The sequence below is a fragment of the Pseudomonas sp. RIT-PI-a genome, from assembly GCF_001187875.1.
Taxonomy (GTDB): Bacteria; Pseudomonadota; Gammaproteobacteria; order Pseudomonadales; family Pseudomonadaceae; genus Aquipseudomonas; species Aquipseudomonas coleopterorum.
The window spans coordinates 54815-112485 of the sequence record NZ_LGIR01000003.1; the positions used below are offsets into that span (position 1 = coordinate 54815).

At 62.8% G+C, this 57671-nt stretch carries 53 protein-coding genes (1 of these 53 cut by a window edge); 4 read left to right on the forward strand and 49 right to left on the reverse strand.

What is annotated here, in order from left to right; genetic code table 11:
* Positions 1-25: 25 nt before the first annotated feature.
* The 4 genes from fliK to AC788_RS00945 all read left to right on the forward strand — a co-directional run bounded on the left by fliK (position 26) and on the right by AC788_RS00945 (position 7758).
* Positions 26-1591, forward strand: coding sequence for a flagellar hook-length control protein FliK (gene fliK / locus AC788_RS00930; protein WP_049858769.1), 1566 nt, complete (start codon positions 26-28; stop codon positions 1589-1591).
* Complete coding sequence (locus AC788_RS00935) at positions 1588-1908, forward strand: EscU/YscU/HrcU family type III secretion system export apparatus switch protein (protein WP_049858770.1); 321 nt, start codon at positions 1588-1590, stop codon at positions 1906-1908. The genes fliK and AC788_RS00935 overlap by 4 nt, the downstream gene beginning before the upstream one ends.
* 186 nt (positions 1909-2094) lie before the next feature.
* Positions 2095-4845, forward strand: a complete 2751-nt coding sequence (locus tag AC788_RS00940; RefSeq protein ID WP_049858771.1) for a dermonecrotic toxin domain-containing protein — start codon at positions 2095-2097, stop codon at positions 4843-4845.
* 87 nt (positions 4846-4932) lie between these two features.
* A complete protein-coding gene (locus AC788_RS00945) occupies positions 4933-7758 on the forward strand; it encodes a dermonecrotic toxin domain-containing protein (protein WP_049858772.1) in 2826 nt (941 codons plus the stop codon).
* A 57-nt stretch (positions 7759-7815) separates the two neighbouring features.
* Here AC788_RS00945 and AC788_RS00950 read toward each other — a convergent pair whose 3' ends face one another.
* The 49 genes from AC788_RS00950 to flgE form a co-directional block, all read right to left on the reverse strand.
* On the reverse strand, positions 7816-8208 hold the full coding sequence (locus AC788_RS00950) for a DUF2802 domain-containing protein (RefSeq protein WP_049858773.1): 393 nt from the start codon (positions 8206-8208) through the stop codon (positions 7816-7818).
* Entirely contained in the window at positions 8209-8688 is a 480-nt protein-coding gene (locus AC788_RS00955) for a chemotaxis protein CheW (RefSeq protein ID WP_049858774.1), read from the reverse strand.
* Positions 8689-8728: 40 nt separating this feature from the next.
* A complete protein-coding gene (locus tag AC788_RS00960) occupies positions 8729-9607 on the reverse strand; it encodes a CheW domain-containing protein (RefSeq protein WP_049858775.1) in 879 nt (292 codons plus the stop codon).
* Positions 9607-10395 carry a ParA family protein gene (locus AC788_RS00965; protein WP_049858776.1) on the reverse strand — a complete coding sequence of 263 codons (789 nt, stop codon included), beginning with the start codon at positions 10393-10395 and terminating at the stop codon, positions 9607-9609. Before AC788_RS00965 ends, AC788_RS00960 begins: the two co-directional genes overlap by 1 nt.
* Before the next feature lie 50 nt (positions 10396-10445).
* Positions 10446-11330, reverse strand: a complete 885-nt coding sequence (gene motD, locus AC788_RS00970) for a flagellar motor protein MotD (RefSeq protein ID WP_049858777.1) — start codon at positions 11328-11330, stop codon at positions 10446-10448.
* A gap of 11 nt (positions 11331-11341) precedes the next feature.
* A complete protein-coding gene (locus tag AC788_RS00975; RefSeq protein WP_049858778.1) occupies positions 11342-12082 on the reverse strand; it encodes a flagellar motor protein in 741 nt (246 codons plus the stop codon).
* A complete protein-coding gene (locus AC788_RS00980) occupies positions 12082-13230 on the reverse strand; it encodes a protein-glutamate methylesterase/protein-glutamine glutaminase (protein WP_049858779.1) in 1149 nt (382 codons plus the stop codon). Before AC788_RS00980 ends, AC788_RS00975 begins: the two co-directional genes overlap by 1 nt.
* A gap of 16 nt (positions 13231-13246) precedes the next feature.
* Positions 13247-15472, reverse strand: coding sequence for a chemotaxis protein CheA (locus tag AC788_RS00985; RefSeq protein ID WP_049858780.1), 2226 nt, complete (start codon positions 15470-15472; stop codon positions 13247-13249).
* Between the two features lie 58 nt (positions 15473-15530).
* Positions 15531-16319 carry a protein phosphatase CheZ gene (locus AC788_RS00990; protein WP_049858781.1) on the reverse strand — a complete coding sequence of 263 codons (789 nt, stop codon included), beginning with the start codon at positions 16317-16319 and terminating at the stop codon, positions 15531-15533.
* Positions 16320-16338: 19 nt separating this feature from the next.
* On the reverse strand, positions 16339-16713 hold the full coding sequence (locus tag AC788_RS00995; protein ID WP_090362272.1) for a chemotaxis response regulator CheY: 375 nt from the start codon (positions 16711-16713) through the stop codon (positions 16339-16341).
* A gap of 213 nt (positions 16714-16926) precedes the next feature.
* Positions 16927-17673 carry an RNA polymerase sigma factor FliA gene (gene fliA, locus AC788_RS01000; protein WP_236690444.1) on the reverse strand — a complete coding sequence of 249 codons (747 nt, stop codon included), beginning with the start codon at positions 17671-17673 and terminating at the stop codon, positions 16927-16929.
* Positions 17667-18500, reverse strand: coding sequence for a flagellar synthesis regulator FleN (fleN, locus tag AC788_RS01005; RefSeq protein WP_043186074.1), 834 nt, complete (start codon positions 18498-18500; stop codon positions 17667-17669). Before fleN ends, fliA begins: the two co-directional genes overlap by 7 nt.
* A gap of 118 nt (positions 18501-18618) precedes the next feature.
* Positions 18619-19938 carry a flagellar biosynthesis protein FlhF gene (gene flhF, locus AC788_RS01010; protein WP_049858783.1) on the reverse strand — a complete coding sequence of 440 codons (1320 nt, stop codon included), beginning with the start codon at positions 19936-19938 and terminating at the stop codon, positions 18619-18621.
* An 11-nt stretch (positions 19939-19949) separates the two neighbouring features.
* A complete protein-coding gene (gene flhA / locus AC788_RS01015; protein WP_049858971.1) occupies positions 19950-22079 on the reverse strand; it encodes a flagellar biosynthesis protein FlhA in 2130 nt (709 codons plus the stop codon).
* Positions 22080-22319: 240 nt separating this feature from the next.
* Positions 22320-23456 carry a flagellar biosynthesis protein FlhB gene (flhB, locus tag AC788_RS01020; protein ID WP_049858784.1) on the reverse strand — a complete coding sequence of 379 codons (1137 nt, stop codon included), beginning with the start codon at positions 23454-23456 and terminating at the stop codon, positions 22320-22322.
* Between the two features lie 3 nt (positions 23457-23459).
* Entirely contained in the window at positions 23460-24245 is a 786-nt protein-coding gene (gene fliR / locus AC788_RS01025) for a flagellar biosynthetic protein FliR (protein ID WP_049858785.1), read from the reverse strand.
* Entirely contained in the window at positions 24245-24514 is a 270-nt protein-coding gene (gene fliQ / locus AC788_RS01030; RefSeq protein ID WP_043186065.1) for a flagellar biosynthesis protein FliQ, read from the reverse strand. Before fliQ ends, fliR begins: the two co-directional genes overlap by 1 nt.
* Positions 24515-24652: 138 nt before the next feature.
* Entirely contained in the window at positions 24653-25405 is a 753-nt protein-coding gene (gene fliP, locus AC788_RS01035; RefSeq protein WP_049858786.1) for a flagellar type III secretion system pore protein FliP, read from the reverse strand.
* Positions 25405-25848: a flagellar biosynthetic protein FliO gene (gene fliO, locus AC788_RS01040; protein ID WP_049858787.1), complete on the reverse strand. Its 444-nt coding sequence runs from the start codon at positions 25846-25848 to the stop codon at positions 25405-25407. Before fliO ends, fliP begins: the two co-directional genes overlap by 1 nt.
* Complete coding sequence (gene fliN / locus AC788_RS01045) at positions 25848-26318, reverse strand: flagellar motor switch protein FliN (protein ID WP_049858788.1); 471 nt, start codon at positions 26316-26318, stop codon at positions 25848-25850. The genes fliO and fliN overlap by 1 nt, the downstream gene beginning before the upstream one ends.
* Before the next feature lie 42 nt (positions 26319-26360).
* A complete protein-coding gene (gene fliM / locus AC788_RS01050) occupies positions 26361-27329 on the reverse strand; it encodes a flagellar motor switch protein FliM (RefSeq protein ID WP_049858789.1) in 969 nt (322 codons plus the stop codon).
* A 9-nt stretch (positions 27330-27338) separates the two neighbouring features.
* Positions 27339-27848, reverse strand: a complete 510-nt coding sequence (gene fliL / locus AC788_RS01055) for a flagellar basal body-associated protein FliL (protein WP_049858790.1) — start codon at positions 27846-27848, stop codon at positions 27339-27341.
* Between the two features lie 165 nt (positions 27849-28013).
* Positions 28014-29330 carry a flagellar hook-length control protein FliK gene (locus AC788_RS01060; RefSeq protein ID WP_049858791.1) on the reverse strand — a complete coding sequence of 439 codons (1317 nt, stop codon included), beginning with the start codon at positions 29328-29330 and terminating at the stop codon, positions 28014-28016.
* 89 nt (positions 29331-29419) lie between these two features.
* Positions 29420-29713, reverse strand: a complete 294-nt coding sequence (locus tag AC788_RS01065) for an Hpt domain-containing protein (protein WP_049858972.1) — start codon at positions 29711-29713, stop codon at positions 29420-29422.
* A 135-nt stretch (positions 29714-29848) separates the two neighbouring features.
* Positions 29849-31561, reverse strand: a complete 1713-nt coding sequence (locus AC788_RS01070) for an ATP-binding SpoIIE family protein phosphatase (RefSeq protein WP_049858792.1) — start codon at positions 31559-31561, stop codon at positions 29849-29851.
* The gene (locus AC788_RS01075) at positions 31558-31875 is read right to left on the reverse strand and encodes an STAS domain-containing protein (RefSeq protein WP_049858793.1); all 318 of its coding nucleotides are present in this window, start codon (positions 31873-31875) and stop codon (positions 31558-31560) included. The genes AC788_RS01070 and AC788_RS01075 overlap by 4 nt, the downstream gene beginning before the upstream one ends.
* Positions 31876-31959: 84 nt before the next feature.
* Positions 31960-32409: a flagellar export protein FliJ gene (gene fliJ, locus AC788_RS01080; protein ID WP_049858794.1), complete on the reverse strand. Its 450-nt coding sequence runs from the start codon at positions 32407-32409 to the stop codon at positions 31960-31962.
* Positions 32410-32415: 6 nt separating this feature from the next.
* Complete coding sequence (gene fliI, locus AC788_RS01085; RefSeq protein WP_049858795.1) at positions 32416-33774, reverse strand: flagellar protein export ATPase FliI; 1359 nt, start codon at positions 33772-33774, stop codon at positions 32416-32418.
* Positions 33764-34531: a flagellar assembly protein FliH gene (gene fliH, locus AC788_RS01090; RefSeq protein ID WP_049858796.1), complete on the reverse strand. Its 768-nt coding sequence runs from the start codon at positions 34529-34531 to the stop codon at positions 33764-33766. The genes fliI and fliH overlap by 11 nt, the downstream gene beginning before the upstream one ends.
* 99 nt (positions 34532-34630) lie before the next feature.
* Positions 34631-35650, reverse strand: a complete 1020-nt coding sequence (gene fliG, locus AC788_RS01095) for a flagellar motor switch protein FliG (RefSeq protein WP_043193255.1) — start codon at positions 35648-35650, stop codon at positions 34631-34633.
* On the reverse strand, positions 35643-37430 hold the full coding sequence (gene fliF, locus AC788_RS01100) for a flagellar basal-body MS-ring/collar protein FliF (protein ID WP_049858797.1): 1788 nt from the start codon (positions 37428-37430) through the stop codon (positions 35643-35645). The genes fliG and fliF overlap by 8 nt, the downstream gene beginning before the upstream one ends.
* A gap of 14 nt (positions 37431-37444) precedes the next feature.
* Positions 37445-37771 (reverse strand): flagellar hook-basal body complex protein FliE, encoded by a 327-nt coding sequence (gene fliE / locus AC788_RS01105; protein ID WP_049858798.1) that lies wholly within the window; start codon positions 37769-37771, stop codon positions 37445-37447.
* Positions 37772-37922: 151 nt separating this feature from the next.
* Positions 37923-39311, reverse strand: coding sequence for a sigma-54-dependent transcriptional regulator (locus AC788_RS01110; protein ID WP_049858799.1), 1389 nt, complete (start codon positions 39309-39311; stop codon positions 37923-37925).
* Positions 39308-40525 carry a sensor histidine kinase gene (locus AC788_RS01115; protein ID WP_049858800.1) on the reverse strand — a complete coding sequence of 406 codons (1218 nt, stop codon included), beginning with the start codon at positions 40523-40525 and terminating at the stop codon, positions 39308-39310. The genes AC788_RS01110 and AC788_RS01115 overlap by 4 nt, the downstream gene beginning before the upstream one ends.
* 227 nt (positions 40526-40752) lie before the next feature.
* A complete protein-coding gene (locus AC788_RS01120) occupies positions 40753-42234 on the reverse strand; it encodes a sigma-54 dependent transcriptional regulator (RefSeq protein WP_049858801.1) in 1482 nt (493 codons plus the stop codon).
* A gap of 150 nt (positions 42235-42384) precedes the next feature.
* Positions 42385-42678, reverse strand: coding sequence for a flagellar protein FliT (locus AC788_RS01125; protein WP_049858802.1), 294 nt, complete (start codon positions 42676-42678; stop codon positions 42385-42387).
* A gap of 10 nt (positions 42679-42688) precedes the next feature.
* Positions 42689-43096 (reverse strand): flagellar export chaperone FliS, encoded by a 408-nt coding sequence (fliS, locus tag AC788_RS01130; protein WP_049858803.1) that lies wholly within the window; start codon positions 43094-43096, stop codon positions 42689-42691.
* A gap of 205 nt (positions 43097-43301) precedes the next feature.
* Positions 43302-44768 carry a flagellar filament capping protein FliD gene (gene fliD / locus AC788_RS01135; RefSeq protein ID WP_082223527.1) on the reverse strand — a complete coding sequence of 489 codons (1467 nt, stop codon included), beginning with the start codon at positions 44766-44768 and terminating at the stop codon, positions 43302-43304.
* Between the two features lie 80 nt (positions 44769-44848).
* Positions 44849-45193 carry a flagellar protein FlaG gene (locus AC788_RS01140; protein ID WP_049858974.1) on the reverse strand — a complete coding sequence of 115 codons (345 nt, stop codon included), beginning with the start codon at positions 45191-45193 and terminating at the stop codon, positions 44849-44851.
* Between the two features lie 71 nt (positions 45194-45264).
* The gene (locus tag AC788_RS01145; protein WP_049858804.1) at positions 45265-46692 is read right to left on the reverse strand and encodes a flagellin; all 1428 of its coding nucleotides are present in this window, start codon (positions 46690-46692) and stop codon (positions 45265-45267) included.
* A gap of 477 nt (positions 46693-47169) precedes the next feature.
* A complete protein-coding gene (locus AC788_RS01150) occupies positions 47170-48096 on the reverse strand; it encodes a ketoacyl-ACP synthase III (RefSeq protein WP_049858805.1) in 927 nt (308 codons plus the stop codon).
* A 274-nt stretch (positions 48097-48370) separates the two neighbouring features.
* Complete coding sequence (locus AC788_RS01155; RefSeq protein WP_049858806.1) at positions 48371-49972, reverse strand: flagellar hook-associated protein 3; 1602 nt, start codon at positions 49970-49972, stop codon at positions 48371-48373.
* 13 nt (positions 49973-49985) lie between these two features.
* Complete coding sequence (gene flgK, locus AC788_RS01160) at positions 49986-52028, reverse strand: flagellar hook-associated protein FlgK (protein WP_049858807.1); 2043 nt, start codon at positions 52026-52028, stop codon at positions 49986-49988.
* A gap of 11 nt (positions 52029-52039) precedes the next feature.
* On the reverse strand, positions 52040-53242 hold the full coding sequence (flgJ, locus tag AC788_RS01165) for a flagellar assembly peptidoglycan hydrolase FlgJ (protein WP_049858808.1): 1203 nt from the start codon (positions 53240-53242) through the stop codon (positions 52040-52042).
* Between the two features lie 11 nt (positions 53243-53253).
* Entirely contained in the window at positions 53254-54363 is a 1110-nt protein-coding gene (locus AC788_RS01170; protein WP_049858809.1) for a flagellar basal body P-ring protein FlgI, read from the reverse strand.
* A 12-nt stretch (positions 54364-54375) separates the two neighbouring features.
* Entirely contained in the window at positions 54376-55071 is a 696-nt protein-coding gene (gene flgH / locus AC788_RS01175) for a flagellar basal body L-ring protein FlgH (RefSeq protein ID WP_049858810.1), read from the reverse strand.
* A gap of 70 nt (positions 55072-55141) precedes the next feature.
* Positions 55142-55927 (reverse strand): flagellar basal-body rod protein FlgG, encoded by a 786-nt coding sequence (gene flgG, locus AC788_RS01180; protein ID WP_049858811.1) that lies wholly within the window; start codon positions 55925-55927, stop codon positions 55142-55144.
* Between the two features lie 49 nt (positions 55928-55976).
* Positions 55977-56714, reverse strand: a complete 738-nt coding sequence (locus AC788_RS01185) for a flagellar basal body rod protein FlgF (RefSeq protein WP_049858812.1) — start codon at positions 56712-56714, stop codon at positions 55977-55979.
* A 432-nt stretch (positions 56715-57146) separates the two neighbouring features.
* On the reverse strand, positions 57147-57671 hold the 3' end of the coding sequence (flgE, locus tag AC788_RS01190; RefSeq protein ID WP_049858813.1) for a flagellar hook protein FlgE. 786 nt of this gene lie beyond the right edge of the window; the window shows 525 of its 1311 coding nt (coding positions 787-1311); its start codon lies off the right edge, out of view; it ends in the stop codon at positions 57147-57149.

Genomic DNA, 57671 nt, shown 5'->3' on the forward strand with positions numbered 1-57671 from the left:
GGGCGTAACCGACACAGGTTTCATCATGCCTGACCTGATCAGCAACCTCGCCGCGCTTCCCACCGCCAGCGGTGCCGCGCGCGTCAGTGCGTCGAACACCGAGACGGTGAAGATCACCCAGCCCCTGGACAGCCTGCTGGCCCTGGGCGAGACGGTCGATGCCGAAGTGGTGTCGGTCAAGGCCGGCGCGCAGGACTTTCAGTTGCTGTTGCGCCTGAGTCTGGCCGGCGGCGGCGTGGCGACGATCACCGCCAGCAGCCTGCAGCCCGTGCCCCAAGGCACTGCATTGCTGGTCTCGCACCTGGCCGGTGGCGCGGCGTTGGTCACTACCCAGGAACGCGGCAATGGCGCACCGGTGACCCTGACACGCATCGACACCCAGGCCCTGCCGGTCGGTACGCTGTTGCAGGGCAAGGTCAGCAGCAGCCAGATGTTGCCGCAGATCGCCGGGCAACCAGCGGTGTACAAAGCGATGGTGACCTTGCTCAACACCGCCCAGGCCGGCAACATTCTGGCCATCGAGAGCCCCCAGCCGCTGCGCCTAGGCAGTTTGCTCAGCGCCCAGGTGATGAGTGACCAGAGCCTGAATTTCGTGCCCTTGAGCGGGCGCATGGACCAGTTGGCCGTGGCCCAGCAACTGGGGGCCCAGCAAGCCCGGCAGGGTTCGCTCGACAGCCTGCTGAGCCTGGTGCAGAACCTGAGCCAGAACCCCGACCTGGCGCCGCCGACCCGCGCCGGCCTGGAACGCCTGTTGGCCAGCCTGCCGGAGGTGCAGCAGATGGCCGATCCGAAAACCGTCGCCCAGGCCGTGGTCGCCAGCGGCGCGTTTCTGGAAGCCAATCTGCTCAACGGACAACCGGCCCCCGATCTCAAGTCGGCGCTGCTGCGCCTGATGGCGCAGATCGCGCCGGGCGCGCTGCCCAATCCGGCGGCACAACCGGCGGTGGCGGCCAATGTCCTCGCTCAGGTCTTGCCGGGCCGGGTGCGCAATGCCCTGAATGCCTGGGGGCAGGTCAGCGAAAAGACCGTGCCGGTGAGCTTCCCCCTGCCCGCCCGTACCGCGCAGAAAGGCGAAGGCGAAGACGACCTCGAACACCTGCTGCGCCTGGCCGGTGCAGCGGTGGCGCGGCTGCAGAGCCATCAGCTCGCCGGTCTGGAGCAAACCGGGCGCACCCCCGATGGGGCCACGCAGACCACCTGGCAACTGGAAATTCCCATGCGCCATCTGCACGACTTCATCCCGCTGCAGGTCAAGGTGCAACGCGAAGACCCGCCACCGGACCAGCAGCCCCCTGACAAGAACGAGCCCAGGCCCGCCCAGGAAAAGATCTGGCGGCTGGACCTGGCCTTCGATCTGGACACGCTGGGCCCGCTTCAGGTGCAGGCGCAACTGGCCCACGGCAGCCTGTCCAGCCAACTGTGGGCACAGCGTCCGGCTACCGCCCTGCTGATCGAGAACCAACTGGACAATTTGCGCCAGCGCCTGCAAGCCACCGGCTTGAACGTGGCTGATCTGCAATGCCATCAAGGCAGCGCACCGCAAGGTGCACGGACGCGACTGGAGCAACGCTGGGTGGATGAAACCGCATGAGCGAACGAGCCCCGCGCCAAGCCATCGCCCTGCGCTACGACGGCCAGAAGGCCCCTACCCTTACCGCCAAGGGCGACGATGAGCTGGCCGAAGCGATCCTGGCGATGGCCCGCGACTATGAAGTGCCGGTTTACGAAAATGCCGAGCTGGTGAAGATGCTCGCACGCATGGAACTGGGCGACAGCATCCCCCACGAGTTGTATCTGACCATCGCAGAGATCATCGCCTTCGCCTGGCACCTGCAGGGCAAGACCCCTGCCGGGTTCGAGCTTGCGCCCGCGCCGAGCGAGCGCGACATCACCCCCAAGGCCCCGTAGCACCTGGGCCTTGGGGCTTTTCCAAGGCTTTGGATCAAGCCTGCGTCCGGCGTCTCCAAGGCCCTCCCGAGACCGGTTCCCCGGCCACACCGGCAGCCGCTGCCCTACATAGTTACCACGTCCCTTGGCTGCGCCAACCGAATCATGGCCTGGCACGACTTTCCGTGCCTACAGAGGAATATCGCCATGACTTCCCGATTCATCAGCGCACATGGCGTTCAAGCCGTCCGCGACTCCCTCAAGGATTACCCCCGGCCCGACCGCGCCGCCGCCGACGCGGTGCGCGCGTGGGCCTTGAAGCAGGGCCTGAACCTGAACCCGGACAACGTCGATGCCGTTACCCTGCACTATCAAATCAAGGGGCAACGCTGCATCGCCCGTGTCGTGCAGAAGCTCACCCTGACTCAGGCACTGTTGTCCAACTGGCAGGGCGAGTCGGACAACAACCTGATCGGCGCTGCGCTGCACGAGGCCTGGGCGGGCCATCCACCGCCTTATCCGATCACCCTGGTCGACCACCTGGACGAACACAGCCTGTTCGACAACAGCGCCGAGTACCTGGTGTACAACGGCCTCTATCGGCAGGTCAGCCCGGCAAGCTATGACGCGGCGCACCATGTGCGCCTGGGCGCCGAGGCGTTTCAAAGCTTCATCTGGCACCTGGACTTCCACAAACCCTACAAGCAGATGCTTAAGACCTACTGGAAAGACGGGCTGCAGGCGTACCGCGATGCGGCCAAGGTCAATTTCATCGCCGCCTGCAACATGCAGATCAGCGAAGCCAGCCTCTCCGATGCCGGCCGCGTCCTGGCCTGGCAGGTCGCCGGCCTGCTGCCGCGTCCACATGGCGTACACGTCGCCTGTCTGAACATCTACGGTTATGTCGCCACCAACCTGTTGTGCCTGAAGAACAACGAGACGGGGCTGACCCTGCTTTACATCCCTGGCAACAGCGCGCCGTTCCACGAGTTCACCGACGAATCGTCGATGGCACGCTGGGTGGCCGAGCAGTGCTGGCACCCACGTACCCGTCAAGCGCTGGAAGACCATTTTCCACCCGGTGACGAGGCCGATACGCTGGGCTTCAGCGGACTCAATACCGCGCTGACGGGGCTGGGCCTGTACCCCGGCTATCACCATTTCGATCCTGACAAGCATCCCGGTTTCGCCACCAGCGGCCTGTGGGTGCCGCACGACACGGTCAATTACCGGACCAGCAAATACAGCCCGCCCATCGAAGGCGACCTGTTCATGGCCATGGCTCGCCATCAGAAGAAGCGCAGCGAGCAGGATGCCGAGTTCATCATCAACACCGACAGCTCGGTGACCAAGGAAAAATGGCGCGGTTATTTCACCTCGGCAATCAATACCCTGGCACCGATTGCGATGGTGGTGCCGGAACTGGCGCCGATCTTTGCCTTGGGCGGCATCGTTCAACTGGGCCTGGGTCTGGATCGGGCGATCAACGGCAAAACCCTGGAGCAGCGCGCAGCAGGCGCGGACGATGCCATCTGGGGCCTGCTCAACGCGACGCCCCTGCTGCACGTGCAGATCCCGGAACGGCCGGCCATCTTCCGTTTCAAGCGACCCGAGTTCGTCATCCCGGCACGCATCAATGGTCAGATCGGCTACCCCTTGAGCCCGGTCCAGCCGCCACACCTTCCACCGATCGAACCGATTCTGGAGGAGGCCTTCAGCCTGCCCACCGCCGTGGCACCCGTCGCCGAAGCGCCTCGAGACATCGCCGATGCAGTGATCAGAGTGCCAAGCTACAGTGGCAAAAAAGATGTTCTGGAATGCGAAATCGGTGGTTATGTGGCCGACGTCCATTACGACATCGAATATAACGCCTTCGTCCACAGCTCGGACCTCAACGAGATCGAACCACCCTACTACATCGCACCGCGGCCCGGTGAACGGTCACTGACGCGCCTGAAGGACGTCGACCGCCCGGTCACCGATGCCCAGCGCATGGAGACCCTGCAGGGCCTGGGGGTCGATTTGATATTGCCCATGAGTCTTGGCGAGTTGCGACCGCCGGCGATGAAACCCATTCCCAAGCAGATCTCCTGCATCTGGGTGGGCGACAAGGTGATCAGTCAGCCGCTCCTGGAGAATGTAGGGCGCAATGCGGCCTTGTTGCGCGAAAGCGATTACGCGTATCGCATATACCTCTCCACGGCCTCGCCCGAGGTCTATGCGCGCAATGTCGAGTTACTGGCCCAGCACGCGCCGTCCATGCAGGTCCTGCCGCTTGAATCTCAGCCGCTCTATGCTGAGTTCAAACAAAGCCGCTACTACCGTCAATACAAGGCTGCCATCGACGGCAATGGCGGCGTGGGTACCAATTTCGCGTCGGCATCGGATGTGCTGCGTTATCGAGTGCTTTACAGCGAAGGCGGGCTGTACATGGACATGGATGACAGCATTCTGCGGCCTGGGCAGCGAACGCCGCTCGGGCAGCCCGCCGAGTCCATCGACGCGGTGCCCCTGCAGACCTCGAACAGAGGCTTGATTCTGTCCGTGCCGATGTCAAACGAAACCCTGGGCATGAACATCCAGTATGGCAACAGCATGATCGGCAGCCACGCAGGCAACCCGACCTTGAATGCGATATCGGACACCATGCTGGAACGCTTCGAGGCACAACCGGATTTCTATGACAGCCGTCCGGATCCGCGCCAGGATCTGGAGGGTTTCCATCGCTATGCCATCGACTTGAACCATATCAGCGGCCCCGGCGCGCTAAACGACGCCATTACTCACCGGCTACTCGAGCTGGCGCAGTTTCGCGAAGTGTGGAATATCTCGGCACTGCCGATAAGGGACAACACGGGTGTGCTCGACTGGTCCGGGTTCCGCGAAGCCTATCAGGCACTGACCCCGCTGAACCGGTTTTCCCAGGTCGGCAGCAATTTGAGCTGGGCGCACACCTGATTGATACCTCCCCTACATAATCACCGCGCTCGCGGTCGTCCATAACGCCACCCTCCAAGGCCTCTACAGCAGGCCTTGGAGCCTTTCATGCACGCCAACACTCCCGCTATCAACGCCCACGCCGTTGCCTTCGCACGCGCGCTCGCACCCGAACTGCCGCGGCCCGACCATTGCGCTGCCGCAGCCCTGACCCAGTGGGCCAAACGCTGCGGCATGATCCTGGATCCCGACCAGATCGACGTTGTCACGCTGCACTACCAGCAGCATCGGGGTATCTGGCAGGCCGTCGTGGTCCAGCAACTGTCCCTGAGCCAGGCACTGATCGAAAACTGGCAAGGCGAATCGACCAACAACCTCTTCGGCGCCCTCCTGCATTCACCCTGGGCTGGACACCCACCGCCAACGCCGCTGCTGATCACCGATAAACTGCACAGCCGCGCTGCACCGCAATACGGTCAGGATTACCAAGTGTTCAACGGCCTGTACCGACGTACCCATCCAATGCGGTACGACGCCGGCAATCGCCTGAACCTGCCCGCCGAAAGCTTGCAGGCATTCATCTGGGAGCAGGACTTTCACACGCCCTACAAACAGACACTGGATGCTTTCTGGCGCGAACATTTCCAGGCCTATCGCAAGGCAGCTTTGCTGGGTTTCATGGCCGCGAGCAACCGTCAGGCCATGCAAGGTAGCCTGTCGGCTGCCGGCCAGCGGCTGACCTGGCAAGTGGCAGGCCTGGTGCCCCCGCCACGCTGGTCGAATTACGGCCGAACGGCGCAGACTCGCTCGGTCATGCGCGTGGCGCCGCTGAACATCTATGGCTATCCGGCCACGGATATTCTGTGCATGAGCAATGCGCACACCGGTCTGACCGTACTGTACATCTCCGGCAATAGCGCGCCGTTGCACGAGTTCGTCGACGAGCCCTGCATGAAGGTGTGGATCGCCGAGCAGTGCCGGGATACCGCCAAACGTGAGGCCTTGCAGGCCCATTTCGCGCCACGCGATGTGGACGACGGCCTGAGCTTCAGCGGTTTGGCCACGGCTCTGCGCGGACTGGGACACTACCCTGACGCTGATCGCCTGCCTGACAGCCACGCCGGTTTCGCCACCAGCGGCGTCTGGCATCCGCAGTCCACCATCAACTACAAGCCCGACAAGCACAGTCCTGCGATTACCGGCGATGTCTTCACCGCGCTGACCAAGCGTCAGCAGAAGCGCTGCTATCAGGACGCCGACTTCATCATCACCCGTGATCGCGACGTGGAAAAAGCACAGTGGCGGCACTACTTGAGTTCGGCCATCAACACACTGGCGCCGCTGGCCTGCATCGTGCCGGAACTCGCGCCGCTGTTCGCGGTGGGAGGGTTCGCGCAGTTCGGGCTGGCGCTGGACGCCACGATACAGGCCAAAACCCTGGAGCAGCGCGTGGAGGGCGCCGAAGGCCAGGTCTATGGTCTGCTCAATGCGTTGCCGATGTTGCACATGGCGACGCTCAAGGCGTCGATCTTTCGCTTCGAAGATCCCGCCATGGTGCCGGCCTACGAGCCGCAGGATTTCGTGCCGCCACGCAAAATCAACGGTCAGATCGGCTACCCCTTGAGCCCCACCGCACCGCCGCGCCTGCCGGTCTTGTCGGCAGACGAGCTGAAAGCGTTCTTTTCATTACCCTCCCATGTCGAGCCGCTGCCCGGAGGCGACCCTCGAATCGGCGAAGCGGTCATCCGCCTGCCCAAATACGACGGGGGCTACGACGTTCTGGAAAGCCAGGTGGATGGCTACCTCACCTCACTGGCCTGGGATGTGGAAACCAACACCTTCGTACCGCGTTCGGGCTTGAACGATGTGGAGCTACGTCATCTTCAGGCGCCAGCACAGGGTCGCCAGATGGTGGACGTGGCAGCGCCAGCCACTGCCAGCCTGAAGCAGCGAGAAGACACCCTGCTGGCCCTCGGTGTGGACCTGAAACTGCCCGTCAATCTCAGCGATCTGAAACCTGAAGGTGGCACGCCGATTCCGAAGAAGATTTCCTGCGTATGGGTAGGCAACAAGCTTATCGGACCTCAAATCCTGGAAAACCTGGGTAACAACGCGGCCATCGTCAAAAACTCTGCCTATGACTACCAGCTGTACCTGACCCAGACAGACCCGCAGGTCTACGCGCAGAATGTCGAACGACTGGCCCGCCATGCCCCGGGCCTGAAGATCCTCGCGCTGGAACAGCAGCCGTTCTATACCCAGTTCGCCGACAGCCAATACTTCGCCCAATACCAGGCCGCACTCGATGGCAACGGCGGCGTGGCCACCAACTATGCGTCGGCCTGCGACGTGTTGCGTTATCGCCTGCTGCAGGCCGAAGGCGGCGTGTACATGGATGTGGATGACAACCTGCTGCAGCCGGGCCAGCGGGCCGAATACGAAGGCGTTGCTTTCGGTGCGCCCGCCGTACATCTCGACGAAGCACGGTTGTTGGCGACACCCGAAAGCCTGGTGCTGTCCACGCCCGTGTCCAATGAACTGATGGGCATGCGCCATGAATTCAACAACAGCTTCATCGGCAGCCACGCTGGCAATCCGACGCTGGATGCAATCAGTGACGAGATCCACGCACGGTACCAAGCCAACCAGGATTTCTATCACAGCCGCCCGGACCGGGAGGCCGACCCGCAGGCCTTTGCCCAACACGCTCGACGGCTGAGCTACATGACCGGCCCCCGGGTGTTGAACGACATCATCCAGACACGCCTACCGTACCTGAAGGTGTTGGCGCAGCTGCGCAACTTTGCCGTATGCCCCACTGTGAATGGGCATCTGATCGCGGAAAAATCCGCCATCGGCGAGGCGTTCAGGCAGTGCCTGCCGTTGGAGTCCATCGGGATGGTACGCGGCAGCCTGAGCTGGGCCTCTACCTGATAGAAGCGCTGCGAGCACACCGCGATTGCACTGGGCTGGGGGATGGCCGGGACCGAATCAACCGCGGTGCAGCTTGCTCATGAGTTCGGCCTCGGCCTGGGTCAGGCCGCAAGCCTGGGTCAGCTCATCCACCGAGGCGCCCATGGCCACCAACTTGCCAGCTTGGGCAAACGACAAGCTGCCCGGGTCGCGTTGCTCGAGTTGCGCCAGCTTCTCGGGCAGCGGTCCGACCACCGCGCGCAGTTCGTGCAGCGCTTCGCCCAGACGCACGTTGAGGTTCTGGTAGTCATCCAGGCGCTTGGTCAGCTCGCGCAGCCGCTGATCACGCAGCGCGTCGCCGGCCGCCTGCTCGGCGGCCAACAGGCGCTGGCTTTTCTGATAGGACAGAAACAATGACACCGTTCCGACCCACAGCACTGCCAGCAGGACTACCGCGACCTCGAAGATCACTCAGATATTCTCCAGCTCGGACCACTCTTCTTCGGACATCATCTTGTCCAGCTCTACCAGAATCAGCAACTCGCCGTTCTTGTTGCACACGCCCTGGATGAACTTGGCCGACTCGTCGTTACCGACGTTGGGCGCGGTCTCGACTTCGGACTGGCGCAGGTAGACGACCTCGGCGACGCTGTCGACCAGAATCCCCACGACTTGCTTGTCGGCCTCGATGATGACGATGCGCGTATTGTCGCTCACATCGCTGGACTGCAAACCGAACCGCTGGCGCGTATCGATCACCGTGACCACGTTGCCACGCAGGTTGATGATGCCCAGCACGTAGCTGGGTGCACCGGGCACCGGCGCGATTTCGGTGTAGCGCAACACCTCCTGCACCTGCATCACATTGATGCCGTAGGTTTCATTGTCCAGACGGAAGGTGACCCATTGCAGAATCGGATCTTCGGAACCTTGGGCAGACGACTTCTTCATGCTACTAACCCCTCAAATGCCTTGACGGCGGCGTGTTCATTCAATGATTTATGACCGTGTTGGTGCTGCTGGTGGCAGGCTTGCCCGGCACCGAGTCGACCGCGCGCAGATGCCGCGCACCGCCACTGGCGATCAGTTCCGCCAGCTCGGCGACGTCCAGCAGCGCGCACATATGTTCGATGACCGTTCCTGCCAGCCATGGGCGCTGGCCACGCTGGCCGCGCCACTTGATCTCGCTGGGGTCCAGGCGCAGCGAGCGACTGACCTGATGCACGGCCAGGCCCCACTCGTAGCCCTGCACCGAAATGACGTACTGCAAGCCTTCGCGAAAGTCATCGCGGTAGCGATCGGGCATGACCCAGCGCGCGGTGTCGAGCACCTTCAGGTTGCCGCTGTTGCTGGGCAGGATGCCGAGAAACCAGTCAGGCTGGCCGAACAACGGCGTCAGGGTCTGACCGGCCAAGGCGTAGATCGAGCCCAGGCACACCAGCGGTACCGCCAGGGTCAACCCGGCCACGTCGAACAGCAGGCACTCGAACGGCTCGGCCGCCCAAGTGGGACGGCCATCGACCGCTGCCAGCAACGGCCGTGTGGTGGCAGTCGGCAGATGGACGTCGGCCACGGGCGAGACGCGTTCGGGCTCGGCGGTGGACAACGGATCGGCGACCGGCATGGGTATTGGCGCTGACTGCAATGGCACTGGTTCTGGTTCCGGTACCGGTTCGACGGCTGGAGCTGGCGTCGACTGCAGACTGAGGGCGTCGCGCGCCTGCTCCTCGAGCACGGCGGCCTGGAATTCGTCGAGACGGTCCAGGCTGGGTTCCGGTTCGAGTGCTTCGGTGGCTTCGTGCAACAGGCTGTCCAGATAGGACTGCAAGGCCACCTGCGGCCGCTGGGCAATATCGACGGGACGGTTCATCAGGCTACCTGCGCGACAAGTTGTTGAGCCAGCAAGTGCTTGAGCAAGGCACGGTAGGCGACCACGCCGCGGCTCTTGCCGTCGAAGCGCGAGGGTGTCTGTCCGGCCCGGCTGGCATCGCGCAGACGGGTGTCGACCGGGATGTAGCCCGGCCACAGATGTTGCGGGTAATCGTCGCGCAGGGTGCGCAGGGTGCTCAGCGATGCCTGGGTACGACGGTCGAACAGAGTCGGGATGATGCTGTACGGCAACGCCTGGCGCCGCGAACGGTTGATCATGGTCAAGGTGCTGACCATGCGTTCCAGGCCCTTGACTGCCAGATGCTCGGTCTGTACCGGAATCACCAACTGCTGGCTGGCCGCCAAGGCGTTGACCATGAGCACACCCAGCAACGGTGGGCTGTCGATCACGGCGTAGTCGAAATCCTGCCACAGTTGCGCCAGCGTCTTGGCGATCACCAGGCCCAGCCCGCTCTGCCCTGGCTGTTGCCGCTCCAGCGTGGCCAGTGCGGTGCTCGACGGCAACAGCGAGACGTTGGCCTCGCTGGTCGGCAGCAGCAACTGGTGGGCGAGGCCTGCGGGCACCGCGCCCTTGTGCTGGAACAGGTCGAAACAGCTGTGCGCCAGCTCGTCCGGATTGTGCCCGAAATAACTGGTCATCGAGCCGTGTGGATCGAGGTCGACCACGACCACGCGCTTGCCTGCCTCGGCCAGCAAACCCGCCAAGGCGATCGAGGTCGTGGTCTTGCCGACCCCGCCTTTCTGATTGGCTACTGCCCAGACTCTCATGATGGTGGTTTCCCCTCGGTCAACGGCTACCGAGACAGTGATGTTTCAAGTTATGGGCCGGGCGGCGGACTTTTGACAGAGCCAGCCGCCGACGGCGCGTTTAGCGGCGTCAGTGCAGTTTGTGTGCCAGCACGACGCAACGCCGCATCCGGCTGCGCATTGGCACTGCCGGAACTGGTAATGCTGCGACGTACGTCAAGGTTGCGCGAAATGACCAGCACCACCCGACGATTGCGCCCTCGCCCATCGGCGGTGGCGTTGTCGGCCACCGGCTGAAATTCGCCATACCCGACCGCGGCCATGCGCCGTGGGTCGATCCCTTCCAGGGCCATCATGCGCACGATACTCGCCGCCCGCGCGGTCGAGAGTTCCCAGTTGGTCGGGTACTGCGCCGTGCTGATGGGCTGGTTGTCGGTGAAACCCTCGACATGCACCGGGTTGTCGAAAGGCTTGAGAATGGTCGCGACCTTGTCGATGATCGAAAACGCCATGTCGCTGGGCATCGCATCGCCGCTGCCGAACAGCAGGCTGGACTTGAGCTCGATCTCGATCCACAGCTCGTTGCCCCGGACCGTCAATTGATCCGAGGCGATCAGGTCACCGAACGCCTGACGCACATCGTTTGCGATGGTCTGCAGCGGATCGGCCGCCTCGCCCATGGCCGCCTCCGACTGTTCGCTGTCGGTCACCAACGGCTGCGCCGGACGGGTCGTCAAGGGTCGCTCCTCGCCGATCGGAATCGGCCGGAGGCTGCGGTCCGGGTCATTGAAGACCCCGACCAGCGCTTGCGAGAGCACCTTGTACTTGCCTTCGTTGATAGACGAGATCGAATACATCACCACGAAGAACGCGAACAGCAAGGTAATGAAATCGGCGTAGGACACCAGCCAACGCTCATGATTCTCCGGCTCTTCAACGCGACGACGACGGGCCATGGCTTGCTCTCCTAGTCGAGGTAGCCTTGCAGCTTCATTTCGATGGAGCGCGGGTTCTCGCCCTCGGCGATGGATAGCAGCCCTTCGAGCAGCATTTCCCGATAGGCCGCCTGACGCTGGGCCAATGCCTTGAGCTTGTGAGCCACCGGCAACAGCAGCAGGTTGGCGCTGGCCACGCCATAAATGGTCGCCACGAACGCCACGGCAATACCATTGCCCAGCTGGCTGGGATCGGCCAGGTTGCCCATGACGTGGATCAGCCCCATGACGGCGCCGATGATGCCAATGGTAGGCGCATAGCCACCCATGCTTTCGAACACTTTGGCCGCTTGCAGATCGCGGGTTTCGCGGTTGTACAGATCGACTTCGAGAATGCTGCGGATGGTTGCCGGTTCGGCGCCATCGACCAGCAGCTGCAAGCCCTTGCGGGCATAGTCGTCGGGCTCGGCTTCGGCGCTGGCTTCGAGGCCCAGCAAGCCTTCCTTACGCGAGACCAGGCTCCAGTTCACGACGCGATCGATACCGCCGGCCATGTCGATCCGGGGCGGAACGAGGATCCAGCGGACATTGTGCAAGGCCCGCTTGAACGCGCTCATGGGCGACTGGATCAGCGCCGCAGCCAATGTTCCCCCAACCACGATCAGCGCCGCCGGACCGTTGAGCAGAGCCGACAGATGGCCGCCTTCGAGAAAGTTACCACCAATGATGGCGACGAACGCGAGGATGATCCCGATCAGGCTCAAGACATCCATCAGCCGCACGCCTCGACCAGGTGCCGACCGATGTCGTCGAGGCTGTAGACGGCGTCGGCCAGGCCGGCCTTGACGATGGCCATGGGCATGCCATAGATGACGCAACTGGCTTCGTCCTGGGCCCAGATCTGACTGCCGCCCTGCTTGAGCAGACGCGCGCCCTCTCGCCCGTCGGCGCCCATGCCGGTGAGTACCACCGCCAACACCTTGTCGCCGTAGGACTTGGCTGCCGAGCCGAAGGTGATGTCCACGCACGGTTTGTAGTTCAGCCGCTCGTCACCCGGCAGGATCTTCACCGCGCCACGGCCGTCGATCATCATCTGCTTGCCGCCGGGCGCCAGCAAGGCCAGCCCGGGACGCAACACGTCACCGTCTTCGGCTTCCTTGACGGTGATCCGGCACAGTTTGTCCAGCCGCTCGGCGAAGGCGCGGGTGAACGCGGCCGGCATGTGCTGGACCAGCACGATGGGCGTTGGAAAATGCGCAGGCAGTTGGGTGAGCACACGCTGCAGGGCCACTGGCCCGCCGGTGGAAGTACCGATCGCCACCAGCTTGTAGGGCTTGCGCCGCGGCGTCGCGCTGCTGGCCGTCGGCGCCGGGGCACGTGCAGGTGTAGCTGGCGCGGCCGTAGCAGGCGATGGTGACCGGCTTGGCGCTGGCCGCGAAGACGCCACTGCGGTGCTGGCACCTGGCGTGACCGCAGGCGCGGCCGTCGCAGCGGGCGCCGTGAAGTGCGCGCCCAGACGGCGGTTGCTGCGCGAGAGCGTATGGACCTTCTCGCAGAGCATTTGCTTGACCTTCTCGGGGTTGCGAGAAATGTCTTCGAAGTTCTTCGGCAGGTAATCCACTGCCCCCGCGTCGAGGGCGTCGAGGGTCACCCGCGCGCCTTCGTGGGTCAGTGAGGAAAACATCAACACCGCAGTGGGACAACGTTGCATGATGTGACGCACGGCGGTGATGCCGTCCATCATCGGCATCTCGTAGTCCATGGTGATCACATCAGGCTTGAGCGCCTGGGCCTGATCGATCGCTTCGCGGCCATTGGTGGCGGTCCCGACCACCTGAATGGTGGGGTCCGACGAGAGAATTTCCGAGACGCGACGGCGGAAGAAACCAGAATCATCCACCACCAGGACCTTGACTGCCATAAACACTCCACTACGATCAGATACGCCGCGCGGCGTAGCGCTTGAGCATGCTCGGTACATCGAGGATCAAGGCTATTCGGCCGTCCCCGGTGATGGTCGCGCCGGACATGCCCGGCGTGCCCTGGAGCATCTTGCCCAATGGCTTGATCACCACTTCTTCCTGGCCGACCAATTGGTCCACCACGAAGCCGATGCGCTGGGTGCCCACCGACAGGATGACCACATGCCCCTCGCCTTGCTCCTCGTGAGCCGCAGACTTCACCAGCCAGCGCTTGAGGTAAAACAACGGTAGCGCCTTGTCGCGCACGATGACCACTTCCTGGCCGTCGACGACGTTGGTGCGCGAGAGATCCAGGTGGAAGATCTCGTTGACGTTGACCAGCGGGAAAGCAAACGCCTGGTTGCCCAGCATCACCATCAGGGTTGGCATGATGGCCAGGGTCAACGGCACCTTAATGACGATCCTGGAACCCTGGTCCTTGGCCGAGAAGATGTTGATCGAGCCATTGAGCTGGCTGATCTTGGTCTTAACCACGTCCATGCCCACGCCGCGGCCCGACACGTCGGAGATTTCCGTCTTGGTGGAGAAACCCGGGGCGAAGATGAGGTTGTAGCAGTCCGATTCGCTCAGTCGGTCGGCTGCGTCACGGTCCATCAGGCCCTTTTCCACGGCCTTGGCGCGCAGAACGGCAGGGTCCATGCCCTTGCCGTCGTCGCTGATCGACAACAGGATGTGGTCACCCTCCTGCTCTGCCGACAATACCACCCGACCGCCGCGCGCCTTGCCACTGCGCTCACGCTCTTCGGGCGTTTCGATGCCGTGATCGACGGCGTTGCGCACCAAGTGCACCAGCGGGTCGGCCAGTGCCTCGACCAGGTTCTTGTCGAGGTCGGTTTCTTCACCGACCAGCTCCAGGTTGATTTCCTTCTTCAACTGCCGGGCCAGATCGCGGACCAGGCGCGGGAAGCGTCCGAAGACTTTCTTGATCGGCTGCATCCGCGTCTTCATGACCGCGGTCTGCAGGTCGGCCGTCACCACGTCGAGGTTGGACACCGCCTTGGACATGGCCTCGTCGCTGCTGTTGGCACCCAGGCGGACCAGGCGGTTACGCACCAGCACCAGTTCGCCGACCATGTTCATGATTTCGTCGAGGCGCGCGGGATCGACGCGCACGGTCGTCTCGGCTTCGGTGGCGACCGGTTTCTCGGCCACCGGCGCACGTGCCGGAGCGGCCTCGGCCTTGCGCGGGGCTGCAACCGGCGCCGCTACGGCAGAAGTCGGCTGAGCGTCGGGCAGGCTGGCAACATCGCTGAACTTGCCCTTGCCGTGCAGCTGGTCGAGCAATGATTCGAATTCGTCGTCGGTGATGTTATCGCTTACCGGAGCCGGGGCTTGCACCTGCGCAGGCGGTTGCGGCTTGACCGCATCGGCCGTGAACGCACCCTTGCCATGCAACTGGTCGAGCAGTGCCTCGAACTCGTCGTCGGTGATCTCGTCACCCGGCGCCGCTGCGGTGGTCGATGGTGTCACTGCTTCGGAGGCCGGCGCACCGGAGGGTCCTGAGGTAGCAGGTGCTGCGGTGGGGGACGCCAGCGCGTCGACGGCGAACTGACCTTTTCCATGCAATTGATCGAGCAGCGACTCGAATTCGTCATCGGTGATTTCGTCGCTGATCGGACCATCGGGCACGCCCGCGGTCGGCGTGGCAGCCTGCGCCTTGGCCGCACCCAAAGAATCGAGCAATTGTTCGAACTCGTCATCGGTGATGTCGTCGCTCGGCGCCGAGACCGGTGCAGCCACCGGTGCCGCCACGGGCGGTGCAACCGCCACTGCGGGTGCTGCGACGGCCACTGCCGGCTCGGCCAGACGCGCGAGAGCATCGAGCAGCTGCGCACTGGCCGGCGTGACCGGGGCGCGCTCGCGCACTTCGGCGAACATGCCATTGACCGCGTCCAGGGCCTCGAGCACAACGTCCATGAGCTCAGAATCAACCCGGCGCTCACCCTTGCGCAAGATGTCGAAGACGTTTTCGGCGATATGGCAGCACTCCACCAGCTCGTTGAGCTGGAGGAAGCCGGCGCCGCCTTTTACAGTGTGAAAACCGCGAAAAATTGCGTTGAGCAAGTCGGCATCATCGGGACGGCTTTCCAGCTCGACCAGTTGTTCGGACAGTTGCTCGAGAATTTCGCCGGCCTCTACCAGGAAATCCTGAAGGATTTCTTCGTCGGCGCCGAAGCTCATGTGGATGCTCCCTGGAATACGTGATTAACGGTCAACACAGTCAGACGCAGGCGGTGGCCTAGAAGCCCAGACTGGACAGCAGATCGTCGACATCGTCCTGACCGGATACGACGTCTTCACGTTTATCGGCATGAATCTGCGGACCTTCACCCTTGGCAGGATGTTTTTCTTGATCTTTTTCGGCACGAAGCTTTTCGTGGTCGTGCTGGATGCCGGCGAAGCGGTCCACCTGGCTGGCCATCAGGACCAGTTTGAGCAGGTTGCTTTCCACTTCGGTGACCAACGCGGTGACGCGCTTGATGACCTGGCCGGTGAGGTCCTGGTAATCCTGTGCCAGCACGATGTCGTTGAGGTGGCTGGCCACTTCACGATTGCCCTGCTCGCTGCGGGTCAGGAATCCGTCCACCCGGCGGGCCAGTTCGCGGAACTCGTCGGCGGCCACTTCGCGGCGCATGAAGCGCTGCCAGTCGGCGCTCAAGGCGCTGGCCTCGGTGCTCAGGGTATTGAGCACCGGCGTGCTCTGCTCGACCAGGTCCATCGTCCGGTTGGCCGCGCTCTCGGTCAGGCGCACCACGTACGACAGGCGTTCGGTCGCGTCGGTGATCTGCGACACCTCTTCAGCCTGGGGGATGGTCGGATCGATCTGGAAACTGACGATGGCGCTGTGCAGCTCGCGGGTCAGCTTGCCGACTTCCTGATACAAACCGCGATCGCGGGTCTGGTTCAGTTCGTGAATCAATTGCACCGCTTCACCGAATCGGCCTTTTTCAAGGCTGTCGACCAGCTCGACGGCGTGTTTCTTCAGGGTCGACTCGAAGTCCCCCAACGTGCTTTGTTTGTGGTCCATTGCGCCCCCATTGCAGACTTCAGCTATTGACGCGCTCGAAAATCTTTTCGATTTTTTCTTTCAGCACTTGCGCAGTGAAAGGCTTGACCACATACCCGTTGACCCCGGCCTGGGCGGCTTCGATGATCTGCTCGCGCTTGGCCTCGGCAGTCACCATGAGCACCGGCAGGTGCTTGAGGCGGTCGTCGGCGCGCACCTGGCGCAGCAGATCGATGCCCGACATGCCTGGCATGTTCCAGTCGGTGACGAGGAAATCGAAGTTGCCGCTGTGCAACATCGGCAAGGCGGTGTTGCCGTCATCGGCCTCGGCGGTGTTGGTGAAGCCCAGGTCACGCAGCAGATTCTTGATGATGCGCCGCATCGTCGAAAAATCGTCGACGATGAGGATTTTCATGTTCTTGTCCAATTAGACCTCCAGCAGTCTTGAACACGCCCAGCCCCTGGGCGTGCATAACAATCGAATTCGCCTGAGCCACTTGTCGCTGCAGATCGCCTACACGCGCTACGCCTGCAAGCCTCTTCGCGGGCAGAGCCCGCTCCCACAGTCTCGACCTTTGTGGGAGCGGGCTCTGCCCGCGAAAAAGCCCGCACCGATTTCGCCGTTCCCTCAGCGTGCCCGCCACTCTCCCAAGCGCCCGCGCAGTCGCGCTGCGCACTGGCTGTGCAGCTGGCTGACGCGCGATTCGCTGACACCCAGCACCTCGCCGATTTCCTTGAGGTTCAGCTCTTCGTCGTAATACAGCGACAGCACCAGTTTCTCGCGCTCGGGCAGGTTGGCGATGGCCTCGGCCAGCGCGCCCTGGAAGCGCTCGTCCTCCAGATCCCGCGAGGGCTCCAGCGAACCGCTGGCGCCGTCTTCGTGCAGCCCCTCGTGTTCGCCGTCCTGCAGCAGGTCGTCGAAACTGAACAGGCGGCTGCCCAAGGTATCGTTCAGGATCCCGTAGTAATCATCCAGACTCAGATTGAGTTCGGCCGCAATCTCGTGATCTTTAGCGTCGCGACCGGTTTTTGACTCGATTCGGCGAATGGCATCACTGACCATACGGGTATTGCGGTGCACCGAACGCGGTGCCCAGTCACCCTTGCGCACCTCGTCGAGCATCGCACCACGGATACGGATACCGGCATAGGTCTCGAAACTGGCCCCTTTGCTCGAATCGTACTTTGTCGAGACTTCCAGCAGACCGATCATGCCGGCCTGGATCAGGTCTTCGACCTGCACGCTGGCCGGCAGTCGCGCCAGCAGGTGATAGGCGATGCGCTTGACCAGCGGCGCATACTGCTCAATCAGCTGATGCTGCTGCGAGTCGCGCGACGCCTTGCTGTACATACGGTATCCGCTGGCGCTCATGATACGGGCCCTGCACTGGTTTGCTGCACCAGGCGTTCGACGAAGAACTCCAGGTGGCCGCGGGGATTGGCCGGCAACGGCCAGGTGTCTACCTTCTGCGCGATGGCCTTGAAGGCCAGCGAGCATTTGGAGCGGGGAAACGCCTCGTAGACAGCGCGCTGCTTCTGCACGGCCTTGCGCACGGACTCGTCGTACGGCACGGCGCCGACGTACTGCAGGGCCACGTCGAGGAAACGGTCGGTCACCTTGGTCAGCTTGGCGAACAGGTTGCGGCCTTCCTGAGGGCTCTGTGCCATGTTGGCCAGAACGCGGAAGCGGTTCATGCCGTAGTCGCGGTTGAGCAGCTTGATCAAGGCGTAGGCATCGGTGATCGAGGTCGGCTCGTCGCACACCACCAGCAGCACTTCCTGGGCCGCGCGCACGAAACTCACCACGGAGTCGCCGATGCCGGCAGCGGTGTCGATGATCAGTACGTCAAGGTTGTCGCCCACGTCGCTGAAAGCCTGGATCAGGCCTGCATGCTGGGCCGGGGTCAGGTGCACCATGCTCTGGGTACCGGACGCGGCCGGCACCACGCGAATGCCGCCGGGCCCCTGCAACATCACGTCGCGCAACTCGCAGCGACCTTCGATCACATCGGCCAGGGTGCGCTTGGGGGTCAGGCCCAGCAGCACGTCGACGTTGGCCAGGCCAAGGTCGGCGTCCAGCAACATGACCCGACGGCCGAGTTCGGCCAATGCCAGGGACAAGTTCACTGACACATTTGTCTTGCCGACGCCGCCTTTGCCGCCGGTCACCGCGATCACCTGTACGGGATGCATGCTGCCCATGTTCGTTCTTTACCTTGTCTAGACCGAGGCCACACCAGTGGCTGCCAGTTCGATTGCTCGAGTATTTCCTGGCAACCCTACGATGCAGGAAGATTGTGCTTGCCTAACGTTCTTCACCTCAGCCAACTCGCTTGTCGGGGCTGTGGTAGAGACCCGCGAACATATCGGCCATGGCCTCTTCGCTGGGCTCTTCTTGCATCTGCACGCTCACCGCACGGCTGACCAACTGATGCCGGCGCGGCAGATGCAAGTCGTCGGGAATGCGCGGCCCATCGGTAAGATAGGCAATCGGCAGTTCCTGACTGATGGCCAGGCTCAGCACTTCGCCGAGACAGGCCGTTTCATCGAGTTTGGTCAGGATGCACCCGGCCAGACCGCAACGTTTGTAGCTATGGTAGGCCGCGGTCAGCACCTGCTTCTGGCTGGTGGTCGCCAGGACCAGGTAGTTGCGGGCGTTGATCCCGCGTCCGGCCAGGCTTTCGAGCTGCATGCGCAGGGCCGGATCGCTGGCCTGCAGGCCGGCGGTGTCGATCAATACCACGCGCTTGCGCAGCAGCGGCTCCAGGGCCTGTACCAATGACTGGCCCGGATCCACCTGAGTCACCGAAACGTTGAGAATGCGACCCAGGGTCTTGAGCTGTTCCTGAGCACCGATGCGAAAACTGTCCATGCTCACCAGCGCCACGCTCTGCGAGCCGTACTTGAGCACATAGCGTGCCGCCAGCTTGGCCAGTGTGGTGGTCTTGCCCATCCCCGCCGGGCCGACCATGGCGATCACGCCACCTTCTTCGAGCGGTTCGACGTCCGGCGTGCGAATCATACGCGCCAAGTGCGCCAGCAGCATCCGCCAGGCCTGCCGTGGCTCATGAATTTCACTGGTCAAGCTGAGCAGTTCACGAGCGATCGGGCCAGACAGGCCGATGCGCTGCAAGCGCCGCCAGAGATTGGCCTGGGCCGGCTTGCTGCCCTGCAGCTGCGTCCAGGCCAGGGAGCCCAACTGCACTTCGAGCAACTGGCGCAGACCGTTGAGTTCCGAACGCATGGAATCGAATACGCGCTGGTCGACGGCGGGCTGAGGCGCCGGTGCGGGCTGGACACGCGCTGGCTCTTCGCGACGCGGCTCCACCAGCGGCTCGGCGGCGGTCAACGGCAGACCGGCGACCAGTTGACGATTGGTGGTGGCATCGGTCTCGCCACGGGTGCTCAGTTCGGCCTGGGCAGAAACGATGCGCGACTGGGTCTTGCGCAGCTCTTCTTCCAATTCCAGGTTGGGCACACGCGGGGCCAGGGCCGACAACTTGTAGTCCAGCGCAGCGGTCAGCTCGACGCCGCCGGCGATGCGACGGTTGCCGATGATGGCAGCGTCGGCACCCAGCTCATCGCGGACCAATTTCATGGCCTGACGCATGTCGGCGGCGAAAAATCGCTTCACTTGCATAACCCACTACCTCAGCCGTTGGGCCCTACTGTCGCTACGATGGTGACTTGCTTGTTATCAGGGATTTCCTGATAGGCCAGTACGTGAAGGTTGGGGATCGCCAGGCGACCGAAGCGTGACAGCATCGCGCGGACCGGACCGGCCACCAGCAGTATCACCGGTTGGCCCTGCATCTCCTGCCGCTGCGCCGCATCGATCAGGGATCGTTGCAGCTTTTCCGCCATGCTCGGTTCCAGCAAAACGCCTTCTTCCTGACCCTGACCAGCCTTCTGCAGACTATTGAGCAATATCTGTTCCAACCTTGGTTCCAAGGTGATAACTGGCAGCTCCGGCTCAACGCCTACAATGCTTTGCACGATTGCACGGGACAAACCGACCCGTACGGCCTGGACCAGCGCGGCGGTATCTTGACTCCGGTGACCGTTGTTGGCGATTGCTTCGGCGATGCTGCGGATGTCGCGCACAGGCACCTGTTCGGCCAACAGTGCCTGCAACACCTTGAGCAGCGAGGACAGCGAAAGGATTCCCGGCACCAGCTCTTCAGCCAGCTTGGGCGAGCCTTTTGCCAGAACTTGCAGCAATTGTTGCACTTCTTCGTGACCGATCAGCTCGTGGGCGTGCTTCTGCAGAATCTGATTCAAATGCGTGGCCACTACCGTGCTGGCATCTACCACGGTGTAGCCCAGGGACTGCGCCTGGCTGCGCAGGTTGACGTCGATCCATACCGCATCCAAGCCGAACGCCGGATCCTTGGCGGTGATGCCGTTGAGCGAGCCGAACACTTGACCCGGGTTGATCGCCAGTTCGCGATCCGGGTAGATCTCGGCTTCGGCCAGGATCACGCCCATCAGCGTCAAACGATAGGCGCTGGGGGCCAAGTCGAGGTTGTCGCGGATGTGAACCGTCGGCATCAGGAAACCGAGGTCCTGGGACAGCTTCTTGCGTACACCCTTGATCCGCGCCAGCAGCTGGCCACCCTGGTTGCGGTCCACCAGCGGAATCAGGCGATAGCCGACTTCCAGGCCGATCATGTCGATAGGCGTCACGTCGTCCCAGCCCAGTTCCTTGGTTTCCTGGGTGCGCGTGGGCGATGGCAGCAGCTCCTGCTGACGCTGCACTTCGGCCAGGGCCTGGACCTTGACGTCGTTCTGCTTCTTCCACAACAGGTAGGCGGCGCCACCGGCGATGGCACCCAGGGTGATGAAGGCCAGGTGCGGCATGCCAGGCACCATGCCCATGATGGCCATCAGCGCGCCGGAAACGGCCAGCGCCTTGGGCGAGGCGAACATCTGCCGCTGGATCTGCTTGCCCATTTCCTCGGAGCCCGAGGCACGGGTGACCATGATCGCGGCTGCGGTGGAGAGCAGCAGCGAGGGCAACTGCGCCACCAGGCCGTCACCGATGGTCAACAGGGCATACACCTTGCCCGCTTCGGCGAACGGCATGTTGTGTTGCAGCATACCCACCAGCATGCCGCCGATCAGGTTGATGAAGAGGATCAGCAGGCCGGCGATGGCGTCGCCGCGGACGAATTTGCTGGCACCGTCCATCGAGCCGTAGAACTCGGCCTCGGCCGCCACTTCGCCGCGACGCGCCTTGGCCTGGTTCTGGTCGATGAGGCCGGCGTTGAGGTCGGCGTCGATGGCCATCTGCTTGCCGGGCATGGCGTCCAGGGTGAAACGCGCGCTCACTTCCGAGATGCGCCCGGCGCCCTTGGTGACCACCACGAAGTTGATGATCATCAGGATGGCGAACACCACGATACCGACGATGTAGTTACCGCCGATCACCACTTCGCCGAAGGCCTGGACCACCTTGCCCGCAGCAGCGTGGCCTTCCTGGCCGTGAAGCATGATCACGCGCGTCGACGCCACGTTGAGCGCCAGGCGCAGCAGCGTGGCCACCAGCAGGATGGTCGGGAACACGGCGAAATCCAGAGGCCGCAGGGCGTACACGCACACCAGCAGGACGACGATGGACAAGGCGATGTTGAAGGTGAAGAACACGTCCAGCAGCAGTGCCGGGATCGGCAGCATCATCATCGCCAGCATCACCAGCAACAGCAGCGGCACCCCCAGGTTGCCGCGGCCAAGGCCGACAATGTTGCTGCGAGCGGTGTTGATTAATTGAGAGCGATCCACCGGCATTCCCCACTTCCCCAAGCGAACTTTTGACGCGCCAGGCGTCCTGCCAGGGGGCAGTGCAAGAAGGGGTCCAACTTTTGTCGGAGGGGGTTAAAGATTCTCGCCTTATGGTCGAGTGCTGGGTGTCAGGCGATTCGGCGGTGTGCCCTTCGCGGGCAGAGCCCGCTCCCACAGGGTTGGCACTTGTGGGAGCGGGGCGGGCGGCGAGCCCTCTGCCCGCGAAGGCCGCGGCGCGGTCTAACTGTCTCGCTGCAAATCCGGCGGAATCGGCAGATCCTTCAACGGATCGGGTCGCTTGCCGCGTCCGGCCTGGTACTGGCGAATCTGGTAGACATAGGCGAGCACCTGCGCCACCGCCAGGTACAGCCCGGCCGGGATCTGCTGCTCGATGTCCGTGGAATAGAAGATCGAGCGTGCCAGGGCCGGTGATTCGAGCACCTGGATACGGTGCTCGTTGCCGATCTCGCGAATCTTCAGGGCAATGAAGTCCGAGCCCTTGGCCAGCAGCACCGGCGCATTGCCCTTCTCCGGATCGTACTTGAGCGCCACGGCGTAGTGGGTCGGGTTGGTGATGATCACGTCCGCCTCGGGAATGGCCGTCATCATTCGTCGTTGCGACATCTCGCGCTGCAACTGGCGCACCCGCCCTTTCACCTCGGGACGGCCTTCGGCGTCCTTGTGCTCGTCCTTGACCTCCTGCTTGGTCATCATCAGCTTCTGCTTGCTGCTGTACAGCTGGAACGGCACGTCCACGGCGGCGATCAGCGCCAGCCCGCAGGACATCCACAAGGCGCTCCAGCCGACCAGTTGCACGCTGTGGATGATCGCCATTTCCAGCGGTTCGTTGGCAATGGCCAGCAGGTCGGCGCGGTCCTTGGCCAGGACAGCTATGGCAACGATGAGGATGATGGCGAACTTGGCCAGGGCCTTCAGCAACTCGGTCAGCGCATGCATGGAAAACATGCGCTTGAGGCCCGCGGCCGGGTTCATGCGGCTGAACTTGGGCGCCATGGAGCTGGCGGCGAACAACCACCCGCCCAATGCAACCGGCCCGATCAGGGCTGCGAGCAGCATCGTCACCAGAATCGGCTGGGTGGCCAGGATCGCCACCTTGCCCGACTGCAGCAGAAAGATGCCCATGTAGCGCTCGTCGAGCAGCACCTCGCGGCTCAGGGTGAAGTTGCTGCGCATCAGCTCCAGCAGGCTCTGCGCCAAATGCCCGCCGAACGCCAGCAGCGCGCCGCACCCGGCGACCATCACGGCCAGGGTGTTGAGCTCCTTGGAACGGGCGATCTCGCCTTTTTCGCGCGAGTCTTTCTTGCGCTTGTCCGTGGGGTCTTCTGTCTTGTCGGCACCGCTTTCGCTTTCGGCCATTGCCTACTCCGCTCGCGCCAATTCGCGCAGCCACTGCAAGGCGTTGGTCGCCAGCGGCTGATACTGGTTGAGGATATCGCCCAGGCTGACCCAGAGGATGAACATCCCCAGCACCAGGGTCAGCGGGAAACCGATGGAAAAGATGTTCAACTGCGGTGCGGCACGGGTCATCACGCCGAAGGCGATGTTGACCACCAGCAAGGCAGTGATGGCAGGCAGCACCAGCAGCACACCGGCACCCAGCACCCAGCCCATGCGCAGCACCACATCCCAGTAATGCGCGGTCAGCAGGCCGCCGCCGATGGGCAACGTGGTGAAGCTCTCGGTCAGCACCTCGAAGATCACCAGATGGCCGTTCATGGACAGGAACACCAGGGTCACCAGCATGCTGAAGAACTGGCCGACCACCGCCACCGATACGCCGTTGGTGGGGTCGACCATGGACGCGAAGGCCATGCCCATCTGGATCGCCAGAATCTGCCCGGCGACCACGAAGGCCTGGAACAGGAACTGCAGGGAGAAGCCGAACAGCGCGCCGATGATGATCTGTTCGGCTACCAGCAGCAGCGCCTGGACACTGATGGCGTCGACCGTCGGCGCGGGCGGCAGCCCCGGCACGATGACCACGGTGATGGCCACGGCGACGTACAGGCGCACCCGCTGCGGCAGCACCTGAGTGCCGAAGATCGGCATGGTCATCAGCATCGCGGCAACCCGGAACAGCGGCAGAATGAAGCTGGCCACCCAGCCACCGATCTGCGCGTCGGTCAGCTGCAGCAATGGCTGCATCAGCCGATCACCTGCGGGATGTTGGAATACAGGGTGGTGATGTACTCCATGAAGGTGCGCACCATCCACGGTCCGATGACGATCAGCGTCACCAGCATGACCAACAGGCGCGGCAGAAAGCTCAGGGTCTGTTCGTTGATCTGCGTGGCCGCCTGGAACATGGCGATGATCAGGCCGACGATCAGGCTCGGCAGCACGAGGATCGCGACCATTACCGTGGTCAGCCACAGCGCTTCGCGAAACAGGTCGACGGCGACTTCCGGGGTCATGGGTTCAGGCTCCTGGGCAAGGCAGATCTGGCTTCTTCGCGGGCAGAGCCCGCTCCCACACAATGGGTAGCGCCGCGACTGATGTGGAAGCGGGCTCTGCCCGCGAAGAAGCCCTCGACAACACAGCACATCGCAAAGTCAGACACCACCGAAACTCCCCGCCAGGGTCCCGATGATCAGCGCCCAGCCATCGACCAGGACGAACAGCATGATCTTGAACGGCAGCGAGATGATCAGCGGCGAGAGCATCATCATACCCATGGCCATCAGCACACTGGCGACCACCAGGTCGATGATCAGGAACGGGATGAAAATCATGAAGCCGATCTGGAACGCCGTCTTCAGCTCCGAGGTGACGAAGGCCGGTACCAGGATGGTCAGCGGCGCCTGGTCGGCACTGGCGATGTCGGTGCGCTTGGACAGCCGCATGAACAGCTCGAGGTCGCTCTGCCGCGTCTGCGCCAGCATGAAGTCCTTGATCGGACCTTCGGCGCGGGCGACCGCGTCCTGGGCGCTGAGCTGTTCGTTCAGGTAGGGCTGCAGGGCCTGCTGGTTCACCTTGTCGAACACCGGCGCCATGATGAACATGGTCAGGAACAGCGCCATGCCGGTCAGCAACTGGTTGGACGGGGTCTGCTGCAGGCCCAGTGCCTGGCGCAGGATGGAAAAGACGATGATGATGCGGGTGAAACTGGTCATCAGCATGACGAACGCCGGGATGAAACTCAGCGCGGTCATGATCAGCAGGATCTGCAGGTTGACCGAATACTCCTGCTGGCCGTTGGCGCCGCTGGTCATGGTCAACGCCGGAATCTGCAGCGGATCGGCGGCCAGCGCCAAAGGCGCCGCCAACATCAAGGCCAGGGGCAGGACTACGCGCAACGCACCCATCACTTCTTATCCTTCTGGTCCTTGCCCAGCAGTTCCATCAGGCGCTGGGCGAATTCGGGTGTGGCCTGCGTGGTTCGGTCGGGCGGCATGACCGGCGTGCTCATCACGTGCAGGGCGCTGATGCGACCGGGGCTGACGCCCAACAGGATCTGCTCCTCGCCCACCTGCACCAGCACCAGCCGGTCACGCGGACCCAACGCCTTGGCGCCGATCACGTCGATGACCTGCCCCTGACGCGGTGCGACCTGCTGCACGCGGCGCATCAGCCAGGCCAGACCGAAGATCAACGCCACCACGGCCAACAGCCCCAGCACCGTCTGGGTCAATTGACCGGCCAGGCCAGTTCCACCCGACGCCACCACCGGCGCCGCAGCCGGCGCCGCTTCGGGCGCCGCCAGAACGACCATGGGCAGGAGCAGCAGGGCCCACAGAAGGCGGCCCATCACCGCAGCTTCTTGATGCGTTCGCTGGGACTGATCACGTCGGTCAGGCGGATGCCGAACTTCTCGTTGACCACTACCACTTCGCCGTGGGCGATCAACGTCCCGTTGACCAGCACATCCAACGCTTCGCCCGCCAGCCGGTCGAGTTCGATCACCGAACCCTGGTTGAGCTGCAGCAGGTTGCGGATGCTGATGTCGGTCGCTCCGACTTCCATGGAGATGGTCACTGGAATGTCGAGGATCACATCCAGATTCGGCCCATCGAGGGTGACCGGGCCGTTGCCCGACTTGGGCGAACTGCCGAATTCTTCCATGGGCAGGCGCGAGGAAGCGGAACCGCCACGGGCATCGGCGGCCAGCAGCGCATCGATGTCGTCCTGCCCGGCGTCCCCGGACTCACCCAGTGCAGCGGCCCATTCATCGGCGAGCGCCTGGTCTTCGGCGGAAATTGTTTCATCTTGATCAGCCATCAGTGTTCCTCGACGGGCATCTAAATCATCGGATTGAAGCGATCAGCGACGCTCGATCGGTTCGATTACTTGTAAAGCCAGGTTGCCCTTGTGCGAGCCCAGCTTGGCCTTGAACGAAGGTACGCCATTGGCGCGCAGCACCAGCTCTTCCGGCAGCTCCACCGGAATCACGTCGCCGGGCTGCATGTGCAGGATGTCGCGCAGTTTCAGCTGGCGTCGCGCCACGGTGGCGCTCAACGGCACGCTGACGTCCAGCACGTCTTCGCGCAGCGCCTTGCTCCAGCGCTCGTCCTGGTCGTCCAGGTCGGACTGGAAGCCGGCATCGAGCATCTCGCGCACCGGCTCGATCATCGAATACGGCATGGTCACGTGCAGGTCACCGCCACCGCCATCGAGCTCGATGTGGAACGTGGACACCACCACCGCCTCGCTGGGGCCGACGATGTTGGCCATGGCCGGATTGACCTCCGAGTTGATGTACTCGAAGTTGACTTCCATGATCGCCTGCCAGGCCTCCTTCATGTCGAGGAACGCCTGGTCCAGCACCATGCGCACCACGCGCAGCTCGGTCGGGGTGAACTCGCGACCCTCGATCTTGGCGTGGCGACCGTCGCCGCCGAAGAAATTGTCGACCAGCTTGAACACCAGTTTGGCATCGAGAATGAACAGACCGGTGCCCCGCAGCGGCTTGATCTTCACCAGGTTGAGGCTGGGGGGGACGTACAGCGAGGGGACGTCCTCGCCGAACTTCATCACCTGCCCGCCGCCAACCGCCACATCGGCGGAGCGACGCAACAGGTTGAACATGCTGATCCGGGTATAGCGGGCGAAGCGCTCGTTGATCATTTCCAGCGTGGGCATGCGCCCACGCACGATGCGATCCTGGGTGGTCAGGTCGTAGCTCCTGATGCCTCCAGGTTCGCCATTGCCTTCGGTTTGCACCAGACCATCGTCGACACCATGCAGCAGCGCATCGATCTCGTCCTGGGACAGCAGGTCCTGCACGGCCATGAGTTGTTCCTACTGCAATACGAAGTTAGTGAAGAGCACCTGGTCGATGACTGGCTTGCCCACTTCTTTCTGCGCCACTTCCTGCACGCTAGCGGTCGCTTTCTGGCGCAGCATTTCCTGGCCGATCGGCGTAGTCAGGGTGTCGAACGGTTGCCCGGAGAAGAGCATGACCAGGTTGTTGCGGATCACCGGGGTATGCACTTTCAAGGCCTCCATGTCGGCCTTGTCGCGCGCCTGCAGGACAATGCTGACCTGCATGTAGCGATCACGGCCGTTCTGCTTGAAGTTGACTACAAAGGCGGGCGTCATCGATTCGTAGATCGCCGCAGGCTTGACGTTGGCGGCTGCCGCCGGGGTTTCCTCTGCGGGCGCACTGGCGGATTTGTGCATGAAGTACCAGGTGGCGCCCACCGAAAGGCCGACAGCCAGCAACAGGCCTACGACCACCAGGATGATCAGCTTGAGTTTGCCCTTGCCTTCCTTGGCTGCGGGGTCCTTTGCTTCTTCGGTCTTTGCCATGCCAATAATCCGTCACCATTGAGGGGTAAGCGTACCCATGGCGACGATGGAGCAAGGGTTATGCCAACACTCCCGGCGACGTGCCTGCGCGGCAGGTCGCCAGGATCAGGCGGCTGGATCAGGCGTAGTAATCCACCGCACTGCTGCCCAGCACCGTGCTGGAAATCACGGGCTGGACAGCGGCCACCGCGGGCTCGCCGGCGTCGATCGCGTCGCCGGCGGGGCGCCCGCCCGGGCTGCGGCGACTCTGCTGGGCCTGCTGCTGCTCGCCCTGAGACTGGCGAGACTGGTCGGATACGTTGACATCCAGCTGCCCCATGCCCTGCTGGTTGAACATGCCTTGAGGCGATGCTGCTGGCTTTCCAGCGCCTCGCGTACGCCAATGTGAGCGCTCGAGAAGGTCACCTGCGTCTGCTGGTCGGGCGTGATGTCGACTCGAATGTCCAGACGTCCCAGCTCTGCGGGTGTGAGCTGGATATCGGCCGACTTGAGGTTCTGGCTCGACAGGTACATGACCCGATTGACCAAGCCTTCGGTCCATCCTGACTGCTGCATGGCCAGAGGCTGGCCCAGCGGACCGGCCAGCGGTGCCGCACCGCCGGTCTTGGCCGGGGCGGCTTGGGTCAGGGCCTGCAGGCGATCGGCGAAACTGTCGATGTGGCTGTCGCTGGCAGCCGCGTCGGGGTCTTTCAAGCCACTGTCGAGCAAACCGGCAAAGCCGGCATCACTGCCCTCGCCCGCGTCACTGGTCTGCTCCTTGCCCATCATCGCCGCCAGACCGTTGACGAAACTGCCCTCCAGACCTCGCTCGTTGGTTGCAGAAGGGTCGGTCGGTGACGTTTGGCTGGCATGTGCGGAGGTGGTGCCATTGTTTTTGGCGGTCTGCTCGAGGGCCAGACGCAGTGCAGGCAGGTCAGCCAGGACGTCCTGGGTCGGATCGAAATCTTCGGACGGGGTATCGGTGTCGCTGTCGGTGAGACTGGCAGCAGTGAGTGCCGCCGGCGGCGCCTGAACCAGCGCAGGGTTGCTGGCCGGGTCGGCAGGGACCGGCGCAGCCGCGGAATCGACCGGCGCAGTCGTCGAGGCGACAGCAGAATCATCCTTATCGTCGGCAGCGGTGACCTTGTCGTCGTCCTTGTCGGCAACCTTGTCGGCCTTACCGGGCTTGTCAGCCTTGTCGATCTTTTCAGGTTTCTCCGGCTTGTCTGCCTTGGCCACTGGCAACTTCTTGCCGCTATCGGCAACCGTCGAGCTGGCTCCGGCAGCTTTGCTGGCAGGAGCAGCAGCCGTTTCCCGTGCAGCCACGGACGCAGGGTCGGCCTTGGCCTTGACTGTGGTTGCGTGGTTTTGGCGGGCATAGAGATCGGCGAAACGCGGCGACGAATCGGTGTCCGCTGCAGCGGGCTTGGCCGCACCGGTGGCGGAGGCCGCGCGTGCGGCAGCGCCCAGTTGCAGCAGCAGAGGGTTTGAAGCGACAGCCATGAAGATCTCCCCGATACGGTAGCGTTAACGCTGATAGCCTGGAGGAAGCAAGTATCGGGCCATCGGTAGTCAACAGCTGAAGGTGTCGCTCAGTCAGGGAATCGTGCACGCTCTTCGGAGTACAGTTTCAGGACCAGCGCGAACTCGCTGTCGATACGCTGCACGTAGGCATCCACGCCATCCGGCGTGCCCTGACGGCAGTACTGCTCCAACTCGCTGCACAGTTGCGCCAGGCGCATGGCGCCCATGTTGCTGCTGCTGCCCTTGAAACTGTGGGCAGCATGGCCGAGCTCGACCACATCATGGGATCGATGCAGTTCGTTCAGGCGCAGTTGCGAGTCACTGAGGAAGGTATCGAGCAACAGGGGGTATTCATCTTCCATGACATCCTCCAGAGCGGCCAGGGCCGTAGGGTCGACATGGGGCTTTTCCGGCTGTTCATGGCTGGGCTTGTGCACCGTCAGCGGTTCGCCAGCTAGATGTTCGATAGTCACTTGTTCGCTCCTTGATCAAGCCGGTTACGCTTGAGACTCCCAGGTAAATTCAACGTGGACACTGCATCCGTCTTCCGCCCACCCCGAACTGCTGCTGAGCTGACGGACCAGGTTGACCCCGCGCCCCGACAGCCCATGCACGCTCGGCGCTCTGGCCAGCACCTTGGCCGGATCGAAGCCCTTGCCACTGTCTTCGACCACGATGCGCAGCACGCCGCCAACACCATGCGGACGTACCTGCAAGTGTAAGCGTATATAGCCGTCTTCCAAAGCGGCCAGACGCTCGTTGCGCAGCGCGTAATACCGGGAGAAACCAGCGGCGTCGCGCTTGAGTGCGGAATCGAGCTCCAGCACCCCGTGCTCCAAGGCATTGGAGTATAGCTCGGCCAACACGCTGTAGAGCTCACCACTCTGCGAGCGCAGGCCGTGAATCTCCTGCAACAGTTGCAGGATGTAAGGCAGCGGATTGAAACGACGCAGGGTGTCGGCACGAAATTCGAACATGGCCGACCAGTCGAGCGGACTGGATTGACCACTGTCGGAATAGATCAGGCTGGCCGGCGGCTGGCGTTGGGCGTCGATCAAGGCCAGCTGCACCATGCTCACGTCGTCGCGCGATTCACCGCGAAAATCCTCGAGAGCCTGCAGGATGCCTTCGAACAGTGACTCGGGGTCCTTGTGGGTGTCGAATACCCGTTCGAGCCGTTCCACCCCGAAGGATTCGTCCTGCGCATTGCTCGTTTCGATAACGCCGTCGGACAGCAGCAGCACCCGATCACCCGGCGCCAGCGGCCAGACTTCGGTCTGGTCCTCGAAACGGGTAGCTGGCAGTACACCCAGCGGCAGATGCCGCGATACCAGCGCCACGCGCTTCGAGCCGTCCTGGCGGTGCAGATAGCCATCGGGCATGCCACCGTTCCAGACTTCCACGGTGCAACGCTGAAAACTCAGGCGCAGCAGGGTGGCGCAGCAGAACATGTCCACCGGCAGGATGCGCTTGAGCTTGGCGTTCATCTCGCGCAGGATCTCGGCCAGCCCGTATCCCTTGGCGGTCATGCCGTAGAACACCTCGGCCAGCGGCATGGCCCCCACCGCTGCCGGTAGCCCATGCCCGGTGAAATCGCCGAGCAGCACATGCATGTCGCCCGACGGTGTATAGGCGGCGAGCAGCAGATCACCGTTGAACAGCGCGTAGGGTGATTGCAGATAACGCACGTTGGGCGCATCGAGACAGCCGGAGTGGGCGATCTGATCGAACACCGCCTTGGCCACGCGCTGCTCGTTGAGCAGGTAATCATGGTGACGGGTGATCAGATCACGTTGCTCCAGCACCGTGGCCTGCAACCGGCGCAGGCGATCCATGGCCTTGATCTTGGCGGCCAAAATCACCTGATTGTAGGGTTTGGCCAGAAAGTCGTCGCCACCGGCGTCCAGGCAGCGGACCAGCGCCTGTTCTTCGGTCAACGACGTCAGGAAGATGACCGGCACCAGCGCCTCGCCGGCCAATTGCTTGATCGTGCGCGCCGCCTCGAAGCCGTCCATCACCGGCATCATGGCGTCGAGCAACACCAGCTGCGGTCGTTGCTGGCGAAACAGTTCGATGGCTTCCTGACCGTTGCTGGCGGTGATCACCGCGTGTCCCTGCCGACGCACGATGCTCGACAGCAGCATGCGGTCGGTCATGTTGTCGTCGGCAATCAGAACCGTCAGTGCTTCCTCATTGACGGGCGGTTTCAAGGGACCTTGAACAACTTGTCGAAGTTGGAGATCGCCAGAATCTTGCGCACGTCGGAGGAAATGTTCGACAGCGTGATATCGGCGTGGTCACCACCGGCGTGGTCGCGCAGCAACAGCAACATGCCCAGTGCCGAGCTGTCCATGTAGGTGGTTTCGTTCAGGTCGACGACATAGCGGGTGGACTTGCCCTCGCGCTCGTAGCTCTCACGAAATTGCTGGTGCAGGCTGAAGTCGAATCGACCCTTGACGGCAATCGATGACGTATTGTTTTCGCCATTGAAACTGTGGCTTACCGAACTCTGGGTTACAGCCATGTAGTAATGCTCCTTGGGTGTGCCGTGCAGGCAAGGTTTAACACTGCATGACGGGGCGTTCAACAGGGTACTGACTAAATCTGACTAGAAGCTGTCGTGCCTGGGCAGTCGCTGCGACAACTCGTCAAGCAAGCGCTGCTCACGCTTGTCCTCCAACTGCCGGGCCTCGAGGATATAGCGCTGGACCAGCTTGCGCAGCCCTTCCACACGAGCATAGGCCTGCTGCCAGGTGGCGCGCGCATTGTTCAGGTTGTTCTGGTGCCATGCAAGGCTCTGGCGCTGCTGGCCGACAGCGGTTTCCAGCTGGTTGAGAAAGCGCTGGTAGTTCATCAGCCACTGGCCGGACACACCGCGGCTGCCGTTGTTGATCCACTGCTGCTGATAGTCGTTGCGAAAACGCTCGAGCTCCGCCAGCTTGGCTTCGGCCAGGTTCACTTGCCCCTGAAAATGACCCAGGCGCTGGGCAGCCTTGCGCTCGGTGCTTTCGGCCATCTCCACCACGGGAGCCAGGCGCGCTGCGCGACTCATCGCCATCCGCGCTTACCCCGGCGCCACAGGCGTGAACACCGCAGCCAGGCGCTCGGCGCTAGCCTGTAGGCTTTCATTGTCGTTGAGGCCCTGGCGCAGGTAACGCACCAGCTGCGGTTGCAGGGCGATCGCAAGGTCGGTCTCGCGATCACCGCCCGCGACGTAGGCGCCAACGCTGATCAAGTCGCGGCTCTGCTGGTAGCGCGACCACAGTTGCTTGAACTGTTGTGCCTGGCCCAAGTGCTGGGGGCTGACCACGCTGGGCATTACCCGGCTGATCGACGCCTCGATATCGATGGCCGGGTAATGCCCTTCTTCTGCCAGGCGCCGTGACAGCACGATGTGGCCGTCGAGCACGCCTCGCGCCGAGTCGGCGATGGGATCCTGCTGATCGTCGCCCTCGGACAACACGGTATAGAACGCGGTAATCGAGCCACCACCAGCCTCGGCGTTGCCGGCGCGCTCGACCAGCTTGGGCAGCTTGGCGAACACCGAAGGCGGATAGCCCTTGGTCGCCGGCGGCTCGCCGATGGCCAAGGCAATTTCCCGCTGGGCCTGAGCGAAACGGGTCAACGAGTCCATCAGCAGCAGGACGTTCTTGCCCTTGTCGCGAAAATACTCGGCAATGCGCGTGCAGTACATGGCGGCGCGCAGGCGCATCAGTGGCGCTTCGTCAGCCGGTGACGCCACCACCACCGAACGGCGCAGCCCCTCCTCGCCCAAGGTATGTTCGATGAACTCCTTGACCTCGCGGCCCCGCTCGCCGATCAGGCCGACGACGATGATGTCGGCTTCGGTAAACCGCGTCATCATGCCCAGCAGCACACTCTTGCCCACGCCGGTACCGGCGAACAGGCCCAGACGCTGGCCACGGCCCACGGTCAGCAAACCGTTGATGCTGCGAATGCCGACATCCAGCGGCTGACTGATGGGGTCGCGCTTGAGGGGGTTGATGGTGGGCCCGTCCATCGGCACCCAGTCCTCGGCCTTCATGCCGCCCTTACCGTCCAGTGCTCGCCCGGCGCCGTCGAGGATGCGCCCAAGCATGCTCATGCCCATCGGTAGACGCCCGGTATCGGCCACCGGCACCACCCGCGCGCCGGGCGCGATGCCGCTGACGCTGCCCACGGGCATCAGGTAGATCTTGCTGCCGGAGAAGCCCATGACTTCCGCTTCGACCTGCACCGGCTGGTCGCTGTCGTCGTTGATCACCACGCAGCGACTGCCCATGGCCGCGCGCAGCCCTTCGGCTTCGAGGGTCAGGCCGACCATGCGCAGCAAGCGCCCTTCGACGATGGGCTGGCGCGGCAGGTCGATGGCCGCCTCGTAGCTGCCCAGGCGTTTGCCGAAGCTGGTGCGATCAAGCTTCATCGGGCGCGTCCAGATCGACGGTGATGTCGGCCGGGGCCGGGTGCATGTTCTGCTCGTGCAACTGATCGAATAATTGCGCAATGGCCTGGGTGATGCGCGTCTCCATGCTCGCATCGATGCGGCTGTGTTCGGTTTCGATACGGCAACCACCGGGCTGTAGCGAGTCGTCTTCCTGGATTCGCCAGTTTTCCTCGTGCTTCTCGCGCAGCGACTTGATCTGCTCGAAGTCCTGAGGGTTGATGAAGATGCGAATATTGTTGGCGCCCATGGGCAGCAACTTCAGCGCTTCGCGCAGGACTTTTTCGATCTGGCTGGAATCGGTCACCAACTCGCGGCGGATGACCTGGCGGGCAATGTGGCCCACCAGTTCGACCAGTGATTTCTCGATCTGGGTATCTTGATCAGCAATAGGCGTCAGCAGGTGTCCCAACAGCCGGTCGAACTGGGCAAGCTTGCCAGCCAGCGCGGCTTCGGCTTCCTGACGGACCTTGAGCTGGGTGCTGTGAAAGCCTTCCTTTTCACCGGTAGCGAAGCCCTCGTTGTAGGCCTCCTGGCGAATGGCTTCCAGCTCCTCCAGGGTAATGGGCTGCACCTCATCGAGGGGCACCTCTTCGATTTCCTCGACCGACACGGGCTCCGGCACCACCTCTTCGGCAGGCCGCTCGGGATCGAAGCTGGGCAACGCCCACAGGTCGGCACTGCGCGCGTCGACGGCGCGAATCAGTTCACTGACGGGTTCTTGGGTGGGGCGGGACATGGCTTGCGATTCCTGACGCCTGGGTGCGAAGTGGGGTCGCTCGGAGCCGACCACCCCAGGGCAGCCGGCCTCCACGACAGAGGTCTGGGAGAGGGATGATTAGATCATCTCTTCCCCACCCTTGCCACCGAGCACGATTTCACCTGCTTCGGCCATGCGCCGGGCAATGGTGAGCACTTCCTTCTGCGCCGACTCGACATCGCTGACCCGCACCGGCCCCTTGGCCTCGAGGTCGTCACGCAACAGCTCGGCCGCGCGCTTGGACATGTTCTTGAAGATCTTCTCGCGCACACCCTCGTCGGCGCCCTTGAGCGCCACCACCAGCACGTCCGAGGAAACCTCGCGCAGCAGCGCCTGGATACCGCGGTCGTCGACATCCTTGAGGTTGTTGAAGACGAACATGAGGTCTTCGATCTGCCCGGACAGTTCTTCGTCGACTTCGCGGATGGAGTCCATCAACTGGCCTTCGGACGAGCTGTCGAGGAAGTTCATGATGTCCGCGGCGCGCTTGACCCCACCCAGGGTCGTCCGGGTGGCGTTGGAATTGCCGGAGAACTGCTTCTCCAGAATGGTGTTGAGTTCTTTCAATGCTGCCGGCTGTACGGTGTTGAGCGACGACACGCGCAGGATGATGTCCAGCCGCGCCTTGTGCTCGAAATGCGCCAGCACTTCGCCGGCCTGGTCGGGGTCGAGGTAGGCCACGACGATCGACTGGATCTGCGGATGCTCGTAGCGAATGACGTCAGCCACGGCGCGGGGCTCCATCCACTTCAGGCTGTCCAGGCCGCTGGTGTTGCCGCCCAGCAGGATGCGGTCGATCAGGCCATTGGCCTTGTCTTCGCCCAGCGCTGAGGTCAGCATCTTGCGGATGTAGTTGTCGGAGCCGACGCCCAGACCGGTCTGATCGCCGACCACGGTGACGAATTCGCTCATCACCTGCTCTACCTGCTCACGGTGCACGTTGCGCATCTGCGCCATGGCCACGCCTACGCGCTGGACCTCCTTGGGGCCCATGTGGCGAAGCACCTGCGCCGCGTCGGTTTCACCCAGCGACAGCAGAAGGATGGCGGCCTTGTCGACCTTGGTCAGCTTGGGGGTGACGGCTTGTGAACTACTCATCGGCATTGATCCACTCTTTCACGACCTGGGCCACTCGGCCCGGGTCTTCGGCCACAAGACTCTTGATTGCATTCAACTGGGCGTCATAGCCCTCGGTCGGGCTGGGCAGCAGAATGCTCTGCGGTCCACCCAGGCTGACCCGATCGTTGGCCAGCTCGCCATCCATGCCCAGGGCAGCCACGCCGCCCATCGCGCCGGCGGCGCCGAGTTCGGCATCGCCCGCCTTGCCCTTGCCACCGCCGGTGATGTTGTTCAGCACCGGACGCAGCACGCCGAATACCAGAACCAGGATGAACACCACGCCCAGTACCTGCTTCATGATGTCCCAGAACCAGGGTTCCTTGTAGAACGCAGGTTCGGTGATGACTTCGGCGGAATTGGGCGCAAACGGTACGTTGATCACGGTCACGCTGTCGCCGCGGCTGGCATCGAAGCCCACGGCGTCCTGCACCAGGCGGGTGAAACGGGCCAGCTCCTGAGCGTTCCATGGGGTCATGGTCACGGTACCGTCGGCCGGGTTGACCTTGGCCTGGTCGTCGACCACCACCGCCACCGACAACCGGCTCAGACGACCCTGCTGCTGCTTGGTGTGGCTGATGGAACGGTCCAGCTCGAAATTCTTGGTCGACTGCTGACGCTTGTCGGCCGGATACGGTGCCAGCATCGGTTGGCCGGTGGCCGGGTCCATGATCTGCTGGCCGTTGGCGTCGAGCAGCGGCTGGCCCGGCTGGATGGCGCCTGCGGCTGCCTGCCCCTGAGCGGCATTCTGCGGCGCGGTGGCAGGCCCCGGAGGCTGGTTGCTCAAGGCCCCCGGTACACCCGAAGGGCCCGAACCGCTGGAACGCTGCTCGGTGGTGGACTGCTCGCTGCGCAACGCCGGCTGGTCCGGATTGAACTGCTCGGAGGTCGATTCGACCGCGCTGAAATCCAGGTCTGCCGAAACTTCAGCCTTGAATCGATCGCTGCCCACCACCGGCTGCAGAATGTTCTGCACCCGCTGGGTCAGCATGCTTTCCAGGCGACGGCTGTAGTCGTACTGCTTGCCGGCCATGGTCAATGCGTTGTCTTCCAGCTGCGCCGAGAGCAGCGTGCCCTTCTGATCGACGACCGACACGTTCGACTTGTTCAGTTCCGGAACGCTGGTCGCCACCAGATTGACGATGGCCGCCACCTGACCGGCGTCCAGGGTACGGTTGGGGTACATCTCCACCAGCACCGAGGCGGTGGGTTTGCGCTCGTCGCGAACGAACACCGAGCTTTTCGGAATGGCCAGGTGCACGCGAGCAGCGCGGATGTTGTTCAGGCTACCGATGGTACGGGCCAGTTCACCTTCCAGGCTGCGGCGATACCGCGCGGTTTCCATGAACTGACTGGTGCCCAGGCCCTGCTCCTTGTCGAGCGATTCGTAGCCGACATTGCCGTCGCTGGGTGCCACGCCGGCCGAGGCCAGGGCAATGCGCGCACGCGACTGATCGTCGGCCTTGACCAGCAAGGCACCGGAGTTGGGCTCCACGGTGTAGGGAATGTTGGCGGTGGTCAGGGTATCGATCACCTGCTTGGTGTCCATGCCCGCCAGGCTGCCGTACAACGGGCGGTAGTCGGGCTGCTGCGACCACAGGACCACGGCGAAGCCGATGGCCACGCTGGCCGCCAGGCCGACCAGCAGGCCGACCTGACGCAACATGGTCATCTGTGACAGATTCTGCAGGACGGACAGACCCATGAGCGGCGATTTGTTGCCGCTCTTGGCCGGAAGATTGTCGGTGGTCGCTTCAGCCATGACTCAATTCGTCCTCAGACCGGCATCTGCATAATGTCTTGGTAAGCCTGGACCAGCTTGTTGCGCACCTGGGTCAAGGCCTGGAAAGAGACGCTGGCTTTCTGCGAGGCGATCATCACGTCGGTGAGGTCGACGCCGCTCTTGCCGATCTCGAAGGCAGTGGCCAACTGGCTGGAGGCACCCTGTACGTCGGCGACCTTGTTGATCGCGCCGCCAAGCATATCGGCAAAGCTGCTGGCACCGACTTCCGGTGCCGCAACCGCCTTGGGTCTGGCCATGGCGTCCGCCTGCATGGCGCGCATGTCCAGCATCAAGCGGTTGAATTCAATACCTTGGCTCATGGGTAACCCTCTGCGACGACCTGCGTTTTTTTGACACTGCTGCATTCACTACAGAGGTAGTAGCAAGGAGGGTGCCAGTTGCAGTCGCAGGGTGGCGAAACGGATCGGCGGCGACAAATGACCGCACCGGCCGTCGCTCATCGGACGGCCTTCAAGAGGCGAACAGACTGGCCTCCACATCCATTCCGGCATCGCGCATCTGGGCCAGTTTGTAGCGAAGTGTCCGTGGACTGATACCCAGGCGCTCGGCGGCTTCCTTGCGCCGACCCCGCTCGCTGCGCAGAGTGTCGATGATCATCTCGAATTCGCGTCGGCGCAGATCGTCCTCCAGCACGCCGGGGAGTGCCTGCGGCTCGACAGGCGCGGGCGCCTGCTCCACCAGGCTCAACGGTGACGACGCAACTGCACCGGCGGGCCCGGCCAGGCAGAAGTCGGCGGCCTGGATCAGGTTACCGTGCTGCAGGATCAACGCACGCTGGATGGCGTTATCCAGCTCGCGAACATTACCCGGCCAGGGGTGATCGAGCAGGCACTGTTCGGCCGCAGGCGCGAAGCGCACGGGCGCGTGCTTCATCTTGTCGACGTGACGGGCCAGCAACCGTCGGGCCAGCGGCAGAATGTCGCCAGGCCGTTCGCGCAGCGGTGCCCAGGCCAGCGGGAAGACCGAAAGCCGATAGAACAGGTCTTCGCGGAAACGCCCCGCTGCGACGTCTTGCGCAAGGTTGCGGTTGGTGGTGGCGATGACCCGGATGTCCAGGGCAATGGGCCTGCGCGCGCCGACACGTTCGACCTCGCGCTCCTGCAGCACACGCAGCAACTTTGCCTGCAGCCCCAGGGGCATCTCGGAAATCTCGTCGAGCAGCAGGGTACCGCCATCGGCCTGCTCGAACTTGCCGGCCTGGGCCGCAATGGCGCCGGTGAACGCGCCTTTCTCGTGGCCGAACAGGGTGGCTTCGAGCATGTTGTCCGGAATCGCCGCGCAGTTGATGGCAACGAAGGCCTGCTGCGCGCGGTTCGACTGTTGATGGATATAGCGCGCCAGCACTTCCTTGCCGGTACCCGACTCACCGGATATCAGCACCGTGGAATCGCTGCGCGCGACCCGCGCGGCCAGCTCGAGCAGAGCCTGGCTCGCCGGCTCAAGCGCCACCGGCCCCTGCTCGGCGCCCGCCGCAATCAGACCGCGGCCATGCCGGGTCACCAGGTCGAGGAGCGCGCTCGGTTCGAACGGCTTGACCAGATAATCGGCGGCACCCTGGCGCATGGCATCCACCGCTCGGTCGACCGCGCCATGGGCCGTCATCAGCAGGACCGGCAGTTGCGGTTGGCGAGCGCGGAGCAAGGCCAGCAATTGGTGCCCATCGATTCCCGGCATATTGACGTCGCTGACGACAATGCCGAAAGGCTCACGCGCCACCGCCTGCAACGCTTCCTCGGCACAGGTCACCGCTTCGAAGTCGAAACCGCCCAACTCCAGGGTATCGCCCAGCGCCTCGCGCAAGGCACGGTCATCCTCGACCAACAGCACCTTGATGTTCATCGAATACCTTCCTGCCGAGCCACCAACGGCAAGGTCAACGTCGCGCAGGTGCCACGACCCACCGTGGAGCGCAGGGTCAGATCGCCCTGATGGGCGCGCGCAACGGCCTTGACCACCGACAGGCCGAGCCCGGTTCCGGTGGGCTTGGTGGTGAAGAACGGCTCACCCAGACGCGCCAGGATCGCCGGCGCCATACCAGGCCCGTCGTCGCTGACGCACAGGCGCAGCGTATCGCCGCGGGTATACAGGTGGATTTTCAGACGGGCCTGACCGCTGCTGGCCTGAATGGCGTTATTCACCAGGTTGAGCACGGCGCCCACCAGGGTGTCCTTGTTGCACAGCAGCTCGCCGGCGTAACCGTCGCATTGCCAACGCACAGGCACGTCCTGCACATGGGGTTGCGCGGCAGCCTGCAAAGCCTGCAGCAATTGCTTGGGCGCCAAGCGATCCGGAAGCGGCAGCTCGCCGCGGGCGAACACCAGCATGTCGCGGACCTGATGCTCCAGCTCGTGCAGACGCTCCTTGAGGCGGCTGGCGAAACGCTGCTGGGTCTGGACCGGTAAAGGCTTATCGGTCAGGTGGCTGGCGTACAGCAGCGCAGCCGACAGCGGCGTGCGAATCTGGTGGGCGAGCGAAGCCATCATGCGGCCCAGCGACGACAGGCGCTCGCTGCGCGCCACCTCACTCTGCAGCCGACGGGTTTCGGTCAGGTCGGTAAGTAGCACCAACTGGCCAGGCTCGGCATCGAGCGAGCGCGTGGCAATCGACAGGCGTCGCCCGTCGATCAAAGAGATCTCGTGGCCGTCATCCCGGCGCGGCGCGAAACTGCGCACGATCACCTCGCGCCACAGCTCGCCTTCCAGCGGTGCACCCAGCATTTCCAGGGCTGCCGGGTTGGCCTCACGTACGTGACCTTGACCATCGATGACGATGACCCCGCCAGGCAACAGATCGAGCAGGTTCTGCAGGCGATTGGCGAGGCGTTCCTTTTCCGCCAGCTCGGCAAGGCGCTGCGCGCTGACCACTTCCAGCTCACCCTTGAGTGCTGCCACACGCTCTTCGAGCAGGCTGTAGGAGTCGCTCAGGCGATCGGACATCTGGTCGAACAGAGCGAAGGCCTGATTCAGACCCTGGCGGCTGTCAGGCTGCGCTGCTGATGCGCAAACGTCGCGATGGGACTGGGCAGCGGACGGCTGGATAGCGGCCTGTGGCATGGCTCTCTCTCACTTGGCTCACCGTCAAAAACGGTATCGTGACAGGGGCAAAAGCAATAGCCGTGCCGAATGGAACTCCAAAGGCGCAAGTCAGGGGAAAGAATGAGGCGGATGCGCTGGGTTAAAGCCCGCGATTTCAGCGGCTTGGCGCGGTTAACACGAAGTAGCAGATGGGGTGTAAAGCGCGGCCGCTGCCTTGCAAGCAGCGGCCGTTGCAGCCACAGGCGTCAATCGTCTGCCTGTTGCTCTTCGCCCTCACCTTCGCGCCGGCTCATGCCGTACTTGCGCATTTTCTCCACCAGCGTGGTACGGCGGATGCGCAGGCGCCCGGCAGCCCGGGCGACGATACCGTTGGCATCGTCCAGCGCCTGTTGGATCAGGCCTTGCTCCAGGCCGCCGAGGTAGTCCTTCAGATCGAGGCCTTCGGGCGGCAGCATGGCGCTGGACGCGAAGTCGGGAGTATGGCCGTTGATTGCCACCCGCTCTTCCAGATCGCTGCGCAGGCTGTCGACCAACTGCTCGTCTTCGTCGTCCACGTAGCGGAATTTCTTCGGCACCTCGCCCACGCCGATGACGCCGTACGGGTGCATGATCGCCATGCGCTCGACCAGATTGGCCAGCTCGCGTACGTTGCCCGGCCAGCCGTGGCGGCACAGCGACATGATGGCCGCCGAGTTGAAGCGGATCGACCCGCGCTTTTCATGCTCCATGCGCGAAATCAGCTCATTCATCAGCAGCGGAATGTCTTCCACCCGCTCACGCAACGGCGCCATCTCGATGGGGAACACGTTCAGGCGGTAGTACAGGTCCTCACGGAACGTACCGACCTCGATCATGCTTTCCAGATTCTTGTGAGTAGCGGCGATGATGCGCACGTCAATACTTTGGGTCTTGTTGCTGCCCACGCGCTCGAATGTCCGTTCCTGTAACACTCGCAGCAGCTTGACCTGCATCGGCAAAGGCATGTCGCCGATCTCGTCGAGGAACAGGGTGCCACCATTCGCCAATTCGAAACGACCGGCGCGGCTGGTGATCGCGCCAGTGAACGCGCCCTTTTCGTGGCCAAACAGCTCGCTTTCGAGCAACTCGGCGGGAATGGCGCCGCAGTTGACCGGCACGAACGGCGCATCGCGACGCTTTGAGTGGTAATGCAGGTTACGTGCAACCACTTCCTTGCCGGTACCCGACTCGCCAAGGATGAGCACACTGGCGTCGGTATCGGCCACTTGCTGCATCATCTGCCGCACGTGCTGGATCGCGCGGCTGGTGCCGACCAGGCTGCGGAACAGGTTGGGTTCACGCTGACGGCCGCGTTCGCGGGCCTGGTCGTACATCTCGCGATAGACCTGGGCGCGGTGCAGGGAATCGAGCAGCTTGCTGTAGCTGGGCGGCATTTCCAGGTGGGAGAGCACGCGACGACGCAGGTCGTCGGGAAGCTCGACGGCGCCTGGATCACCCAGCAACAGCACTGGAAGGAATTCATCCCAGTTGGCCAGGGTCTTCAGCAGCCCGGCAAGATTGCCCGAAGACACGTCACCCACCAGAACGCAGAGCGCCTCGCGGCTGGACGACAGCGAGTCGACCGACATCTGCCAGTCGCCGCTGCCGCAGGCCAGGTTCTCTTCGCCAAGAAAGTTCAGGATGACCGCCAGATCCCGGCGGCGAACGCTATCGTCATCGATCAGCAGAATTTTCGTTTCACGCCACATGCAATAGCAACTTCCCTAGTCAACTCGAAGCCCGGAGGGCGCTCTCGACGTTTTTGGCCATGGTTTCAGCTAACAGACGCCAGACGAATCACAACAGCCACTAGTAAAGGCAAAAAAATCGACTTAGTCAAATTTATGGCGCAATGGCTGTCAACGGAACAGATGGTAAACCTTTGCAGCGTTCTTCGCTTGGTTGAACTGTGACATTTCGTCGACAACCGACTGACGCGCTAGACGAGTGACGTTGAGTAATTGACGGTAGACCTCGAGCAGATCTTCCAGGTGGCTGCGCAGCTGGGAAGGGTCTTCCGGGACTTCCTGCAGCACGCTGTCGACGCAAGCGCGGCACTCGATGTCGAGTACGCCGATCGCATCCCAGTCTCCGGCCTGCATGGCGTCTACCAGAGCGTGGCGAGTCTGCTGAATACGCTGTAGTGCACTCATGACGAACTCCTCAGGCCGGCAGGGCCGATTCGTGGCTGGCAATGGCATCCCAGCCGCTCTTGACGGTGATCATCAGGCGAGCGACTTCGTCGATCAGCTGTGGATCGTTCTTGATGTTGGCTTCGGTCAGGCGTCCAGACATGTAGGCGTACAGATCATCGAGGTCCTTGACCGACTGTTCGTTGGCCGCCTTGGTGGCATCCAGCCCTTGGCGCAGGCCGCCGATAATGGCGACGGCCTTGCCGAGCATCTCACCCTTCTGCGCCACCTGACCGCGGCTCAGCGCGCCCTTGGCCTGGGCCATGCGATCGAGGCTGCCCTGCATCAGCATCTGCACCAGACGGTGCGGCGTGGCTTCGGATGTCTGGGCATGGGAATCGACCTTCTGGTATTGGCTCAGCGCTCTCATGGCGTTCATTGCGGTGGACCTCGTCACACAGTATTTGATGTTGTATCGCTTGGTTACTATGTCGTCGCGGGCCGGGAAAACTTTAGCGGACTTGAGGGAATATGCGCATGATACTGAGATCAGGCCGATAACGTCGGCGATATGGAGGTATTCGTGACAAGTGTGGATATGCAAAAGCCCGGTATGAACCGGGCTCCTGGATTTGCACGAAAAATCAATCGCTGTCGGTGTTGTTCAGCGCGTTGAGCGTGGTCATGATGCTTTTGCTGGTGGCGTTCAGCTGCGCAACGAGAGTGTCCATCGCGGTGTACTTGGCATTCAAGGTGTCTGTCAGGTTACTGATCCGGCGATCAAGAGCCTTCTGCTGCTCGGTCAGTTTGGTCAGCGTGCCGGAGAGCGAGTCTGAACGTGACGCGAGAATGCCGCCTTTCACTGCATAGGAGTCGGTCGCCGTGGTCATGCGCGCAAGCAGGCCGTCCTTGCCCGTGAACATGTCCTGAATGGCTGCCACGTTGGCGGTATCGGCCATGGCCGTGTTCCACTTGGTGTCATCCATCACCAGCAGGCCAGTCTTCTGGTCGGTGTTGATACCGAACTGAGACAGTGTCAGCTTGCTGGAGCCCGAGGATGTCACCAGCTCGTTGCGCATCGACTGGATCAGGTGGCGCACGGTGGAGTCGCCGGTCAGTCCTCCTCCACTGGTCGTGCCGTCGGCTGCCGTACTGACCTTGGTCAGCGTGTTGAGCTGGGTCATGAGCGCGTTGTAGGCGTCCACGAATCCGGTGGTGGCTTTTTTCAGGGTGTCGGTATTGGTGGTGACGCTGATGGTCGTCGTTCCCGCCCCTGCCTCCAACAGTTTGATCGACACGCCACTGATGGCGGCCGCCACGGTATTGGTCGATGACTCCATCTCGATGCCGTCGATCTTGTATTTGGCATTGGTTGGAGCGGTGACGGTAGTAGTAGCGGTCAATTTGTCGAGCCCGCTGTCGGCATTGGCGGACATCGAAATTTCGGTGCCCGAGCCGGTGGTCGACGAACTGAGCACCAGACGCGAGCCGCTGGCGTCGGTGAGGATGTTGGCACTGATGCCGCGGCTGGCCATCTGGGTGTTGATCAGATCACGCGTCTGCGCCAGGGTGGCGCCTGCCGGAATGCTGACTTTGCTGTCTTTGCCGGACTGACTGATCGTAAGGTCCTGAGCCGACGACGTGGCATTGACCACCGCAGTGCTCTTGTCGGCATACACGCCGGAAGAAATCTTCGAGGCGCTGGCCAGCGTCGTTACTTCCAACGAGTAGGTGCCGTTGGAAGCAGAATCGGCCGCTGTCACCGACGCGACCTTTTCGTTGGACGAAGCGGCGGTCAAACCGCTGAAGGTCGACGCCTTGTTCATCGCCGCGACGGCAGTGCGATAAGTCTCCAGCGCGCTTTTGACGGTACCTACGGCGGTTAGCGTCGTGGTAGTGGTCAGCGTCTGGGTATCGATCTGCTTTTGCTTGGGCGCTTTCTCGGCGTTCACCAAGGCCTTGACGATGGCTTCGGTGTCGATGCCCGAGCCCACGCCGCTGGATTTGATCGCGCCACTGGTGCTGGTCGAGCTGGTGGTGCTGCTGGTACTTGCGGTGCTGGCAGCCGTAGTAGTGGCTGTAGTGCCGGTAGTGGAGGAAACAGTAGCCATCGCAATCTCCTAGAATCGAGTCAGGCGTGTTTTTGACGGATACCGCCCCAAGCACACCCAGCTACATTTTTCGTGCCAGTTCAGATCTTGGCGTCGAACAGACCGCTGCGACCGTCCGCAAGGCTTTGCGCCAATTTGAGCGCGGCCTCCGTCGGCAACTGACGAATGACTTCACCGCTGTCCGTAGCGATGACCTTGACCACGACGGCATGCGTCGAGTCGTCGATGGAGAATTCCAGGTTTCGCTGTGAGGTGTTCACGTGCGCCTGGATATCCTTCACCGCTTGTTCCAATTCAGCCCGCTCGGGTGCAACGGTTTGCGCCGCGGGTTCGTCTTGCGTGACCTGCCGGGCAGGCAGGGAGGCGGCGCCGGCTGGCGCTGACGTGACGGCAAGAGGCGGTCTCGCTGTAACGCTCATGTCCATGTTCATCACCCCGGAAATCAAAAAACGGAAGGGTGCGTGGGCACCCTTCCGTCAGTCAGCCAAGGGCCGAATTACTGAAGCAGCTTCAGTACCGACGATGGCAGCTGGTTGGCCTGGGACAGGATCGCGGTGGATGCCTGCTGCAGGGTCTGCTGCTTGGTCAGCTCGGCAGTTTCCGAGGCGAAGTCGGCGTCCTGGATACGGCTACGAGCGGCCGAGGAGTTCTCGGAGATGCTCTGCAGGTTCGACACGGTGCTGTCGAAACGGTTTTGCACCGCACCCAGATCGGCGCGCTGGGAGTCGATGTTGGAGATCGCCTTGTCCAGTGCAGCGATGGCGTTCTGAGCGTTGAACGCGGTGGTGATGTCGGTTTCGCTGACCGAGGTCAGCTCGGAGGCCACGCTGGTGCCTGCAGCCGAGAACAGTCCAGTCACACCGGCGCCTGCTACCGAATAACCCTTGGCCGAGTCGAGCGATACAGCACCAGTTGCTTTCAACCCATCAGCTACTGCGACAGCACCACCAAGATTCCCGCTAGCGTCCTTGGTCGCAACCTTCACGTTCGCAGCACCAGCGTTGGATCCGCCGAACACAATGTTTTCACCGGTATCGGACTTGACCGAAAGAGTGCCGGCCTTGCTGTCATAGTTGACACTGATACCGAGCTTGGCGGCGTTCGAGTTCAACTGATCCGCAAGCGATGCTGTATCTGTCACGCCTACCATGCTGACGGCTGCACTGCCGCCAACCTGGATGGTGAAGGTCGCTGGTGCGGTCTTGGCCGCAGCATCCACAGTGAAAGTTGCATCGGTGCTAGCGGTAGCTGTCAGACCCGGCACCGATCCGTCCAGCTGGCTCGCAATTGTCTTGGCCGACGCACCCGCAGCAACAGTTACATCCTTGGTAGCACCGCCACCAGTCACGGTGATAGCACCACCTGCAACACCTGTAGTGGACGGCGCAACACCGACGCTCTTGACCTGCTGCGAGCCGATGGCATTGGCGGACACGTCACCCAGGGTCACGTTGATGGTTTCGTTGGCATTGGCACCGATCTGGAACGCGGTGGAACCGAACGAGCCGTCAACCAGGTTACGACCACCGAAGGTGGTGGTGTTGGCGATACGGGTCAGCTCGGAAGTCAGCTGAGTGTATTCGGACTGCAGGGAAGTACGGTCGTCGGTGCTGTTGGAACCGTTGGCCGATTGCAGAGCCAGTTCACGCATACGCTGCAGGATGTTGGTGGATTCCTGCATCGCGCCTTCAGCGGTCTGGGCGATGGAGATACCGTCGTTGGCGTTCTTGACTGCAACCGACAGGCCGTTGATCTGGCTGGTCAGACGGTTGGAGATCTGCAGGCCGGCGGCGTCGTCCTTGGCGCTGTTGATTTTCAGGCCCGAGGAAAGACGGGTCATCGCGGTGCTCAGCGAATCGGAAGCCTTGTTCAGGTTTTTCTGAACGGTCAAGGAAGCGGTGTTGGTGTTTACGGATAAGGCCATGACAAATTCCTCGGGGTTGTTAGCTGTGGCTTCCGGCCCTGGCGAGCGCCGGGTGTGGCCTAGAGAACCTTCGTAGTAGTTATCGTCGGTTCAGCGCTTTGCTTGAGGGTGATTGCAATGTTTTTTTCACCTTCGAGCCGCTGTAGCCGGAAAAAGCAAGCGTTGGCTTGATCTCTCTTGATAACTATTTCGTCCGGGGAAGGGGGAACTTGAGGGAGATGCGTGGGAAAAGCGGGGATTTCTGGCGTCAACGGATAGACGGTCGCGGTGGCGCCGGTCGCGTTGGTAGATGCGCATTGTGTATGGACGACCACGGTGCGGCCGGACGCGGCTTGCGCCGCTGCTACAGGGATCGTGTTGTCCGCGTGGACGGTCAACACGGCGGCGTGCAACGCGGTGGCCCGGATGAACACCGTGTCGGCAGGCGGCCCAGGGTTTGTAGCAGCGGCGCGAGCCGCGTCGGCAGGCGGCGCGGTATCAGGGGCGGTAGATGAGCGCGGAGCCCCAGGACAGGCCGACGCCGAAGCCGCTCAGGGCGACTCGCTTCCAGGAGGAATCGAGGATGTGCTTTTCCAGCAACAGCGGAATGCTGCTCGATACCGTGTTGCCGGTTTCGACCATGTCCTTGATGAATTTCTCCGGCTCTTCCTCGAAGCGCCGCGCCACGGCGTCGACGATCGCCGCACTGCCCTGGTGGATGCAGTACGCGTCGACATCGGCGCTGGTCAGCCCCGATTCGTCAAGCAGTTCATGCAAATGTGCCGGCACCTTGAGCAGCGCGAAGTTGAACACCTGACGGCCGTTCATGAAGAACACGCCATCGGTCACCTTCAGATGCGGCGCGCCGGAACCGTCGGTGCCGAACTTGGCCTTGCCCAACTGCCAGGGCGCATCTTCGCCCATCCAGGTGGCAGTGGCCGCGTCACCAAACAACATGGTGGTGTTGCGATCTTCGGGGTCGACGATCTTGGAGTACGGGTCAGCGGTGATCAGCAGGCCGTTCTTCAGCCCGGCCGCTTCCATGAAGCCCTTGAGTGCATAGATGCCATACACGTAGCCCGAGCAACCCAAACTGATGTCGAACGCTGCGACGTGGGTCGGCAGGCCGAGCTTGTCCTGAACGATGGCGGCGGTGTGCGGCAAGCCCTCCTCGTCTCCGTTCTGGGTCACGACGATCAACGCGTCGATGGACTCGCGCGACAGCTGCGGATTGCTGGCGAACAGCGCGTTGGCCGCTTCCACGCACAGGTCGGAGGTTTCCTGGTCGGCAGCCTTGCGCGGCAGGAAGGCCGAGCCGATCTTGCCGATGATGAATTCTTCATCCTTGGCGAATTTGGCACCTTGGGCGTAGTTGTCCAGGCCTTCGGCAGGCACGTAACTCGCGATGCTTTTTATGCCAATCATTGTGGCTTCCCAATACAAAGGTAGCTGGAGGTCATCACGCGGGGCATGTGCGCGATGCCATCGAAAAGGGTCTCAGGCGGCGCCGACCTCTACGGGACGGCGCCAGCGCTGCCGAAAAACAAGCAGCTGCAGGCCGCTGATGCAGCGACCTGGTAATACATAAGGGTGAAGATGCACGATCCGACTCATTGGTCACAGGGATATTGTGCCATAGGCCGTAGGAAATGGCGCGACGCGGGGTGGTAGAGGGAAGACGGGGCCTGCGCCCCGCCGCTTACAGCTTGTTGAACAGACTAAGCTGGGAGATCTTTGCGAAAGCCAGCTGGGAGGCCTGCAACATGGTCTGTTGCAGGCTCAGGGTGACCGAGGCCGTGGCGAAGTCGGTGTCGGCTATCGCCGACTGTGTCCCCTTGTTGGCAAGAGCCAAGCTCACGTTCTCGTCGTTCTGAATGGCCAGCGAATTGAGCCGTGCGCCAATCTGCCCGCGGGAGATGTCGATGTTCTCGTTGGCGCTGGCCAGGTTGCCCAGCGCCGAGTCGGTGGCATTCTTCAGCGCCAGCGCGGACTTGGCGTCCGTCACCGGTATCTCCAGAGCTGTCTTGAGCTGATGCAGGGTGTCCAGCACGTTCTGCGTCTTGTGGCTGTTGGCGTTGACGCTGAAGCTGTCACCCGTATTGGCCTCGCCGGAGAGCTTGAAAGTCACGCCTGCAGCCGTGATCGTGCTGCCATTGGCCCCGGCGACCACCGCACCCTTGCCGATGGCTCGGCTGGAATCGGTCAAGGGCTGGGCATAAACCTCGTACTCGCTGCTGCTGGTGAACTTGATCACCGCCCCCCCGGCCGGGAAGCCCGCCGCATAGCCCTGGGTATCGGTCACGTTCGCACTGACCAACTGCGCCGTGGACGTGTTGGCCGCGTTGCGCGTCGAACTGATGCTGTCCGGCTTGCTACCGAGGCTGAACGTGCGCCCGGCGATGTCGGCATCGGTGACGGTGCCCAGCTCGCTTTGCTTGGTGGCCACATCGATGTCGAATTCCACACCGTACAGGCTGACGGTGGTGCCGCCGTCGGCCTTCGGGTCGAAGGTGCCACTGCCGCTGACCTGGGACGTCACGTCCTTGCCGCTGCTGTTGGTGAGGGTGAACTGGGTGCTGCTGGTGAACGTCAACTTGTACGGCTGGCCATCGGTGAAGGCCTTGTTGTAGGTCGTCAGCGATTCCAGGCGGCCGTCGGACACCGTGACCAGACCGTCGTCGACCACCGCGCCGTTGGCATCCACCGGCGCGGTCATGGTGGTCTGCGTGCGGCTGGTGTTCACCGCCGTTTCCAGAATGCTGTAGCCGGTGTCGTTGGTGGCCAGTTGCAGGGTGTCGGACACCTGCAGGCTGAGCTGGGTCTGGTCGCCCTGATAGGTGTAGCTGCCGTCGCTGTTCTGCACATAGGGCGGCGTGCCGGTCTTGGACCCGGAGAACATGTACTGGCCGTTGGAATCCTTGGTATTGAGCAGGCCCAGGACGTTCTTTTCGATCTCGCCGATTTCACTGGCGATCGACGTCCGGTCGGCGTCGCTCAGGCCACCGTTACCGGCCTGGATGGTCAACTCCTGCGCCCGCTGCAAGGCTGTGGTGATGCTGTCGAGCACACTCTCTTCCTGGGTCAGCGAGTTGGTGACGCTGGTCATGTTGCCGCTGTACTGGGTCAGCAAGCTGCTCTGCTGCTGCAACTGCAACAACTTGGCCGCGCCGACCGGATCGTCGCCGGCGCTCTGAATACGGTTACCCGAGCTGATCTGTGCTTGGGTCTTGGCGGTGTCCGAGAAATTCTGGGAATAGCCGGTCGCGCTGGTCTCGAAGTACTGAGAAGTGGAAATTCGCATGGTCGACTATTCCTTAGAGGGCGTTGATCAGGACGCTGAAGGTTTCCTGAGCGGCCTTGATGATCTGCGAGGACGCGGTGTAGTACTGCTGGAACTTCACCAGGGATGCCGCTTCGTCGTCCAGGTTGACGCCGGATACCGAGTCGCGATTGGTCTTGGACTGGGTCAACACGGCGCCGGTGGCTTTGGTGTCGACGGTGGCCTGGCTGGCCTTGGCGCCGACCCGTTCAACCAGTGAGGCGTAGGCACTGGTGAAGCTCATGCCGGGGTTGCCCGCCGTGGCGCCCACGGTGGCCTTGGTCTGCAACGCCAGCAGTTGGGTAGCATTGCGGTTGTCGGATTTGCCGTCGGCGTTGAACGACACGGTGTAGCTGTCGTTGACTGCAGGCGAGCCACCCACGGTGGTTTCGAAGGTGAAGGTCAGTTGCTTGCCGTCGGCGCCGTTGACCGGTTGGCCATCGGCACCCACCACCGGCACGGTCAGGCTCAGGTTGTTGCTCTGGCCGGGCACGATGGTGCCGCTGCCGATGCTGGTGCCCGAGGCATTGAACAGGCTGTAGCTCTGCGCGCCATCGGTGGTCTTGCCGAACACCAGCTTGACCGGCGACGAGGTTTCGATGCCGCTCTGCAACTGGCTCAGGGCCGTGCCGCTGTAGATGTCCAGCTTGCTGCTGAGCACCGGCTGGGTGAAGGTGCCGGTGCCCGAGTTGCCGACGGTCGCCGTGCCGGTGAGTGGCGCGGCGAAGGCCAGCTTGTTCGAGTCGGTCAGTGTATTGGTGATGGCGCTCGCGCCACTGCGGGTCGGCGTGACGACGAAGCTGTCGCCAGTCGCGACCTTGCCGTTCAGACCCAGGGTGACGCCATCGATCACCGGCGCAGGGTTCGTGCCCAGGTCGAAATTGCCCATGGAAGTGCCGTCGGAACGGGTCACGCTGTAGGCAGTGGCGCTGCTGAACTTGACGTTGTAATCGTAGATGGTCAGCTTGCTGGAATCGGCCACGGTGACATTGAGGTTGCCCGAACCTGCGCTGTTGTTGGACGACGCCAGGCTGCGATTGGCAACGGCGGTCGCGCTGTTGATGCTGGAAAACAGCGAGGAACCGAAGTCACCGTTGAGGTCGATGCCTTTGCCCAACTGGCTGTTCAGGCTGTCGGCGACGACGATCGCCGTGCGCCCCAGCTCGTTGATCGCCGGGTTCAGGGCATCGCTGCGAAAACGCAACAGGCCGCCGATCTCGCCGCCGGTGGTCACCGAGGTCACGTCGGTGCTGTAACCCTGATACTGAATGGTCAAGCCGTACTGGCTCTTGTCGGCTACGCCAGGCGTTGCCACCAGCGAGTTGGCCGAACTGCCGGTAACCAGCGACTGCCCCGAACCCAGGTAGACATCGTAGTTGCCGTCGCGCTGCTGCACGGTCACGCCGACCAGCTCGTTGAGCTGGCGGACGTTCTCGTTGCGCGCATCGATCAGGCTGTTGGGCGTGGAACCGCTGCCCGACATCTCGGTGATCTGCCGGTTGAGCTCGGCGATATTGCCGCTGAGCTTGTTGACCTGCCCGGTCAGGGTGGTCAGCGAGGCATTGATGCTGTCGTTCTGCTGACTGAACTGCGAGGAAATCGAGTTGAAGCGATTGCTCAGGGTCTGCGCCTGGGTCAGCAGCAGCTGCCGCGCCGAGGTATCGCTGGGGTTGGCCGATGCGGTCTGCACGGCGGAGAAGAAGCTGCTGAGCACCGCGCTGATACCGGTGCTGCCATCGGACAGCAACTTGTCGATGCTGTTGATCTGGGTGCTGTACGCGGTCGCGTCGGCACTCAGTGCAGTACTGGTCTGCAACTGGGTGTCCATGTAGCTGCTGTAGATGCGGCGCACGTCGGAAATGGTAGTGCCGGTACCCAAGTAGCCCACGCCGATGTTCTGCAAGCCACTGGCAGTATTCACCACCGACTGCCGGGAATAGCCGGCAGTCGCGACGTTGGCGATGTTGTTACCGGTGGTCGCCAGGGATGCCTGGCTGGACGCCAGACCGGACAGCCCAATGGAGATCAGATTCGACATGGGTTCAAACCTTATAGATTCGTGGTAGCGCTGGTGCTGCTGCGAGCGTAGGTCTCATAGCCTTGCATCTGCTTGGCGATCGAAGAGATCTTGCTGGCATAGTTCGGGTCGGTGGCGTAGCCGGCCTTCTGCAGTTCCTTGACGAATTGTTCGGGGTTGTCCGCGGACTTGACCACGCCCTGGTAGCGGTCGTTGTTCTGCAACAGGCTGACCAGGTCGTGGAAGCTGTCTTCGTATGAATCATAGGAGCGGAAATCGGCGGTTTCCTTGACCATCTGGCCGTCGCGGAACTCGCTGGTGATCGCACGGGCGTTCTCGCCCTTCCAGTTGCCGGTCGCCTTGATGCCGAACAGGTTGTGGCTGTTGCTACCATCGTCGGCACGCATGATCGATTTGCCCCATCCGGTTTCCAGCGCCGCCTGGGCGACCAGCACCTTGGGATCGACACCGATGCGCGCTGCAGCCTTTTCGGCCATGGGCAGCATGGTCGCGATGAATTCGTCGGACGATCCGAAGGCGCGCTTGGCCGGCGCCAGGGGCGGCTGGGCGACGCTTTTGGCCAGGCTGCTGCCCTCGACCGCGGCACCGCTGCGCACGGCATTGGCAATGCTGTTGGCCGGTGCGCTGGCCGGGACGTTGATGAGGTTCTTGCTGCCGGTGGCTGCGCTCGCATCGGTCGCCGTGGAAGGCACGATGCCGGCCACGAGACGGTCGGCCAGCTTGCTCGGCAGCGACAGGCGCCGCTGGTTCAGCAAGGCCATGTCGTTGTGCGCCGTGGTGCCGGCAGCCTTGGCATCGGCCGAGGCATCGCGAGTGGCGCCCAGCGGCTTGGTCAGGCTGTTGTCGGCATGGGCGAACGGATTCGCCCCGGCACGGGCCACGCCCTTGGTCTTGGACAACTGGCGCATGAGCACGTCCTGCAGGCCAATGCCGCCGCCTTCCTTGGACAGGGTCACGGACAGCTGCTGGTCGTACATGGACTGGTATTGCTTGGTGGTTTCGGTGTTCAGCGGGTTGTCCTTGGCCAACACGTCATTTGCCGAACGCATGGACTTGAGCATTTCGCCGAGGAACAGCGACTCGAATTCCTGGGCCACCTTGCGCAGGTTGGCCTCGCTGTCGCGATCCCCGACTTTCAACGAGCTCAGGCGATTGAGGTCTGTGTAAGCCCCCGAATCCCGTGTTCCCGATACTCCGCCATTCGGCATTTCCATCAGCTGCTACCTCAAATCACGATCAGGTCGGCCTGCAAGGCGCCGGCCTGTTTCAGGGCTTCGAGAATGGCCATCAAGTCACCGGGCGCCGCGCCTACCTGGTTGACCGCGCGGACGATCTCGTCGAGCGTGGTGCCAGGGCCAAACTTGAACATCGGTTTGGCTTCCTGCTGGGCGCTGACCCGCGAACGTGGCACCACCGCCGTCTGGCCGCCGGACAGAGGCCCGGGCTGGCTGACGATCGGATCTTCGGTGATGGTCACCGTCAGGCTGCCGTGGGTCACTGCCGCAGGCGATACCTTGACGTTCTGGCCAATCACGATGGTGCCGGTGCGCGAATTGATGATCACCTTGGCCACCGCCTGGCCCACGTCGACGTCGAGGTTCTCGAGAATCGACAGGTAGTCCACACGCTGGCTGGGGTCGACCGGTGCAGTGACGCGTACCGAGCCCCCATCGACAGCTTGTGCAACTCCCGGGCCAAGTAGCTCGTTGACCTTGTCGACGATGTGCTTGGCCGTGGTGAAGTCAGGCCGGTTGAGGTTCAGCGTCAGGCTGTTGCCCTGGTTGAAGCCACTGGGCACGGAGCGCTCGACGCTGGCACCGCCAGGAATCCGCCCTGCCGACGGCACGTTGACGGTGATTTTCGACCCGTCGCGGCCTTCGGCGTCAAAACCACCGACGACCAGGTTGCCTTGAGCAATGGCGTAGACGTTGCCGTCGATACCCTTGAGGGGAGTCATCAGCAGGCTGCCGCCGCGCAGGCTCTTGGAGTTGCCAATGGACGACACGGTGATATCGATCACCTGCCCCGGCTTGGCGAATGCGGGCAGATCAGCGTGGATCGATACCGCAGCGACGTTCTTGAGCTGCACGTTGCCCGAGCCTGGCGGCACCTTGATGCCGAACTGCGACAGCATGTTGTTGAAAGTCTGCAGGGTGAACGGGGTCTGGGTGGTCTGGTCGCCAGTGCCGTTGAGGCCCACGACCAGGCCGTAGCCGATCAGCTGGTTGGTCCGCACGCCGGAAATGCTGGCGATGTCCTTGAGACGCTCGGCCTGAACGCCGAACGCGGCGGACATCAGCAGTGCAGCGGCGATCAGGTGCTTGAAGTTGAGCATGGACGGACGCACTCAGAAAGGAAACAGGGGGCTGGCGAAGAACCGGTCGAACCAACCCGGCTGACTGGCTTCGGCGAAGGAACCGGTGCCCGAATAGGTGATGCGCGCATCGGCCACGCGGGTCGAGGACACGGTGTTGTCGGTGGCGATGTCATCGGCCCGGACCAGCCCTGCAATGCGCACCAGCTCTTCGCCGGTGTTGAGCGTCATCCACTTTTCTCCGCGGACCGAGATGATGCCGTTGGGCAGCACGTCGGCCACCGTCACCGTGACCGAGCCGGTCAGGCTGTTGTTCTGCGCCGCCGCAGCGGTGCCGTTGGTGGCGCGCGTGCCGCTGTAGCCCGCGTTAAGGCTCAGATCACCACTGCCCAACGGGTTGTTGGTGTTCACACCGGCGCCGAACAGCGAGGTCAAACCCAGGCTGTTGCTGCTGTCCTTGCCGACCTTGGAGTTGGCACTCTTGCTGGCGCTGGTCCGCTCGTTGAGGGTGATGGTGATGATGTCGCCGACGCGGAACGCCTTGCGGTCGCTGTACAGGTTCTGCTCGAAGCCGGCCTGGTAGATCGAGCCGTTGTTGGCGGCGGCGGGCATCGGCGTGCGCGGCAGCACCGGGGCGTAGTACGGGTCGTTGGGCTTGGCCGGTGGCGCGACGCAACCGGTCAGCAGGGCCATTCCACTCAGGGCAAGAACAATCGAGACACGACGCATGACACAGACCTCACGGTGTAGCCGGCGCACACGGCGCCCAGGTAGCTTGGGGGTTACGGATAGCCCAGGGTTACAGGTTCTGGGTCAGGTTCTGCAGCATCTGGTCGGCGGTGGAGATCACCTTGGAGTTCATCTCGTAGGCACGCTGGGTGGTGATCATGTTGACCAGTTCTTCAACGGTGCTCACGTTGGAGTTCTCCAGGGTGTTCTGCAGCACGGTGCCCGCACCGTTCAGACCGGGGGTCGCTACCTGCGGCGCGCCGCTGGAGGCGGTTTCCAAGAACAGGTTGCCACCGATGGCCTGCAGGCCTGCCGGGTTGATGAAGTCGGCGGTCTGCAGGTTGCCGATCACCTGCGAAGCAGGGTTGCCGGCGGTGGTGATGGAGACGGTGCCGTCGGTGCCCACGGTGAAGGTCTGTGCGTCGTTGGGGACGACGATGGCCGGTTCCAGGGCCAGGCCCTGAGCGGTGACGATCTGGCCGTCGGAGTTCAGGTGGAACGTGCCGTCGCGGGTGTACGAAACGGTACCGTCAGGCTGCATCACCTGAAAGAAACCGCGACCGTTGATGGCCATGTCCAGCGGCTGCTCGGTGGTCTGCAGGCTGCCGGCGGTGAAGTTCTTCTGGGTGCCGACGATGCGCACACCGGTACCGACCTGCAGACCCGACGGCAATTCGCTGTCCTGGGTCGACTGGGCGCCGGGCTGACGCTTGATCTGATAGAGCAGGTCCTGGAATTCGGCGCGATCACGCTTGAAGCCGGTGGTCGATACGTTCGCCAGGTTGTTGGAAATCGTGGTCAGGTTGGTGTCCTGGGCCTGAAGGCCGGTCTTGCTGACCCAAAGTGCTGGAAGCATGTGTCATCTCCTGGAGCGCCTGGTTTACGGCGCGATCGCTACGCTGGAATTAGATTTGCAAGACCCGGGCCATGGCCTCGTCGCCTTCTTTGGCGGTGCTCATCATCTTGATGTGCAGCTCGAACTGCTTGGAGAGCGCCAGCACCGAGGTCATCTCCTCGACCGCGTTGACGTTGCTCGCCTCCAGGAAACCGGACTCGACCCGCACGGCGGCATCGGCAGGCGCCGGCTGGCCGCTGGTGGTGTGGATCAGGCCGTCCAGCCCCTTGGTCAGGGTTTTCACATCGGGATTGACCAGCTTGATGCGGTCGACCTGGGCCATGACGTTCGGCGCCTGGCCCAGACCGCGAATGCTGATGGTGCCGTCCATGCCGATCTCGATTTTCTCGTCCGGCGGAACGGCGATCGGACCGCCGTTGCCCATGACCGGCAAACCGTTGCCGGCACGCAGCACACCGAGCGCATCGACGTTCATGCTGGCGGTACGCACATAGGCTTCGCCGCCATCGGGTGTCTGCACGGCGATGAAACCGTTACCGCCCACTGCCACGTCCAGGTCTCGGCCGGTTTCCTGCAAGGCACCGCCGCTGAAATCGGTCGCCGGGCGTTCGGTAAGCGCGTAGGCCCGCGAAGGAAAGGTGTCGCCGAACACCGGCATGGAACGCGCCTGTTCCAGGTCACGCTTGAAGCCGGTGGTCGAAATGTTGGCCAGGTTGTTGGCATGAGCCTTCTGCGCCAGCGCGTTCTGGCTGGCACCGGTCATTGCCACGTAGAGCATCTTGTCCACAGGTGTCTCCCTCGACGGGCGAATGCCGTCTACTGCTGTACTGAGAGAGGTAGAGCAATATGCGGGCCAACTTTCGACAGATGCCTTCAGCCCCTCTGGGCCGGGGCCTGCAGCGATTCGGGAGAGACCAACTGTAAGCTTGACGCCGAAAAGTCGGCGCGGGATTGCCGCTAGCGGCAAGGGAAGAAAGGATTTACGTCACCCTGCCACGGCGAAGCGTGGCAGGTGTGCTGTCAACGACGGCAACCGGCGTTGCCGAAAGGCCCGGCAAAGCGCCGGTAATGCGGCCCGGGGTCGACCTGACTGCACAGGTACCGACCGGTCTCCAGGCTCTGGTATTTGTACCAGGGCGCTGGCGCAGCGACCGCCATCGCGCAGGTTGCCGCGATGACCAAGGCCGCACACAGACACCGTATCACTGCCCTGCCCTCATCAGGTCATCTGAATGATGGTCTGCATCACGGTGCTTTCGGTGGAAATGGTCTTGGCGTTTGCCTGGTAGTTGCTCTGCGCCTTGATCAGATTCACCAGTTCAGCGGTCAGGTCGACGTTGGAGTCTTCCAGCGATTGCGATTGCAGGTTGCCCATGACGCCAGTGTCCGGGGTGCCGATCACGGCGGTACCGGACGCGAACGACTCCTTCCAGTTCGTGCCGCCGTTGGGCGCCAAACCCTGCATGTTGGCGAAGCTGGCCATGGCGACCTGACCGATGACCTTGTTCTGGCCATTGGTGAAGTTGGCGAACAGGTTGCCGGTGCCGTCCACCGACAGGCCGGTGAGCTCGCCGGTCGCATAACCGTTCTGAGTCTTGGCCGAGGTGGCGGAGGCCGAGTTGTATTGCGTGGTCGCCAGCATGTCCAGAGCGACGCCGCCGGCATTGGCCGTTGCGCCGTTGGGCGTCCAGGTACCGTCGGCGCCTTTGCTGGCAGGCACCCAGCCGGCCAGGTTGAAGCTCTT

Bases quoted from the DNA above. Each gene is read 5' to 3' on its own strand.
- fliK (WP_049858769.1), top strand. From the start codon at position 26: ATGCCTGACCTGATCAGCAACCTCGCCGCGCTTCCCACCGCCAGCGGT.
- AC788_RS00935 (WP_049858770.1), top strand. From the start codon at position 1,588: ATGAGCGAACGAGCCCCGCGCCAAGCCATCGCCCTGCGCTACGACGGC.
- AC788_RS00940 (WP_049858771.1), top strand. From the start codon at position 2,095: ATGACTTCCCGATTCATCAGCGCACATGGCGTTCAAGCCGTCCGCGAC.
- AC788_RS00945 (WP_049858772.1), top strand. From the start codon at position 4,933: ATGCACGCCAACACTCCCGCTATCAACGCCCACGCCGTTGCCTTCGCA.
- AC788_RS00955 (WP_049858774.1), bottom strand. From the start codon at position 8,688: ATGAAGAAGTCGTCTGCCCAAGGTTCCGAAGATCCGATTCTGCAATGG.
- AC788_RS00960 (WP_049858775.1), bottom strand. From the start codon at position 9,607: ATGAACCGTCCCGTCGATATTGCCCAGCGGCCGCAGGTGGCCTTGCAG.
- AC788_RS00965 (WP_049858776.1), bottom strand. From the start codon at position 10,395: ATGAGAGTCTGGGCAGTAGCCAATCAGAAAGGCGGGGTCGGCAAGACC.
- motD (WP_049858777.1), bottom strand. From the start codon at position 11,330: ATGGCCCGTCGTCGTCGCGTTGAAGAGCCGGAGAATCATGAGCGTTGG.
- AC788_RS00975 (WP_049858778.1), bottom strand. From the start codon at position 12,082: ATGGATGTCTTGAGCCTGATCGGGATCATCCTCGCGTTCGTCGCCATC.
- AC788_RS00980 (WP_049858779.1), bottom strand. From the start codon at position 13,230: ATGGCAGTCAAGGTCCTGGTGGTGGATGATTCTGGTTTCTTCCGCCGT.
- AC788_RS00985 (WP_049858780.1), bottom strand. From the start codon at position 15,472: ATGAGCTTCGGCGCCGACGAAGAAATCCTTCAGGATTTCCTGGTAGAG.
- AC788_RS00990 (WP_049858781.1), bottom strand. From the start codon at position 16,319: ATGGACCACAAACAAAGCACGTTGGGGGACTTCGAGTCGACCCTGAAG.
- AC788_RS00995 (WP_090362272.1), bottom strand. From the start codon at position 16,713: ATGAAAATCCTCATCGTCGACGATTTTTCGACGATGCGGCGCATCATC.
- fleN (WP_043186074.1), bottom strand. From the start codon at position 18,500: ATGGGCAGCATGCATCCCGTACAGGTGATCGCGGTGACCGGCGGCAAA.
- flhF (WP_049858783.1), bottom strand. From the start codon at position 19,938: ATGCAAGTGAAGCGATTTTTCGCCGCCGACATGCGTCAGGCCATGAAA.
- flhB (WP_049858784.1), bottom strand. From the start codon at position 23,456: ATGGCCGAAAGCGAAAGCGGTGCCGACAAGACAGAAGACCCCACGGAC.
- fliR (WP_049858785.1), bottom strand. From the start codon at position 24,245: ATGCAGCCATTGCTGCAGCTGACCGACGCGCAGATCGGTGGCTGGGTG.
- fliQ (WP_043186065.1), bottom strand. From the start codon at position 24,514: ATGACCCCGGAAGTCGCCGTCGACCTGTTTCGCGAAGCGCTGTGGCTG.
- fliP (WP_049858786.1), bottom strand. From the start codon at position 25,405: ATGGGTGCGTTGCGCGTAGTCCTGCCCCTGGCCTTGATGTTGGCGGCG.
- fliO (WP_049858787.1), bottom strand. From the start codon at position 25,848: ATGGGCCGCCTTCTGTGGGCCCTGCTGCTCCTGCCCATGGTCGTTCTG.
- fliN (WP_049858788.1), bottom strand. From the start codon at position 26,318: ATGGCTGATCAAGATGAAACAATTTCCGCCGAAGACCAGGCGCTCGCC.
- fliM (WP_049858789.1), bottom strand. From the start codon at position 27,329: ATGGCCGTGCAGGACCTGCTGTCCCAGGACGAGATCGATGCGCTGCTG.
- fliL (WP_049858790.1), bottom strand. From the start codon at position 27,848: ATGGCAAAGACCGAAGAAGCAAAGGACCCCGCAGCCAAGGAAGGCAAG.
- AC788_RS01060 (WP_049858791.1), bottom strand. From the start codon at position 29,330: ATGGCTGTCGCTTCAAACCCTCTGCTGCTGCAACTGGGCGCTGCCGCA.
- AC788_RS01065 (WP_049858972.1), bottom strand. From the start codon at position 29,713: ATGGAAGATGAATACCCCCTGTTGCTCGATACCTTCCTCAGTGACTCG.
- AC788_RS01075 (WP_049858793.1), bottom strand. From the start codon at position 31,875: ATGGCTGTAACCCAGAGTTCGGTAAGCCACAGTTTCAATGGCGAAAAC.
- fliJ (WP_049858794.1), bottom strand. From the start codon at position 32,409: ATGGCGATGAGTCGCGCAGCGCGCCTGGCTCCCGTGGTGGAGATGGCC.
- fliI (WP_049858795.1), bottom strand. From the start codon at position 33,774: ATGAAGCTTGATCGCACCAGCTTCGGCAAACGCCTGGGCAGCTACGAG.
- fliH (WP_049858796.1), bottom strand. From the start codon at position 34,531: ATGTCCCGCCCCACCCAAGAACCCGTCAGTGAACTGATTCGCGCCGTC.
- fliG (WP_043193255.1), bottom strand. From the start codon at position 35,650: ATGAGTAGTTCACAAGCCGTCACCCCCAAGCTGACCAAGGTCGACAAG.
- fliF (WP_049858797.1), bottom strand. From the start codon at position 37,430: ATGGCTGAAGCGACCACCGACAATCTTCCGGCCAAGAGCGGCAACAAA.
- fliE (WP_049858798.1), bottom strand. From the start codon at position 37,771: ATGAGCCAAGGTATTGAATTCAACCGCTTGATGCTGGACATGCGCGCC.
- AC788_RS01110 (WP_049858799.1), bottom strand. From the start codon at position 39,311: ATGAACATCAAGGTGCTGTTGGTCGAGGATGACCGTGCCTTGCGCGAG.
- AC788_RS01115 (WP_049858800.1), bottom strand. From the start codon at position 40,525: ATGCCACAGGCCGCTATCCAGCCGTCCGCTGCCCAGTCCCATCGCGAC.
- AC788_RS01120 (WP_049858801.1), bottom strand. From the start codon at position 42,234: ATGTGGCGTGAAACGAAAATTCTGCTGATCGATGACGATAGCGTTCGC.
- AC788_RS01125 (WP_049858802.1), bottom strand. From the start codon at position 42,678: ATGAGTGCACTACAGCGTATTCAGCAGACTCGCCACGCTCTGGTAGAC.
- fliS (WP_049858803.1), bottom strand. From the start codon at position 43,096: ATGAACGCCATGAGAGCGCTGAGCCAATACCAGAAGGTCGATTCCCAT.
- fliD (WP_082223527.1), bottom strand. From the start codon at position 44,768: ATGGCTACTGTTTCCTCCACTACCGGCACTACAGCCACTACTACGGCT.
- AC788_RS01140 (WP_049858974.1), bottom strand. From the start codon at position 45,193: ATGGACATGAGCGTTACAGCGAGACCGCCTCTTGCCGTCACGTCAGCG.
- AC788_RS01145 (WP_049858804.1), bottom strand. From the start codon at position 46,692: ATGGCCTTATCCGTAAACACCAACACCGCTTCCTTGACCGTTCAGAAA.
- AC788_RS01150 (WP_049858805.1), bottom strand. From the start codon at position 48,096: ATGATTGGCATAAAAAGCATCGCGAGTTACGTGCCTGCCGAAGGCCTG.
- AC788_RS01155 (WP_049858806.1), bottom strand. From the start codon at position 49,972: ATGCGAATTTCCACTTCTCAGTACTTCGAGACCAGCGCGACCGGCTAT.
- flgK (WP_049858807.1), bottom strand. From the start codon at position 52,028: ATGTCGAATCTGATCTCCATTGGGCTGTCCGGTCTGGCGTCCAGCCAG.
- flgJ (WP_049858808.1), bottom strand. From the start codon at position 53,242: ATGGAAATGCCGAATGGCGGAGTATCGGGAACACGGGATTCGGGGGCT.
- AC788_RS01170 (WP_049858809.1), bottom strand. From the start codon at position 54,363: ATGCTCAACTTCAAGCACCTGATCGCCGCTGCACTGCTGATGTCCGCC.
- flgH (WP_049858810.1), bottom strand. From the start codon at position 55,071: ATGCGTCGTGTCTCGATTGTTCTTGCCCTGAGTGGAATGGCCCTGCTG.
- flgG (WP_049858811.1), bottom strand. From the start codon at position 55,927: ATGCTTCCAGCACTTTGGGTCAGCAAGACCGGCCTTCAGGCCCAGGAC.